This window comes from Rhizobium sp. JAB6 (assembly GCF_003024605.1).
GTDB lineage: Bacteria > Pseudomonadota > Alphaproteobacteria > Rhizobiales > Rhizobiaceae > Rhizobium.
The window spans coordinates 394,692-452,362 of record NZ_PYJQ01000010.1; the positions used below are offsets into that span (position 1 = coordinate 394,692).

A 57,671-nucleotide genomic window follows, 5' to 3' on the forward strand; every position below is an offset into this window, starting at 1 on the left:
AGGCCATCCTTGATCATGGTGTCGATCATTTTCATGTCGCCCATCTTGGTGCCGGAGCGAAGGTTCGCGGCATGCGGCGCCATCGACATGGATTCCTGGCCGCCGGCGACGATGATCTTCGCGTCACCCGTTGCGATCTGCTGCAGACCGAGCGCCACGGCACGCAGGCCGGAACCGCAAAGCTGGTTCACGCCCCATGCGGTCGCTTCCTGGGCAATACCGGCTTTCATCGCGGCCTGGCGGGCCGGATTCTGCCCTTCGCCCGCCTGAAGCACCTGGCCAAGGATCACTTCGTCGACCTCCTTGGCATCGACGCCGGCGCGCTCCAGCGCACTCTTGATCGCGGCAGCGCCGAGTTCATGAGCCGGAACGGTCGCGAACGCGCCATTGAACGAACCGACGGCGGTGCGGGCAGCGCTGGCGACGACGATGGATGAACTGCTCATGGAAGCCTCCTCACAGAATGGACACGTATATGAGGCGAAACTGTCAAAGCTTTGCGTCCGAGTCAAACAGCAAGAATTTTCGTCGGGCAGATTCACGAGCGGTCACCGCCGTCAAAAATCCTACCAAGGGAAAGGCCTTGCCGCATCGCACAAACCGATTGTCACCAAGCTTCTTTTGCGTCTACACTCCGAGGTGGAGGAGTTTCCATACAATCAGACGGGGCCAGGAGACTGATAATGGCAAAGAACGAGGGCCAGATCGTAATCAAGAAATACGCCAATCGCCGGCTTTACAATACCGGCACCAGCACCTACGTGACGCTGGACGATCTGGCGGAGATGGTGAAGAAGGGCGAGGAATTCACCGTGCAGGACGCCAAGAGCGGCGAAGATATTACACATTCGGTCCTGACACAGATCATTTTCGAACAGGAATCGAAGACCGGCAACACGCTACTGCCGATTTCCTTCCTCCGGCAGCTGATCGGCTATTACGGCGATCAGATGCAGATGGTGGTGCCGAGCTTCCTCGAGCACTCCATGCGCGCCTTCACGGAGCAGCAGACGCAGATGCGCGAACAAATCAATCGCGCCTTCGGCGAGACGCCGCTCGGCAAGAACTTGCAACTGCCCATGCAGATGGTCGAGGAGCAAGTTCGCCGTAACACCGAGATGTTCCAGCAGGCCATGCAGATGTTCTCGCCCTTCATGAAGCCGCCGGCCAAGGAAAGCCGCAGGCCCGAAGCCAAGGACATCGATGAATTGAAGGAACAGCTCCGCGCCATGCAGAGCAAGCTGGATAGCCTTTGAAATCTGGCGGCGTGCCTATGAATTCATGGACAGCTTTCACCCGCTTCTGTCACTGATGCGACATCTCCCCCACAAGGGGGGATCGGTAGCTTGCAGAACTCTCTCGCCTCAATCGAATATCGAATCCACGGAAACTGGCGTTTATTGGTTGGCGACGGCGGGCAGTATACTCCCAACAATTTCCCCCTTGTGGGGAGATGTCGCGAAAGCGACAAAGGGGAGTATCAGAGTTACCGCATATCCATAAGCCGCTCTTCACCCGCCCATTCACCCCAACCACAAACGGAAAAAGGCCGGCGAACCGCCAGCCTTTAATTCATGCCATCAAGGCAGCGCTGGATTATGCGCTTTCCTTCGGCGTCAGGACCTGACGGCCGCGATACATGCCGGTCTTCAGGTCGATGTGGTGCGGGCGACGCAGTTCGCCGGAATTCTTGTCTTCGACGTAGGTCGGAGCCTTCAGGGCGTCAGCAGAGCGGCGCATACCGCGCTTGGACGGGCTCGTTTTTCTCTTCGGTACAGCCATTCTCGTTACTCCATGTACGGACGAAACATATCCGCGGCCAGCAAGGCGGCCGAAACAGACATGCATCAATTTCGGAAATTGGGCGGGCTTATACATGGCTTAGTGGGCTTTGACCAGTCCCTAATAGCATTTTTTGCCCACCACACCAGATTCGCGGATCGTCGAAGCGGAATCAGGCCTCATCCTCCGGCACGGTCCATGTTTCCCGCAATGCGGCATCCTCCCATTTTTGCCAGGCAGGCAGCGCTTTCATGACCGCCATATAGTCCCGCGTATCCGCGGCAACCGCGATGTCATACCGTTCCAGACGACTGGCGACGGGGGCAAACATGGCATCCGCACCAGAAAAGCTTCCGAACAGGAAAGGTCCGCCCGAAAAGGCTCGCGCCTCGCGCCAGATAGTCTCGATGCGCGCTACGTCCTTCATCACCCCCTCGGGCAGATCGCGGCGGGCGACCGGACGGCGCATGTTCATCGGGCAGGCGTTGCGCAGGGCACTGAAACCAGAAATCATCTCCATGCTGTAGGATCGCGCCAACGCACGCGCCTGGCGATCCGTTGGCAGAAGCCCGGCATCCGGGAAAAGCTCGGCCGCATATTCGATGATGGCGAAGGATTCCCATACCTTGAAGCCGCCGTGGACCAGCATCGGCACCTTGCCCGTCGGCGACACTTCACGAATGCGCGGATTTCCACCTGGAAAATCGAAAGGTATCAGCACCTCTTCGAAGGGAATGCCGCACCCTTCAAAAGCAATCCACGGTCGGAACGACCACGACGAATAATTCTTGTTGCCGATATAGAGGGTGAGCTTGTCCATAATCGCATGTTTCCTTGTCAGCGCCGGAACCCGGAGGGAAAAATCCTTTGAAATGGTTCATATCCGCCCTTAGGTAATGGCCAAGAATGCCAGATGACGACAAGCCGATCGAACGACAAGTTCTGATGTCAGTCATAAAGGCATTTGATATATGCATCTGCGTTGCGCGCGCGGCGCTGGATCAGCGAGGCAAGCTGACTGAGCCCGCGTCCCGGCCTGCTAGCCACCCGGTCGATCGGATTTGGAAGCGAAACGGCAAGGAGGGCTGCCTGACGTGCAGTGAGCTTGGAAGCCGGCACCTTGAAATGATAGCGGGCCGCCGCCTCGATGCCGTAAATGCCCGGACCCCACTCGGCGATATTGAGATAGATCTCCATCATCCGGCGTTTTGACCAGACGGCCGAGGCGGAAACCGCAAGCGGCAATTCCAGCGTCTTGCGCACGAAGGAGCGGCCATTCCATAAAAACAGGTTCTTCACCGTCTGCATCGGGATTGTGCTGCCGCCGCGGGTGGAGTTGCCGCTCAGCGTCTCCTTGACAAGAACCCGCATCTCGCCCCAATCCACGCCGCCGTGAAAGCAGAACTGCCCGTCCTCCGAGACCATGACGGATTTCACCAGCACCGGCGCGATTTTATCCAGCGGGACCCAGCGGCGGTCATACCCCTGAAAGCTTACGGCATCGCCGATCATCAGGGTGGATACGGGGTGGATGAACGGCAGCAGATAAACAACGATGAAGAGATAGGGCAGCAGGAGGACGCCGATCAATATGAGCACGATACGCTGCCAAATTGGCCTTGCTCTGAAGGGCGCCAACGGGGAGGAGCGTTGCAACACCTCGGCTTCCTCCTCCTCATTATCAGTCGATATGTTCACGTGCCTGACGTCCACGATCGCTCCATCCCGGGTACAACCCTTTAATGCATCCGGGAAACGCTCTGATGCTGCCTCCGTCATATCGTCTACACGAAGCCATGACCAGAGTGCGGCGCAATTCCCACCTCACTGTCGACAATTGTCGTTGCCAGCAACGGCCTCTCATGCCAAACAGCGCCCATGGACAGCACCCATTCCTCATTCGAGCACCGTCTCAAGGACAATGCCGGCAAGACCGAAGCTCTGCTGAACCGGCTTCTCGCTGACGGCAGTCTGAATGACGAGATCGTCCGCCCCGAAAGGCTGCTGAGCGCCATGCGTCATGGCGTCCTGAACGGCGGCAAGCGGCTGCGTCCCTTCCTCGTCATGGAATCGGCAGCCCTTCTCGGCGGTAATGCCGAGGCGGCACTGCGGGTCGGCGCCGCCCTCGAATGCGTGCACTGCTATTCCCTCGTCCATGACGATCTTCCTGCTATGGACAATGACGACCTGCGCCGCGGCCAGCCGACCGTGCATATCGCCTTCGATTACGCGACGGCGATTCTTGCGGGCGACAGCCTGCTGACCTATGCCTTCGACATCATCGCCGCCCCCGAGACGGAGCTGCCGGCGGACCGGAAAATGGCTCTCGTGCTGGCGCTGGCACGCGCAGCCGGCATTGGCGGCATGGCCGGCGGCCAGGCCCTCGATCTCGCCGCCGAGAAGGAAACGCCCGACGAAAAGGGCATCACCACCCTGCAGGCGATGAAGACGGGCGCGCTGATCCGCTTTGCCTGCGAGGCCGCCGCCATCATCGCCGGCGCCCCGGCGGAAGACCGCAAGCGCCTCAGGACTTTCGGCGAAAAGATCGGGCTCGCATTCCAGCTTGCTGATGATCTTCTCGACCTGACCGCCGATGCCGCCACCATGGGAAAGGCAACCGGCAAGGATGCCGGCCGCGGCAAGGGCACGCTGGTCGCCCTGCATGGTCAGGAATGGGCAGAAACCACGCTCGCAAGGCTGGTGAGCGAAGCGGCCGACTTGTTGTCCGGCTATGGCGCCAGGGCGGATATCCTGATGGAAACCGCCCGCTTCGTCGCAAACCGCAAGAGCTGATCCCTAGAGAGCATTCCAGGAAAAATACGCAGCGGTTTCCGTCCGAAATGCGTAAAGAAACAAGTACATAGAGCGTTTTCGCGATTCGAGGAAATGCGGAATACTCTAAGCACCTTCAGGGTGCCGCCGGACGGTGCGCCGTCCGCTCGGCTATCGGCCCGCCCATCCAGCCACGGCCCATCCATTCAGCCATGAAATGTCACCATCACAAGAATCCATGACAGTGCCGGGTGATTTCCGCCGCTTTCTATGACAGATTGCCGATCCGAGACTGGCCGGTGGATGCAGAATTCTTCGCGCCAGCCGACGCTTCGGGAATATTCTCCATGCATGAAACGCTTGCCTACCTGCCGCAGATCCTGCCGGCCTATATCGCCTATCTCGTCGCCGTCATTAGCCCCGGCCCAGCCATCATGGCCATCATCGGCACGTCGATGACCCATGGCCGCAAGGCTGGCATGACGATCTCGCTGGGAATTTTCGGGGGGTCACTGACCTGGGCGATTGCCGCAGCGGCAGGTCTTGCGACGCTGTTGCAGACTTATGCGATGGCGCTGGAGGTTTTGAAGATCTTCGGCGGCATTTATCTGCTCTATCTTGCCTACAAGGCGTTCCGTGCCGTGCGCGCCGGCGGCGAGCTGCCGATCGCCACGATGGAGCAGAAGACGCCAGCTTTCAAATCACTGGTGCTGCGCGGCTACGGCATCCATGTCACCAATCCCAAAGCGATCTTCGCTTGGCTCGCCATCATCGCGCTCGGCATGCCGCAGGGTGCGCCTGCCTCCGTGGCGGTGCTGATCATCGCCGTCTGCTGCACGACCGGTCTTCTGGTGTTCATGGGCTATGCGATCCTGTTTTCGACATCGCATGCGCTGAAAGTATATCGCAATGCCCGCCGTTGGATCGAGGGCGCCATGGCCGGCTTCTATTGCTTCGCCGGCATCAAGCTGCTGACGAGCAACATATAATCCAGCCTTGGCTTTAAGCGGCGGATCACTCCGCCGCGACGTTCTTTCGGCCGAATCGCTTCTCGATGTAATCCGTCACCAGCGCCTCAAAATCGGAGGCGATGTTTGGACCGCGCAGCGTCATCGCCTTCTGGCCATCGATGAAGACGGGGGCGGCCGGCGTCTCGCCGGTACCGGGCAGCGAAATGCCGATATCCGCATGTTTGCTTTCGCCGGGACCGTTGACGATGCAGCCCATGACGGCGACGTTCAGCGCCTCGACGCCCGGATATTTCTCGCGCCAGACCGGCATGTTCTTGCGGATGTCGTTCTGAATGTTCTGCGCCAGTTCCTGGAAGACCGTCGAGGTGGTGCGGCCGCAGCCGGGACATGCCGCGACGACGGGGATGAACTGACGGAAACCCATGACCTGCAGCAGTTCCTGCGCCACCTGCACTTCACGGGTACGATCGCCATTCGGCTCGGGCGTTAATGAAACGCGGATCGTATCGCCGATGCCGTGCTGCAGCACATAGCCCATGGCGGCGGAGGAAGCGACGATGCCCTTCGAGCCCATGCCGGCTTCCGTGAGGCCCAGATGCAGCGCATGGTCGGAACGCTCGGCCAGCATGGAATAGACGGCGATCAGATCCTGCACCTGGCTGACCTTGGCCGACAGGATGATGCGGTTGCGCGGCAGGCCGATATCTTCTGCGAGACTGGCCGAGATCAGCGCGGACTGCACGATAGTCTCGCGGGTCACCTGCCGGGCGGACAATGGCGAGCCCTCGGCGGCGTTCTTGTCCATCAGCGCGGTCAGCAGATCCTGATCGAGCGAGCCCCAGTTGACGCCGATGCGCACCGGCTTGTCATAACGGATCGCCATCTCGATGATTTCGGCGAACTGCTTGTCCTTCTTGTCCTTGAAACCGACATTGCCGGGATTGATGCGGTATTTCGCCAGCGCCTCGGCGCAGGCCGGATGATCGGCGAGCAGCTTGTGGCCGATATAATGGAAATCGCCGATCAACGGCACATCCATGCCGAGACGCAGCAGTCGCTCGCGGATCTTCGGCACGGCGGCAGCGCTTTCATCGCGATCGACGGTGATGCGCACCAGTTCGGAACCGGCTCTGTAGAGGGCGGCAACCTGAGCCACGGTCGAGTCGATATCAGCCGTGTCGGTATTGGTCATGGATTGCACGACGACGGGGGCACCGCCGCCGACGATCACGCCGCCGACATCGACGGCAACGGAGGAGCGGCGCGGTTTCGGATCGAAATCGGTAGCGGACGACATGGAAAGCTCTCGCAGGCCTCGAAAATGGGTGCCTTTCAGGTGGATCACGAAATGATCGTTGTCAACCGCGGCGGCAATCTCTTTTGATCGGACGGAACTTAGCCGTTACCGGGCAAAAGCGACGAAATTAATGCTTGGCGTCCCCGATCCCGTCGGCATAACGCGCCAGCGAAGACAAGGCGAGCACGACGAGCAGCAGCACCGGCAGCGCCATCAGGACGGGCGAGAAGCCGACATGCTCGGCGGCAAAGCCGATGGCCGAGGGCGCGACCAGCATGCCGGAATAGCCGAGCGTGGTAACGACGGAGATGCCGATGCCGGGCTGCAGCCCTGGAATATTGCCGGCGGCGGAAAAGGCGATCGGTACCATGTTGGAAATTCCGATGCCACAGAGCGCAAAGCCGAGAATGGCAATCTCGGCACTTGGCGCCAGCGCGGCCGTTAGCATGCCAACGATGGCGAAGACGGTGCAGACGCGCAGCGTCTTAATGGCGCCCAGCCAATCGCGCACGAAATCGCCGGCGAAGCGCATCGTCGCCATGGTGGCGGAGAAAGCGGCGAAGCCGAAGCCGGACAACGCCACCGAGGCCCCCTTTTCCTGGCTGAGATAGAGCGCGCTCCAATCCAGAACCGCGCCTTCCGGCACCATGCAGAACAGCGCGACGATGCCGAGCAGCCAGGGCAGCGGGATCATTGGCAGCCTTGCCTTCGGTTTGGCCTCATCGTGATGCGGCTGATCGCCCAGCACCATCGGCCAGGCAATGGCTAGGAAAAGCACGGCAATCGCGGTCGAGGCTTCCGCGTGGGCGAGAACGCCCCAACGCGAAATCAGGAGGCCGCCGATCGCCGAGCCCAAAAGCCCGCCGAGGCTCCAGAAGGCATGGCAGGAGGACATAATCGCCCGGCGCATTGATTTTTCGACCGAGACGGCGTTGGCGTTCATGGCCACATCCATTGCGCCGATGAAACCGCCGAAGAGAAAGAGCGCGATGGCCGCCGTCAAGACATTCGGCGCGAGCGTCAGCGCCAGAATCATCGGCAGCAGCAGCACCGCAAAGGCGCGCACGACGACGCGCGAGCCGCGCACTGCGATCTGCGCGCCGGCAAGCGGCATCATGACGAGCGAGCCGACGCCGAAGACGAGGATCATCAGGCCGAGCTCGAATTTCGTCAGTTGCAGCCGCTCGGCGAATTCGGGAATTTTCGGCGCCCAGCAACCGACCATGAAGCCGTTCAGCAGGAACATCAGCGACACTGCCGCACGTGATTTGGTGAAAAACGGGCTCCTGCGCTGCTTCAAACCCTCCATTTTCGCTCTGTTGTCCATAAAAATTTCTCCAAATCTGCACCGCAGTCTATTTAAATCGATTGAAATCTCAACGATCGAAAATGGCTCTGCAGTCACATTTCGTCTCTGTCTGTTAAAGCGGAGAGGATGACGCCACAACCCCAAATAAATAACGTGCCACCACATCGCCCTGACCAAATGTTCTATTGACGGCGTAAAATTAGGCTCCTATCGCTTTAAACCTGAAAGATTCGTCGGCCGGCCTCAAGTGAGGTCATCCTCTGGTGCATTCCGTGAAAAACTCCATCAGCTACGGCATCCTGCTTACGGTGCTTGCCTACATGCTGTTCACCGCTCACGATTCGGCGGTGAAGCTGCTCGTCGCCTCTATTCCCGTCTGGCAGGTTCTGTTCATTCGAAGCTGCACCATCTTGGCCGGCTGTTTCGTCTTCGAAGGCCCCTCGCTCGTTCAGAAGGTGGCGCGCTCGCCGATCATAAAGCCGATGATCCTGCGCAGCATCATCATCCTGATTGCCTGGATTTCCTATTATTCGGCAGCGTCCTACCTGCAGCTCGCCGAGGTGACCACGCTCTATTACGCAGCACCCATCGTCGGCACGATCCTGGCAACCATCGTACTGCGCGAAAAGGTCACCGTCGCCCGCTGGATGGCAGTCGGCGTCGGCTTCTGCGGCGTGGTGATCGCCTCTAATCCGGTGGGTCTGTCGATTTCCTGGCCGGTCTATCTGGCTCTGCAGGCCGCCGTCCTCTGGGCAAGCGGCATGGTGCTCCTGCGCAAGACCGCGCTGCACGAAAAGAGCCATATCCAGATGGCCGTCTCCAACATCCTGTTCATCATCCTGACCGCCGGCATGGCGATCGCCCACTGGCACACGCCGACGCCGTTCCAGATCGTGCTGCTGGCGCTGACAGGCATCATCGCCGGAGCGGGCCAGCTCGCCCTCTTCGAAGGCATGCGCCAGGCGCCCGTTTCGGTGCTCGCGCCATTCGAATATACGTCTCTCGTCTGGGCCTTCCTGCTCGGCTACCTCATCTGGGGCGACATCCCCGGCGCCAATACCTTCATCGGCGCCATCCTGATCCTGAGCGCCGGGTTGATTATTATTGTCAGCGAGCGGATTAAAAGGCGGACGGCGGCGGCTTAAGCAGCGCTAAAGGCCTTCTGGATAGCGTAACAACCATCCACGATGCTCTTTGAGAAAAATATTCGCAATTGCCGCTTTATCTTGCAGTTTTCTACGCTTTCGCGGTGCAAATTTTCTGCGATGTATGCGACATTGAATGAAACCGCTCCAGAAACGGAAGAAAACGATGAACTGGTTGAAGACTGTTGCCGCCGCCGCCCTCGTGCAGGCTGCGTTCCTGCTCCCCGCCCATGCCGGCGAAAACCTCAAGGCTATCCAGTCGGCTGGCGTATTCAAGGTCGGCACGGAAGGCACCTATGCGCCCTTCACCTTTCATGACGAGAGCGGCAAGCTGACCGGCTTCGACGTCGAGATCGCGGAAGCCATCGCTGCCAAGCTCGGCGTCAAGGCGCAGTTCCTGGAAGGCAAGTGGGACGGGCTGATCGCCGGCCTCGATGCCAACCGCTATGATGCCGTCATCAACGAAGTCGGCGTCACCGAAGCCCGCAAGAAGAAGTATGACTTCTCCGAGCCCTATATCGCCTCCAAGGCGGTGCTGATCGTCAAGGACAGCAATACCGGCATCAAGGATTTCGCCGATCTCAAGGGCAAGAAGGCGGCACAATCGCTGACCAGCAACTTCGGCAAGCTCGCAACCGAAGCCGGCGCCGAACTCGTCGGCACCGACGGTTTCGACCAGTCGATCCAGCTTGTACTGACCGGCCGCGCCGATGCGACAATCAACGACAGCCTCTCCTTCCTCGATTTCAAGAAGCACAAGCCCGACGCGCCGGTGAAGATCGTGGCCCAGCAGGCCAATGCCGATTACTCCGCCGTCATCATCCGCAAGGGCGAGCCGGAACTGCTTGCTGCGATCAACAAGGCGCTGGCCGACATCAAGGCCGACGGCACCTATGACAAGATCTCCAAGAAATACTTCGGCCAAGACGTTTCGAAGTAAGAAGGCATAGGCAGAGACATAAAACTGTGAAAAAGATGCGTCCGGGGTCCCCTCCGGACGCATTCTGTTATTGATTGAAAGGCTTCTCCTTGGAGCATTGGCTGCAACTGATGTGGGAGTCACTGGGCACGCTGCTTTGGGCGGGGCTCGTCTTCACCATCCCGCTTACCTTGATCACCTTCGTTCTCGGCCTCCTGCTCGGTCTGCTCACCGCCGTCGTCAGGCTGTTTGCCCCGGCGCCGTTCGTGGCCATCGCCCGCTTCTATGTTTGGGTGATCCGCGGTACGCCGCTTCTGGTGCAGCTCTTCGTCATCTTCTATGGCCTGCCGAGCCTCGGCATCCTGCTCGACGCCTTTCCGGCCGCCATCATCGGCTTTACGCTGAGCGTCGGCGCCTATACGTCCGAAATCATCCGCGCCGTCATTTCCTCCGTGCCGAAGGGCCAGTGGGAGGCCGCCTATTCGATCGGCATGAACTGGCGCCAGGCCATGAGCCGCACCATCCTGCCGCAGGCAGCGCGCGTTGCCGTGCCGCCGCTGTCGAACACCTTCATTTCGCTGGTCAAGGATACATCGCTTGCCGCCGCCATCACCGTGCCGGAGCTGTTTCAGGCCGCGCAGCGCATCGTGGCGACGACCTATGAGCCGCTGATCCTCTATATTGAGGCCGCTATCATCTATCTCGTGCTCAGCACCTTTCTTTCGACGCTGCAGGGCTACCTCGAACGCCGCTTCGCCCGCTCGGGCGGCACCCTGGAGGCACAGGCATGATCGAGCTTTCGCATATCGAAAAGCGCTTCGGCAACAATGTCATCCTCAAGGATATCAACCTGATGATCCCGGAAGGCACGGTGACGGCGCTCGTGGGACCTTCGGGCGGCGGCAAGAGCACGCTGCTCCGCTGCATCAACCTTTTGGAAATTCCGACCGCTGGAACGATCCGCATCGGCGGGGAGACGGCCACTTTCCAGCCGGGCAAGAGGCCCTCCTGGCAGGAGATCCAGAAGATTCGCCGCCAGACCGGCATGGTCTTCCAGAATTTCCAGCTCTTTCCGCACCAGACCGCGATCGGCAACGTCATGGAAGGGCTGACCACCGTGCTGCGCTGGCCGGCCGACAAGGCCCGCGCCCGCGCCGTCGAGCTTTTGACCAAGGTCGGCATGGCGCACAAGATCGATGCGTGGCCCTCGACGCTCTCGGGCGGCCAGCAGCAGCGCGTCGCCATCGCCCGCGCGCTCGCCCCCTCGCCGCGCGTGCTGCTCTGCGACGAACCGACTTCGGCGCTCGATCCGGAACTCGCCGCCGAAGTGGTCGATGTGCTAGGGAAGCTCGCCAATGAAGGCACGACGATGGTCATGGCAACGCATGACCTGCGCCTGGCGTCGAAGATCGCCAACAACGTCGTGTTCCTGGAAGCGGGCAACATCGTCGAGACCGGCTCCTCGCGCAACGTCTTCTCCAACCCCTCGCAGGAGCGGACAAAGCAATTCATCTCGACATTGAATTCCGGCCTCAGCTACGACATCTGAGAAAGATGCCGGTGTTGCCGAGGGCCGTGCATTGACGCTGCACGGCTTTGCGGTTAGCTCTTATGCCATGAACATGGCACTCGTTCTTGTAGTGGTAGGAAGGCGCATGGGCAGGATGGCGTAGCCATCCGGCGAAAGCACCCATGCGCGGTAAGCAGGCTCCTGACGGGGCCTTTTTTATTGCCCGGAATTAGGCAGCGCCTCGTCAGATCTCCCTCGACCTCCCACTCACATGACGGACAAGGCCATGACGCGCACCGAAAGCCGCATCGACCATTCATCCAGGCAAGCAACCGACGACACGACAAGCGAAAGAGCCGCCGCGCAGCCGCGGCTGATAACCCTCATCCTGCTCTCGGCGCTTGCCGTGCTGCCGGTCAACATGATCCTGCCGTCGCTGCCGAAAATATCGGCGGCATTCCACGCCGATTTCGCTCTCGTGAACCTCTCGGTCGCCGGCTTTTCCATCGTCACGGCATTCCTGGAGGCCATCGGCGGCGCGATATCGGACCGGTTCGGCCGCAGGCCGGTCGTCCTGACGGCACTGGCCACTTTCATTGTCGCGTCGATCGGCTGCGTTCTCGCTCCGACTATCGGCGTATTCCTGCTGTGTCGCATGATGCAGGCCTGCATCGGACCGTGCTACTCCGTCGCCCTCGTCATCATCAAGGAAACATCCGACGAGCGCCGGGCGGCTAGCAAGTTCGGCTATCTCGCCATGGGATGGGCGCTGGCGCCGATGGTCGGACCGCTGTTCGGCGGATCGCTGGACGAGCTTTTCGGCTGGCGGGCAAGCTTCGTCGCCCTTGCAATCTTCGGCATCGCCGCCTTCCTCCTGTCCCTGCGCGAACTGAAAGTATCGAAAGCGCCCGCCTCCGCGGGACGTGGAAACTACCTCGCCTCCTATACCCTGCTTTTGCGTTCGGCGCGATTCTGGGCCTATACGCTCTGCATGGCATGCTCGATGGGCGTGCTTTACATCTTTCTCGGCGGAGCGCCGCTCACCGTAAGCGATGCGCTCGGCGGTTCGAGCGCCAAACTCGGCTTCTATATGGGCTTGGTTCCCGCAGGCTTCATTCTCGGCAGCTATCTGGCTGGCCGCTATGGCGCAAGAATTCCGCTTGGCACGATCCTCGTCATCGCGCGGCTGCTGACCTGCATCGGGCTGTCAATTGGGCTCGCCTTATCGCTATCGGGCATGACGGAGGTTCTGGCGCTCTTCGGCCCCTGCATCTTCGTCGGCATCGGCAACGGGTTGACCATGCCGGCCGCCAATAGCGGCGCCATGTCGGTTAGGTCGGATATTGTAGGAACGGCGGCGGGCCTCGCTGCCGCCATGCGGATATCAGGCGGCGCTCTGATCGGCTCGATCAGCGGCTTGTTCATTGCGCGATCGCCAACGATCCATATGCTTTTCGCCCTGATGCTGGCATCCGCGGTATTCGCGCTCGTGGCGGCCCTTTGGGCAGCCATCCTCGATCGGCATCTGAGCAAGCCGAGTTAAGACACTGCTGCCGCAAAACCGACTGCAACAGTCAGACTTTGCGGCAGAAGATGGTCAGCATCTTGGCCGACGGTCGGCTTCATAAGCCCACTTGCCGCTCAGGCGCCATAGACGACGAGCAGATCCTTAGCGTCGATCTGGTCGCCGGCGCGCACCAGTACCTCGGAGATCGTGCCGTCCTTTTCGGCATGCAGCGCCGTCTCCATCTTCATGGCTTCGATGGAAACAAGCACGTCGCCAGCCTTGATCGCCTGGCCGGGCGAAACGAAGACGGTGGAGATCACGCCCGGCATCGGCGCACCGACATGGGCGGCGTTGCCGGTCTCGGCCTTGCGGCGCACCGCGCTGCCGGAGGCCCCATGGGCGCGATCCGGCACCTTGATGCGGCGCGGCTGGCCGTTAAGCTCGAAGAACACAGTCACCATGCCCTTCTCGTCGGTCGCCGTCATCGCCTGGTTGACGATGACGAGTGTCTTGCCCTTCTCGATTTCGGCAAAGAGCTCATCGCCTTCCTTGAGACCGTAGAAATAGGCCGGCGTCGGCAATACCGAGACAGGACCATAGGTGTCGGCCGCCAGTGCATAGTCGGTGAACACCTTCGGATACATCAGATAGGAGGCAAATTCGAAATCGTCGACCTTGCGCTCCAGCTTGGTCTCGATGACCTTGCGCTCGGCGTCGAGATCGGCTTCGGCAAGCAGCGAGCCGGGACGGACGGTATAGGGCTTATCGCCCTTCAGCGCCTTCTTCTGCAGCGCTTCCGGCCATCCGGACGGCGGCTGGCCGAGATCGCCCTTCAGCATGGAGACCACCGAATCTGGGAAGGCGATGTCCTTGGCCGGGTTCTCGACATCGGCAACCGTCAGGTCCTGGCTCACCATCATCAGCGCCATATCGCCGACCACCTTGGAGGACGGCGTCACCTTGACGATATCACCGAACATCTGGTTGGCGTCGGCATAGGCCTGCGCCACCTGGTGCCAGCGGGTCTCCAGGCCGAGCGAACGGGCCTGTTCCTTGAGGTTGGTGAACTGCCCGCCGGGCATTTCGTGGAGATAGACTTCCGATGCCGGTCCCTTGAGATCGCTTTCGAAGGCGGCATACTGGTGGCGCACCGCCTCCCAGTAGAAGGAGATGCGGCGGATCCATTCGGGATCGAGGCCCGGATCGCGCTCGGAGCCTTTCAGCGCCTCGACGATCGAGCCGAGGCAGGGCTGCGAGGTATTGCCCGACAGCGCATCCATCGCCGCATCGACGGCATCGACGCCGGCATCGACGGCAGCGAGTACCGTCGCAGCCGCAATACCCGACGTGTCATGCGTGTGAAAGTGGATCGGCAGACCGGTCGCCTCGCGCAGCGCCTTGAACAGCACCTTGGCTGCAGCCGGCTTCAGCAAGCCCGCCATGTCCTTCAGCGCGATGATATGGGCGCCGGCCTTTTCCAGCTCGACGGCAAGATCGGTATAATATTTCAGATCGTACTTCGGTCGTGCCGAATTGAGAATATCGCCCGTATAGCAGATCGCCGCTTCGCAGAGCTTGTTTTCCTCGGCAACGGCGTCCATGGACACACGCATGTTTTCGACCCAGTTCAGGCAGTCGAAGACGCGGAAGAGATCGACGCCGCCCTTGGCCGCCTGACGGACGAAGTATTTCACGACATTGTCGGGATAGTTCGTATAGCCCACGCCGTTGGCACCGCGCAGCAGCATCTGCAGCAGCAGGTTCGGTGCTCCCTCGCGGATCAGCGCCAGGCGCTCCCACGGATCTTCGGTGAGGAAGCGCATGGAAACGTCGAAGGTCGCGCCGCCCCAGCACTCCAGCGACAGAAGCTGCGGCAAAGCGCGTGCATAAGTGCCGGCGACGCTGGCAATATCATAGGTGCGCATGCGGGTCGCAAGCAGCGACTGATGGCCGTCGCGCATCGTCGTGTCGGTCATCAGCACGCGCTTCTCGTTGCGCATCCACTCGGCGAATTTCTGCGGGCCGAGCTTGTCGAGCAACTGCTTGGTGCCGTCGGGGATATTGCTGTCGATATAGGGCAGCACTGGCTGCGCCACCTTGGGCGAAGGTACCGGACGACCGCGCGTTTCCGGATGGCCGTTGACCGTAACATCGGCGAGATAGGTCAGAAGCTTGGTAGCGCGGTCCTGGCGCTTGACCTGCTGGAACAGTTCCGGCGTGGAATCGATGAAGCGCGTCGTATAGCTGTTGTCGCGGAATTTCTCGTGCGTGATGATTGCTTCGAGGAAGGTGAGGTTCGTGGCGACGCCGCGGATTCGGAATTCGCGCAGCGCACGATGCATGCGCGCGATCGCCTCCTGTGGGCTCGGGGCCCAGGCGGTCACCTTTACCAGCAGCGGATCATAGTAACGGGTGATGATCGCACCCGTATAGGAGGTGCCGCCATCGAGACGGATGCCGAAGCCGGAGGCCGAGCGATAGGCTGTGATGCGGCCGTAGTCCGGGATGAAGTTATGTTCCGGATCTTCTGTCGTCACGCGGCACTGCAGAGCATGTCCGTTGAGGCGGATATCTTCCTGCTTGGGAACGCCCGATTCCGGCGTGCCGATGGCAAAGCCGTCGAGAATATGGATCTGCGCCTTGACGATATCGATGCCGGTGACGACTTCGGTTACCGTATGCTCGACCTGGATGCGCGGATTGACTTCGATGAAGTAGAATTTGCCGGTGTCGGCATCCATCAAATATTCGACGGTGCCGGCGCCGATGTAATTGGTTGCCTTGGCGATCTTCAGCGAATAGGCGGCCAGTTCCTGGCGCTGCGCCTCGGTGAGATAAGGCGCTGGCGCGCGCTCGACGACCTTCTGGTTGCGGCGCTGAACCGAACAGTCGCGCTCGAACAGATGCACGACATTGCCGTGCGTGTCGCCGAGGATCTGGCTTTCGACGTGGCGCGCGCGCTCGACGAGCTTTTCGAGATAGACCTCGTCCTTGCCGAAGGCGGCTTTCGCCTCGCGCTTGGCTTCCGTCACTTCCTTGGCAAGATCGGCCTCGGAGCGGATGACGCGCATGCCGCGCCCGCCGCCACCCCAGGACGCCTTGAGCATCACCGGATAGCCGATTTCAGCCGCCATCTTGGCGACTTCCTTCATATCGTCAGGCAAGGGGTCGGTCGCCGGCACGACCGGCACGCCGACGGAGATTGCGAGGTTGCGCGCCGCGACCTTGTTGCCAAGCTGGCGCATCGTATCGGCGCGTGGGCCAATGAAGATGACGCCGGCGGCATCGCAGGCATCGACGAATTCGGGACTTTCCGACAGCAGGCCATAGCCCGGATGGATGGCATCGGCGCCGGAAAGCTTGGCGACGCGGATGATCTCGTCGATCGAAAGATAGCTCTCGATCGGCCCGAGATCGCGGGCAAGATGCGGACCGCGGCCGACCTGATAACTCTCGTCGGCCTTGAAGCGATGCAGTGCGAGTTTGTCTTCCTCGGCCCAGATGGCCACCGTTTTTATGCCAAGCTCGTTGGCGGCGCGGAATACGCGGATGGCGATTTCGGAACGGTTGGCAACCAGGATCTTGGAAATGGGCAATGCTGTCTCCTCACGGCATCGAAACGGGCAATGCTGCACCCGCGAAGAGAATTCTTAACTTCTTGTCACAGGAAGTTCAATTTCTCCTGCGACATCCGGCATCAAAATAGTTGCCATTACGGAATAAGTCCGTTTCTGAAAGCGATGGCAACGATGTGCTGCCGATTTCTGGCCTTCAGCTTGTCCTGGATGCTGTTCATGTACCAGTCGACGGTATGGTTGGAGATCGCCAGCAGCCGGCTGATCTCGATCGAGGTCATGCCCTCGGCCAGATGGCTGAGCACTTCCATCTCGCGTTTGGTCAGCTTGAGTTCCGCCGCACCCGTCTTCTCGAAGGCTTGCGCCTCGTCCCGAAATTCCAGAAGTCGCCAAAAGATCTTTCTGGCAACCGCGTCGAAAACGGAAATCTCGGTTGGAGAAAGATCGACCGCCTCGCCGCCGATCGTCATGCTTCCAAGCAGGCCGTTACGTCCGTGAATGGGGAAGAGATAGCCGTCGGCAAGCCCGTTGGCGCGGGCGTCCGCCATCATCTGCTCCATGCGCCGCCGCAGCGGGTCCTTCTTCAGCGCCGCGACGGCATCGCTCCAGCGAAAGGGACGCTGCGCCTGGGTGGCGTAGCGAGCGACCGGATCGACGAGCATGTACCTCTTGCGGACGTAGGTCAGCGGCCATTGATCGGGCCAGCGGCCCGCCATGATGAAATTCGCGACATCGACATTGGGGCGCACCTGTTTCAAGACGCCATAGTAATCGAACTTGTAGGAGCGAAGCACGAGCTCGAGCTCGGCCACGGCATCCTTGGCGAGCTTGCATTCTTCGATGACGACCAGCAATTGTATCAGCGAATGGATATTCACATTTACCCCTCGGCTTCACGGCCTGAACGACCGGCGGACGCGCATTGTTACCCTGCTCGCCAGCCCCACAGCGTCCCAATTCGCCCGCAACATACTCAGCTGCACGCGAAATTGAACGCCTCTGGCGATTTTTTTGCCGTTCAACCCTGAATGGCCAACCTATGCGTGACTTAATAGTGACGGTGAACGCCGTAACGAGGATCATCTCCAACTGTCATTTTATGCGGCGGCCGATAGCACCCGTCGCGGCGGCAACGCGTTTTACGCGAGAAATTCACGAGAAAAACAGCTCCAGATTCCGTTAATCGCCGGTTCAGGTAGCGGTCTGTAGTGTCGCAGCATCCCGAGTTTTGTTGATACACAGAGGGTGCCTGACGTGTCACTGTTCAAAGTCTATGCAAGAGCCCTGAAGTATCTTGGCGCGTATCGATACCGCGTCTGGATGGTCGTGATCGCAAACATCGCACTGGCGATGACCACCATCTACGAACCGGTTCTGTTCGGCCGCATCTTCGACGCCATTGCCAAGAAAGAAGCCGTCACCCCGACCATGATGTTGTGGGCTGGCTTCGCCGTCTTCAGTGCTGTTGCCTTCATCGTGGTATCCCGCGAGGCCGACCGCCTTGCGCATGGCCGCCGCGCCTCACTGCTCACCGAAGCATTCGGCCGCATCATCTCGATGCCGCTCTCCTGGCATAGCCAGCGTGGCACGGCGAGCGCGCTGAATACGCTGCTTCGCGCCTGCGAAGCACTGTTCGGCCTGTGGCTCGAATTCATGCGCAACCACCTCACGACCGCCGTCGCGCTCGTCATCATGATCCCGACTGCCATGGCCATGGACCTGCGGCTGTCCGCAGTCCTAGTCCTGCTCGGCGTCTTCTACTGGATCATCGGCCGTCTGGTCATGAACCGCACGAAGGATGGTCAGACCTCGGTCGAAAGCCACTACAATACCGTCTTCTCGCATGTGAGCGACTCGATCAGCAACGTGTCGGTGCTGCACAGCTACAACCGCATCGAAGCTGAAACCAAGGCGCTGAAATCCTTCACAGAACGCCTGCTGGAGGCCCAGTATCCGGTCCTCGACTGGTGGGCTCTTGCCGGCGCCCTGAACCGCACGGCCTCGACCGTTGCCATGATGGCGATCCTGATGATCGGCACCGTCCTCGTCCAGGACGGCAGTCTGAGCCTCGGCGCGCTGATCACCTTCATCGCCTTCGCCAACGTGCTGATCGGCCGCCTCGAACAGCTGCGCAACTTCGCCAACCAGATTTTCGAAGCTCGCGCCAAGCTCGAAGACTTCTACACGCTGGAAGATTCGGTTCGCGATCGCGAAGAGCCGGCCGGCCTTGCCGAGATCAAGGACGTCAAGGGTGAAGTGGAGTTCCGCGATGTCTCCTTCGGCTTCGCCAACTCGTCGCAGGGCCTGCACGACATCTCCTTCAAGGTGAAGGCTGGCCAGACCGTCGCCATCGTCGGTCCGACCGGCGCCGGCAAGACGACGCTCGTCAACCTGCTGCAGCGTGTCTTCGACCCGCAGAAGGGGCAGATCCTCGTCGATGGCCACGATATCACCAAGGTGACCCGCAAGTCGCTGCGCCGCTTCATCGCCACCGTGTTCCAGGATGCCGGTCTGCTGAACCGTTCGATCAGCGACAACATCCGCCTCGGCCGCGAAGGCGCGACGCGGGAGGAAATGATCCGCGCAGCCCAGGCCGCCGCCGCCAACGACTTCATCGAAACCCGCGAAGGCGGCTACGATACCCGCGTCGGCGAACGTGGCAACAAGCTCTCGGGTGGCGAACGCCAGCGTATTGCGATTGCCCGCGCCATTCTCAAGGATGCGCCGATCCTCGTGCTGGATGAGGCGACGAGCGCGCTCGACGTCGAAACCGAAAACCGGGTCAAGACGGCGATCGACAACCTGCGCCAGAACCGCACGACCTTCATCATCGCGCACCGCCTCTCGACGGTCCGCGAGGCCGATATGGTCCTCTTCCTGGACAACGGCCGCATCATCGAGAACGGCAGCTTCAACGAGCTCAGCCAGAGCAACGGCCGCTTCGCCGCCCTGCTGCGCGCCAGCGGTATCCTGACGGACGAGGAAGTCCGCAAGGCACACACAACGGAAAACGAAGCCGCCTGATCTTCGCAAGGCGCCCAAGATCAAAGCCGGGAGAGCGACGCTCTCCCGGCTTTTTGCTGCCCTGGCTGTGGGTGGGCGATATTTCCGAACGAAGCGACGACGGGAGTTCTGCTGGGTTATAATGTTTTCGTCAAGACATTATAATTGATGCGGCCGTTGACACTCGTAAAATAGGTTATAATTTCTTGCAAAAACATTATAACGCCAGCGGATATGATCGCAAATCACGTTCAGAAAACTAACGCCGAGTGAGCGTTCCAGCAGATCGCAACGTTTTTAAGGAATATGTCGATGAGAGAAATCGATATCGTATACCGAACAATGTTTGCGGAACTCGCACAACGCGCGCTCGATGCTCAGTTCCATGCAGACTTCCCTCTGGAGGGACGTTTCGTCACGGTTCCTGTCAAAGGTCGAAGCTACTGGTATTTCGATCTTCCGACCGCAAACGGCGACAAGCGTCGCTATGTTGGCCCACACAGCGACGAAGAGATTACGGCACGGGTGAACGCCCATAAGCAGATCAAAGATAACATTAAGGAGCGCCGGCGAATGGTCAGTTCCTTGCGTCGTGCTGGTCTACCGGGTCCAGACCCCTTCGCTGGAGACATCACCAAGGCCCTTACGGAAGCCGGATTGTTTCGACTGCGGGCGGTCCTGATCGGGTCTGTTGCATTTGGTACCTATGCGGGCCTTCTCGGCGTTCGGTTACCCTCGCCGGCAATGCGGACAGGTGATGCCGATTTCGACCAGGATTTTGCAGTCTCGGCCGAAGTTGGAAAAAATCTGCCCCCGGTACTAGAAGTCCTCCAGTCGGTCGATCCCGGCTTCCGAGTGGTACCGCACCAATCGGATCAGGCAAAGGTCGTCGCGTTCATGAACGGCAAGGGCTATAGGGTAGAGTTCTTCACGAGCAACGGCGGATCGGACGAATATACGGGCAAACCACCGCCTATGCCCGCGCTCGGAGGCGCGGCGGCGGAAAGCCTACGGTTTTTGGATTATCTGATCTACGAACCTGTCCGCACCGTGCTTCTTCATCGTGAGGGCGTAAGCGTGCTCGTGCCGGCTCCCGAGCGGTATGCCGTCCACAAACTCATTGTCGCCTCCAGGCGGCTCACAGATGCACTCGGACGTGCCAAGGCGGACAAGGATCGATCTCAGGCCTCCTTGCTCTTCGAGGCCCTCGTCGAGACCCGCCAAGGCGACGTCTTGGCCGATGCCTACCAAGAGGCATGCGCGAGAGGGCCATCATGGCAAGAAGCGATCGCCCTCAGCCTTACAAGGCTGCCTGACAATGGAAGAAGGGCCCTTGGGAAGGCTCTTGGGGTACAGATTGAAGATCTGGTCGCTACATCCCGGTTTGATTAAGGCCCCTTGTGAGAGCTAGCTCTGCATAACATTGAGGTGTCACCAGCTTTAGGCCCCCAGTCCCAGGAACAAAGATCTCATTGATGCTGTTTCATCACTCAGAGGTCTATCATGTTGACGTGTGGAATATGGCACGGGCCGGTAAGATTTCGCCTACATCCGTTCGGCGAGTTTCAGACGGTCAAGAGCAGTGCGGAAGCCCTGGACTATTTGCTGGCGTCCTGGCCGGCCGAAGAAGCTGACGCTTATGAGGATGCATTGATAATTTGCCGATCGGCAATCGGGGGCAAATCCGATCCCGAGCTTGCTAAGGATGCTTTCATAGTGGCCGTCTATGAAGCTGGCATCTTCATGAAATCCGACCATGTCAACGAAGATTTCATCGCTCACGCATGACTGATGGCTGCCGGCCCCATCGGTCTATGGCATGGCGATAGCCTTAAGCAGGACATCGGCATAGGTTCGGCTCTCGTTCAACCGCTTTGATAATTGGCATCGGATCGGAACTTGCACTCGGCGGTCCTTGGCCAGCGCCGATCCCCGTGAGCTTGGTCGCCGCACTTCGGCAACGACATGAAGATCGAGGCGCCGAACCGATGCCCGGCACGCGGCCGGCAGAAGCCTTTACTGACTCTTTCCGGAATGAGCAGGCATTGCGATCGGCCTCACAGGCGCCTTTGCCGCGCGTTGGCCCGCAAGCTGAAGCCGCTTGTGCTCAAGATGATAGGCATAGAGGAACTGGGCGGCGATGCCAAAGACGACATAGATGGCGCCGACGACGGGGCTCTTGTTGGTCACATAGAGAAGGACCTGGCCGGCCATGGCGAGGATGGTGCCCGCAACGAAGATGTTCAGTGAATGCCGCCCTAGGATCGTCAGCGGATGGCTTGTCGAGCGGCGCAGCAGCGCCGAAATGGCGGGGATGCTGACGATCAGATAGGCGAGCGCCAGAACATGCAGCAGCCGCGGCAGCGACAGGAAGGTCTTGTCGAAACCGGTGACGACGGTCGGCAGGCCGAGCATGGCGAGGTAGTCGCCGAGGATCCATAGCTTGTCGGTCACCCAGATGAAGGACACGAGCACATAGGCGCAGGCAAGTCCGATCAGAACTGGATGGACGGGGATTTGCCCGCCGCGTTTGACATGCATGCAGGCGACGAAGCCGATGACGAAAAGCAGCTGCCAGGATAGCGGATTGAGGAACCAGAAGCCGTCAAGCAGCGTCGTGTGCGGCGCGATATAATAGACACCCGACACCAGCCAGACGCCGGCCGAAATTGCGAGTAGAAGCGGGGGGCTCCTCGCCTCCAGCAGCATGATCACCGGCAGCATGAGAAAGAGGGCGCCGTACATCGGCAGGATATTATTGTAGCCGATCTGGTGTCCGAGCGTCAGCAGCGCGGGAATGCCGCGCGCCGGGTCCATCAGCAGGGCGAGGATGTTTACTTCGCAGAGCAGGCCCTTCTGGTGGAAAATCCATGCGCCGGAGATGAAGAGGACCAGCGTCACGAAGGTCGTGATCATATGCGCCGTATAGAGCGTGAAGGCCCGCTTGATCGCCTTCCATGCCATTTTAATCCGGTGACCGGAAAGAAATCTCGTTCCATAGGCGAGACCGACCGAAATGCCGGAGATTAGCACAAAAGCTTCGGCACCATCGGAGAAGCCGAAATTCTTCGAGGTCAAATCCTCGAAAATCTGCCCCGGCACATGGTTGACGAAGATCATGATCAGAGCCAGGGCTCTGAGAACATCAAGTCGCGTATCCCTCTGCGGGGCCGGCTTCGGCAAACTCATCCGTTGCGCCGCCACCGGGCTCATATCCGCCCTCGAATTCATAAAACTCTCCCGTTCCGACAATCAAATGCAATCGGGGCCAAAGAGTTCCCCCTTTGGCCCCGGTCGTCGAAGCGAAACAGTGCGGAAACGCTACTGTTCGACCGGATAGCCCTCTTCGGGATGGGCGACCACCCTGTCATTGATCGTGACCGAGTATCCCGTCGCATCGGGCGCTTTTGAGACGGAAATACGGTAATTTCCGCTCGGCAGCTCGATATCTGCCGCAAAGCCATCCCAGTTCGAGGGCAATGCCGGCTTGACGAAAAGTCGCCCGTTTTTCACCCGGATACCGAGAATACCTTCGACAGCGACGCGATAGAGCCAGCCGGCAGAGCCCGTATACCAGGTCCAGCCGCCACGGCCAGTCAGTTGTCCTTCGCCGTAAATATCAGCCGCAACCACATAGGGCTCTACACGATAGATGTCGGCCTGATCACGATCGCGTGCATGGTTGATCGGGTTCAGCATGTCGAAGCAATGCCAGGCATCGTCGCCGCGATCCATTTCCGCGAGCGCCATGACCACCCAGGTAGCGGCATGGGTATACTGACCGCCATTTTCGCGCACACCAGGCGGATAGGACTTGATATAGCCCGGATCGCGCGCCGACTTGGAGAAGGGCGGCGTAAACAGCCGGATGATGTGGTTTTCGTCATCGACGAGCTTGTCGAGAACGGCATCCATCGCCTTCTCACCGCGCGCCCTATCGCCTTCGCCAGAGAGAATGTTCCAGGACTGCGCGATCGAATCGATCTGGCACTCGAAATTCTCGCTGGAACCGAGCGGGCTGCCGTCGTCGAAATAGCCGCGGCGATAATGGCCGCCGTCCCAGCCTGCCGATTCGAGCGCCTTGCGCAATTCCGGCAGATGGTCGGACCAGCGCTTGACGCGCTCCTTGTCGCCGCGTGCTTCGGCATAGGGCAGGAAGGCAGTCAGCATGCCGGCCAGGAACCAGCCGAGCCAGACGCTTTCGCCGCGGCCCTGGATGCCGACGCGGTTCATCCCGTCGTTCCAGTCGCCGCCGAGAATCAGCGGCAGGCCGTTGCCTCCCTTGCGCTTGATCGCGAGATCGAGCGCCAAGGCCGCATGTTCGTAGACGCTGACTTTGTCCTGCGACACGGTCGGCTGATAGAAGACGTCATGCGTGCCGGGCATCAGCGCGGCACCCTCGACGAAGGCAAGTTCCTCGTCGAGGAGCGACTTGTCGCCCGTCACGGTGCAGTACTGATCGATAGCATAGGCAAGCCAGACGACATCGTCGGAAATATGCGTGCGCACGCCGGCGCCGCTGCCGGGCAGCCACCAATGCTGCACGTCGCCCTCGCGGAACTGACGCTGGGCAGCATTGAGGATCTGGTTGCGGGCAAGCTCCGGCTTGTGCACCAGGAATGCCAGCGTATCCTGCAGCTGGTCGCGGAAGCCGAAGGCACCCGACGACTGGTAGAAGGCGGTGCGCGCCATGATGCGGCAGCCAAGGCTCTGATAGGGCAGCCAGGCGTTGATCATGTTGTTCATCGCCTTGTCCGGCGTCGAGATCTTCACATGGCCGGTAAAGCCGTTCCAGAACTCGCGGCCTGCCGCAAGCACGGCCTCGAAATCGGCCTGGCGGACTTCCGAAACCAGCGCGCGGGCTTCTTCGACGGTTGCCGTATCACCCATGTAGAAGCAGATTTCCTTCTGCTCGCCGGCAGCGATCGTCACATCGAAGGCCAGAGCGCCGCAGGGATCGCCATCGAGATCGGTCGAGTTGGAGAGCGCCGCAGCCGTCACGACGGCTTCCGGCATTTGGATCGTGCCATGGCGGCCGATGAACTCGCGGCGGCTTGCCGAGAAGCTCGAATGCGTCTCGCTTGCTGCCATGAAAGCAGTCCGCTTGAAGTAGTCGATGCTGTAGGGGTTGTTGGCAAACAGAGCACCCGTCTCCTCATCCAGGGTCGACAGGATGAAGGGCCTGGTTTTGTTCTGATTGGTGCCAAGCACCCATTCCGCATAATTATAAATCCGCAGCCGCCGGCTGCCGGCACCGTTGTTGCGGAGGCGCAGGCGGAAGAGCTTGACCGGGCGCTCGCGATCGACCGTCTGCGTCAGTTCCAGCGCCACGCCATCCTCTTCACTCGAGAAGATCGAGTAGCCGAGGCCATGACGGGCCTCGAAACGGACCTTCGCATTGCGCGACAGGCCGGCATAAGGGGTCATGACCTTGCTGCTGTCGAGATCGGCGACATAAAGCGCCTCGCCCGGACGGTTGATGACCATGTCGTTGGTCCATGGCGTCAGCTGATAGTCGCGCGAATTGTGGCTCCAGGTGAAGCCACCGCCTTCGGCGGGCACATGGAAGCCGAAGCGCTCGTTCGAGATGACGTTGATCCACGGATGCGGCGTCGACTGCCCACCCGGCAGGCGCACGACATATTCGCGGCCGTCCTTGGAGAAGCCGCCGTAGCCGTTCCAGAAATCAAGATCGTCCTGCGCCTCGATGGGTTCGGCCGCAAAGACGGAGTCCTGCAGCGCGACCGGCACGGAGAGACGATTGACCGGCGTGGTTTCATCGGACTGCTTGGAGGCAAAGAGCGTCGCGGCGCGCGCGATCTGATCGACCAGCTTGCCGTTGCGGGCATGGAAGATCACCCGCGATGCTGCAAGAATCTCCTGATAGGTCTCGTTTTCGATCTGGTCCTTGCGCACCGAGAAGATGTTCTGGCGCAGGCCGTCGCCCTGATTGTGGCGGACGTGCTCGACGAACTTGTCGAGTTCGCGCTGCATATCCTGCGCGTGCTCGACAGCGCGCTCGTTGACGATGACCAGATCGGCGTTGATGCCGCGCGATCGCAGATATTCGGCCGCCATCAGCGCTTCCCTGGCGATTTCGAGGTCGATATCGTCGTTGATGCGCAGGGTGAAGATCGGGAAATCGCCCGAGATCGTCACCGGCCACAGTGCCGACTGGGAATGCAGGCCGGCCTGCACGGTGGCGCCGTCGGCGCGCAGGTGCATATCCGGGTAGACCAGATAGCGGGCGAGCTTCTGGAAGGCGGCCGCTTGCTGCGAGGTGACGCCGACATGGCGCATCTGCATCTGCGTGCGCGTCCACGCCTGTGTCAGCTCAATACCGAAAGTGTCAGGATTGCGATAGCGCTCGACGGCCTTATCGACTTCCTCGCGGTTCGGGGCGGCAATCGTCCAGAAGATGACGCTGACCTTCTTGCCGGCAGGAACGCGCACGACCCGGCGCAGCGACAGGCAGGCATCCATGGTGAAGCCGTCCGTGCCGGAGAGCGTCGCACCGGGGTCGAAGGCTGCGGCTTCCGCAAGCGTGCGGCCGCGGCCGAGGAACTTGCGGCGATCGGTTTCGAATTCCGTCCGGCGCTCCGACCCGGCATTGTCGACGACCAGATGGGCGATCGACATGTCCGGCTCGTTATAGTCGCGCTTGTTGCGCTCGGCGCGGATCACGTCACCGCTGTTGCCGATCTCGGTGCGCACGAACATGCGCGCGAAGACCGGGTGACCGGAATCGACGTCGTCGCTCGCAAGCGCCGGCTCGAGATAGGAGGTCACTTCGATGAAGCGGTCCTCCGCGCCCATGTTGAGCAGCGTCACACGGCGGCCTTCGGCATCATGCTCGGTCGCGACGATGCACTCCACATCGCTGGTGAGATCGCCGACCGTCTTGCTGTATTCGACCTTCTCATCGCTGAAGGCGACCTTGGCTTTCTCTCCTTCGATGCTGCGCGGCTCCGCGGTTGCCGACCACCATTGGCCGGAAGCGGTATCGCGCAGGAAGATGAAGGTGCCCCAACGGTCTTCCGTCGGATCGGCGCGCCAGCGCGAGACCGTCAGGCCGTTCCAGCGTGAGTAGCCGGCGCCGGTCGCGGTCAGCATGACAGAATAATGGCCGTTGGACAGGAAGGCGAGCTCGCGATCCTGCGATGCCGGATCGGCGATCTTGCGAATCTCCGGGCGCAGCATGTCTTCCTGGATATTGGCCGGCTGGTCGCTTTCGTGCTTGGCGGCCATGACCGGAATATCGCGCGGCGCCTTTTCCTGCAGCAGCAGTTCGGCGGCTTCGATCACCGGATCGGCATGGAAGAGTTCGCGCAGGCGGCCGTTGAAGGCGACGTTGGCGATTGCGGCGATCGACATGCCGTGATGGTGGGCATAGTAGTTGTAGACCACCGCGCACTTCTTGCCTTCGGGAACGCGGGTCGGTGTGAAATCGACGGCATCATGGAAGCCATAGATGCCGAGCGCGCCGACCTTGCGAAGCTTCTGCAGATTTTCCAATGCAGCAGCGGGGCGATACTGGCTGGCGAGGATCGAAGCATAGGGCGCGATGACGGCGTTCTGGCCGAGACCGCGCTTGAGGCCGAGCGATGGCACACCGAAGTTGGTGTACTGATAGTGCATGTAATGGTCGCGGGCATTGAAGGCCGCCTCCGAAATGCCCCAGGGGATATCGGAGCCAAGGCGCTTGGCGTAGTTCATCTGCTCCTGCACGACCAGATTGTTCGTCTGGTTGAGAATACCGCCCTGGCGCTCCTGCATGACGAGAGGCGGCATCAGATATTCGAACATCGAGCCGGACCAGGAGACCAGCGCACCGCGCGAACCGACGGGTACGACCTGGCGGCCGAGGCGATACCAGTGCTCGGTCGGCAGATCGCCCTTGGCGATGGCGAAAAGACTGGTGAGACGGGCTTCGGAGGCCAGAAGGTCGTAGCAGGCCGCATCGAGCTCGTTGGTTTCGACGCGGAAGCCGATGGAAAGCAGGCGCCGTTCCGGACGATAGAGGAAGGCGTATTCCATGCCGAAGGCGAGTTCACGCATCTGATCGCGCAGCTTCGCCAGCCGCTGGCGCAGCGAATCCACATTGGCGAGATCGAAGATGCTGTCAGCGATATGGCCTTCGCAAACCTTGACCAGCGATTGCGACCAGGTGAGCACTTCGCCGCTCAGTGTCGATTTCACCTCATGGTCGAGGTTTGCGGCAAGCTTCTGGATATCCTGTGCTAGGACCGAAAGGTTGATGACGCGGATCGAGGCGAACTCGTGCTCGCGCTTGACGGCGGCAAGCGCGTTCTGGAAGCCAACAATGCGCTCTTCCAGCCGGCGGCGCAGCGGCCGAACCGTCTTGCGATCATCAGGCAATTCGCCGAGGGTTTCGGCGAGAATGCCCGCGACATCGCCGATACCATCGAGATTGCCCTGCATGTGGGCGGAGGGAGCCTCCGCCCACATGCGGCAGGCGGACGAAACGGCGATCAGATGGCCGGCAAAATTGCCGCTATCAACAGCCGAGACATAGCGCGCGCCCATCGGCTTCAGCGTATCGGTATGATACCAGTTGAACAGGTGGCCGCGGAATTTTTCGAGCTTCGCCACGGTCGCCATGGTCTTTTCCATGCGATCGATGGTTTCCTCGAACGACGTCCAGCCGAAATGACGCGCCGAAATGACCGACAGCAGATAGACGCCGATATTGGTCGGCGACGTGCGTGATGCGACGACCGCATTCGGGGTCTGCTGCACGTTGTCGGGCGGCAGATGGTTCTGCTGTTCGACGACGAAGGTCTCAAAATAGCGCCAGGTGCGCCGCGCGATCTTGCGCAGCTCGAACGAAACGCTTTCCGGTACTTCGAGCCGGTCTTCAGTCTCCGCCGACTGGCTGACATACCAGGCGATTGCCGGCGAGAGGACCCAAAGCAGCGCAAAGGGAATACCGACGAAGAAGGCGTTGTCGCCTGAGAGCGAAGCAAAAGCCAAGGCCAGCAGCGCCAGCACTGGCGCATGCCACATGACGCGGTAATGGCCGAGGATGGTCGTTTGCGCGGCAGCCTGGGCGCTGGCGGCGGTTCGCCATTGCAGCATCAGCTTGCGGCTGACGAAGGCGCGGTAAAGCGAACGGCCGATGGCATCGGCCATGATGCAAGCGGCATCGGCGATGAAGACGATGCGCAGAGCGACCTGCGCGTTGGCGGCACGGATATCCGACCAGACCGTATAGAGATGCGCACGTGCTACGATATCGCTGCTGCGCGGAATGATGCCGTTGATGAGCGAGAGCGTCGGCGCGACGAACAGGCAGAAGATCAGCAGAATCTGCCAGATGAGCGCCGCCAGCGGCTCCATGAAATACCAGCCGAGCACGGAGGCGAAGAACCAGGCGATCGGCGTCAGCGAGCGACGCAGATTGTCCATCATCTTCCAGCGTCCAAGGCCGGTGACGCCACGCTTCGGATTGAAGATATAAGGAAGGAGCTGCCAGTCGCCGCGAGCCCAGCGATGCTGGCGCGAGACCTCGACTTCGTAGCGGATCGGAAAGTCTTCGACCAGTTCGCAGTCGGTGACGAGGGCGCAGCGCGCCATCGAGCCTTCAAGCAAGTCGTGGCTGAGAACGGCGTTTTCGTCGATCTTGCCCTTCAGCGACGCTTCGAAGGCATCGACGTGATAGAGGCCCTTACCGGTGAATGTACCCTCTTCCACCAGATCCTGGTAGACGTCGGACACGGCGAAAACGTAAGGGTCGAGACCGCGATTGACCGAGAAGACGCGCTGGAACACGGACGCATCCTTGCCCGTGGTCAAAGAGGGGGTGACGCGCGGCTGCAGTACGCCGTAGCCGCGCACGACGCGCTTGCTCTCGGGATCGAAAACCGGACGGTTGATCGGGTGGTGCAGCTTGCCGACGAGCTTTGTCACGGTATCGCGCACCAGGCGCGTATCCGAATCGAGCGTCATCACATACTGGACGTCCTTCGGCACGATGTTGGCACCAGGTAGGAAGGTGGTATCGCGGTCGCCGCGCAGCAGCATGTTCAGCTCGTGCAGCTTGCCGCGCTTGCGCTCCCAGCCCATCCATGCGCCTTCGGCCGGATTATAGAGGCGGCGGCGATGCAGCAGGTAGAAGCGCTGAATACCGTCCTCGTCGTAGCGGGCGGCGAGATTGGCGACCTCGCGGCGGGCGTAATCGAGGATTTCCAGATCGCGCTCGCTCTCTTCCTCCTGGCTGTCGGGCCAGTCGCTGAGCAGCGCGTAATAGACTTCCCCGCGCGGATTGGCGAGATAATGGACCTCGAGATTGCGCACGAGTTCGTCGACGCTGTCGCGATTGCCGATCAGCGTCGGCACGACGACCAGCGTACGAGCCTCTTGCGGAATGCCTTCCTTGAATTCGTAGCCGACCAGACGCGCCGGCGTCAGATACATAGTGACGAAGAAATTGAAGAGGCCGGTGGCGCCTTCCGACGCCGGCAGCGAGAACATCAGCAGCAAGAGGATGGTCTCTGCCCAGCCCATGCCGGCATGCAGCATGAAATAGCCGACCACGCCCAGCGCCACGATGGTCAGGAACAGCACCGGGGCTGCAATCGAGAGCCAGTTGAGCTTGCGCCACTGCCGCACGAAGCTGACCGAAAGAGGCACACGGTAGCCGATGGCCTTTTCCAGCTTCTGGGTCTGCTGGCCCATGATGAAATCGCCGATGTTCGGCTCGCGCGATTGCTCGTCACCCGATGCCCTGGCGGCTTCGGTCATCGCCATGGCAACCTGAGCGATTTCCATCTCGGTCTTGTCGGAACGGCGTGCGAGCTTTTCGATACGGCGGCGGTAGCTGTTGCGCGAGCCAGGATCGAGCTTGGCGTAGTCGGTCTCGTCCCAGAGCAGCTTGTCGACAGCGCTGACCTCTTCGACCCAGACGGACCAGTCGGTATCGTCGATCAGGCGCAGGCTCTTGATGATGTTGCCCATCGTCACATTGCCGGATGACAGGCGATTGTGCTCGGCCATCATGACGCTTTCGGCATCGGTGCCGGCCTCTGCAAGCCGCTTCTCAAGCCAGGTCACGGCGAGGCCCGACCTATGCGAGCCGTCGCGCAGGCGGTAGAGGAACTGCGTGGCGAAGGTATTGTCCGAAGTATAGGGCTCGAGCGTCTTCAGGAACTCGGCGATCTTCGCGTCGTCGTTAAGACGGATCAGCTCATCGACCGCCGCATTCGCCTTCTTGCGGGTAATGCGGCTCTGCTCGACACGGCTCGAAATGCGGCGCAGGTTTTCGACCAGGATATAGCGTACCAGCGAAGGAACGGCCCAAAGCTCGCCGATCTTCAGCATCTCCACCGACTGGAAACCTTCCACGAGCGCCAGCAGACCCTGATTGGATACCGTGCTGTGGGTATGGGCGACATAGAGCCAGGCGAGCGCCATCGCGCGCGGCATTACCATGCCGTCGATGGTGATCGTCTGCAGCTGATCGTAGAATTTCTTGGGAAAATCGCGGCGGACTTCCTGAATGGCCTCTTCGATGATGTAATGGTTGTCGAGCAGCCATTCGGCGGCCGGCGTGATCGATTCCCCGGCATCGACATCCGCATTGGCCGAGCGATAGACGCGCAGAATCTCTTTCTCGTTTTCCTTGTGCCGTGCGAAGAAATCGAAGGGCGCAAAGCCCGGCAGCTTGGTTTTCGCGCCGTCGCGGGCAAAGGCGGCCCCGCATTCCCTTATCTGCTCACTGGAGAAATAGGTGGCGCGGATCGCATCGTTATGATCGATCTGCTTGGCTTCAGAATCGCGCGGCGTAACGGTGAAGAGATTTTGAGATGTCATGGATTCGGGTTCTGGGTCCAAACAGAGTGAGTGGCATTGTCGCCTTTATCGTCTTTGCTCTGCCCGACACAAGAATTCACGCATTTGGACCCTTTTGCTTCGCTTCCCGGCGCGCGAAGGGGGTGAATTCGAAATGAAGGCTTAGAACAAACAAACAGAGGCGAAGATTTTCACGGAGCCGTTTTTAAGATCGTGGCGCTTTTTTTGCCACCATCTCGATTGGGGTGTCCGTGAAGCCGGATACGCGGCCAAATGATTCCGGCAGCGATCCGCACACGTCAGCGACAATCGATCAAGGTCATGAGGCATTCTCCTTGGGCTGATTCATCCAGTTTCGGAAATTCAGCATGGTTCGGCATATTGAAACCTCAATATCCCGCAGAAGATGAACTTAAACTGAACCCCCTCAAAAGATTCGCAAATTCCGCGTCAGAAAACTTGGCGTATCGAAGCCGCGCAGAATTGAGCGGCATACTAGCTGCCAGTGGCCATCCCGCCAAGCCGCGCCCCGTCTTCCCTGTCATGGCGGCGGAGCGATCCGCCTACATTCCTGAATGAGGGTAATAGTATGGAACCCTCTGGGCCGCCGAATGAAGACGCAACACTCGCTAATGCGAGCGTCCTTTCCTTGGGAGAAGTTTACTGTCTTCACGCGGCATATTCTATCGGCCGGGCAAATTTTCTTTGCCCGACGGAATGATGCCAGTGAAGGGAGACTGGAAGCTGCATAAGGGGGGAAAGCGGCCCATCTTGATCGGCCGATCCACAAGCTTCCCAAATTTCAAGAGATGGGCCGCATGGGCCTCAAATGAGCGGCAAAACCAAGCCGCCACCCGGTAAAACGTCGCCTTAGACGACGATGCCGCAAACAATTGCCGCGACGAAGAGGAACGCAGCCGAAAACAGGGCGACGTGAATCGCCGTTTGAATCTTTTGCCGCGTGTTCGCGACGCGCTTGGAACCATCGAACTGATTCACATGCGTATTCGAAATACCCAAATTCGCCATGTGTTGCCTCCGTTCGTTCTTATATGTTTTCCGGGCCACGCCCAGGACGAACATTCATACATTTCCTATCAAATAGGTAGAGATGAATTTCCGTCCAGGATACCAGCCGAGAAAAATTAAACCATTCACTGTGGCCCGAAAAATCGGCAACGCCTATTCAGCAAAGAACGCGGCGGGCCCAAATCAAGCTGCGCTCGATGGCGCTGGTATCGACCGCCTGCTCTTCGGCAGGTCCAGTCTGGCGGCTGCTGCTTTCTTCACGAAGAGCGGCGGACCGTACACCTTCCTGCTTCGCCGGGACTGGCGGATGAAGATAGCCCATGGTCATGCCACCCATGAAAAACATGCCTGCCTCCACTTAACGTCTGACCCCCTCATCGGGATCACGAAAGTTAACTGCCATTAACGAGATCATGACAGAATTGCGGCAGGTGTCAATAGTCTATACGATTGGTCGTGTTTAAGCGCAGCATTCGTTAACGTGCGGCAGGGTGAGGCTGCCGCCTGCCAAGAGCAATACCAGCAAAAGTGCGAAGCGGTTTTGCGTCCGGAATTGCGTAGAATAGGGAGATAGAGCCGTCCGCTAATCGAAGAAGAGCGGAAAAGTTCTAGCCCCGAACGAACCCCTTGCTGGCGACCATCAGATTGCGCGTATAGTCTTCCTTGACATCGCCCGCTGCCAGCTCCTGCGCCGTCAGCCTCTCGACGACCGCACCATTGCGCATGACGGCCAGCCGTTCGCACATATGGGTGACGACGCCGAGATCGTGGCTTACCATGACGAATGTCAGATTGCGGTCCCTGCGCACCTGTTCGAGCAAATTCAGCACCTCGGCCTGCACGGAGGCATCGAGGGCCGAGGTCGGCTCGTCGAGCAGCAGGATCGACGGCTCCACGATCAGCGCGCGGGCAATGGCGACGCGCTGGCGCTGGCCGCCGGAGAGCTGGTGCGGATACCGGAAGCGGAAGCCCTTTCCGAGGCCGACTTCGTCCAGCGCTCTCGCGATACGCATTTCCGTGTCGCCGATCCCATGAATCGACAGAGGCTCCAGCAGCAGGCGGTCGATCGTCTGGCGTGGATGCAAGGAGCCGTAAGGGTCCTGAAACACCATCTGCACCTGGCGATAGAAATTCTTGCTGCGCCTGGCGCCCTTCAGCTGCTCGCCGCCGACGCGGATCGTCCCGTCGGTCACGGGCGCAAGACCGGCGACAGCGCGCAGCAATGTCGACTTTCCGGAACCGGACTCGCCGACCAGGCCGAAGGATTCGCCCTTGTTGACCTCGACGCCGACGGCATCGAGGGCGTAATAGCCATCATAGACGACGCTGAGACCATCAACCGCAAGTGCCGCCGTCATGCCGCCCACTCCGGCTTGCGGTCGAGCACCGGCAGCGGATGCCTGTTTTCACCGATGACGGGCATGCAGTTCAGCAGGCCGCGCGTATAGGGATGCTGCGCATTGTTCAATTCGGAAGCCTTGAGTTCTTCCACCACCTTACCCGCATACATGACGATCACGCGGTCGCAGAAGGACGAGACCAGCCGCAAGTCGTGCGACACAAAAATCAGCCCCATGCCACGCTCGGAGACGAGCTTGTCCATGATCTTCAGCACATCGAGCTGGACGGTGACGTCGAGCGCGGAGGTCGGCTCGTCGGCGATCAGCAGCTCCGGGCCGGCGATCAGCATCATGGCGATCATCACGCGCTGGCCCATGCCACCGGAGACCTCGTGCGGATGCAGGTCGTAAACACGGCCGGGTTCACGGATCTGCACCGCTTCGAGCATGGCAAGAGCGCGGTCGCGCGCTTCGGCTTTGCTCACCTTTTCATGCGTGCGCAGCGTCTCGGTGATCTGCTTGCCGATGGTCATGACCGGATCGAGCGAATATTTCGGATCCTGCAGCACCATGGCGATGCGCTTGCCGCGCAGCGACCGGCGCTCTTTGGCCGAGATCGACAGGAGGTCGGTGCCGCTGAAGTTCAGCCTGTCAGCCGTGACGATACCATGCGGCGGTGTCAGCCCCATGATGGCTCGGCCCGTCTGCGATTTGCCGGAGCCGCTCTCGCCGACGATGCCGAGCCGTTCGCGGCCGAGCGTGAACGACACGCCGCGCACGGCATCGATGACGCCCGTGCGCGTCGGATAGCGAACCCTCAGGTTCTCCACGGTCAAAAGTGTCGTCATTGCCCGCTCTCCTTCGGATCGAGCGCATCGCGCAGGCCGTCGCCGAGCAGATTGAAGCCGAGGCTGACAATGAGGATCGCGATACCGGGCATAGCCGCCACCCACCATTGATCGAGATAGTATTTGAAGCCGCTTGCGATCATCACGCCCCACTCGGGCAGCGGCGGCTGCGCACCAAGGCCAAGGAAACCGAGGCCGGCAGCCGTCAGGATGACGCCGGCCATGTCGAGGGTGACGCGGACGATCACCGAGGAGATGCAGAGCGGCATGACATGGCGGAAGATGATGCGCAACGGCGAGGCACCCATGAGCTGCACGGCGGCGATATAATCCGAACGCCGCACTGTCATCGTTTCGGCGCGCGCCAGACGGGCATAGGGCGGCCAGGAGGTGATGGCGATCGCGATGACCGCATTCTCGATGCCCGCGCCCAGCGCACCCGCAAAGGCAAGCGCCAGCACCAGTTTTGGGAAGGCGAGGAAGATATCGGTGATGCGCATCAGGATCACATCGACCCAGCCGCCAAGATAGCCCGACACCATGCCGATGATCAGCCCGATCGGCGCCGAGATGATCGCGACCAGAACAACGATATAGAGCGTCCAGCGCGAACCGTAGATGAGGCGCGAGAGGATGTCGCGCCCGAGATCGTCGGTGCCGAGAAGATAACCCGGCGTACCGGGAGGCTTCAGATAGGCATTGGTCAGGTCGCCTATGACGGGCGAATGCGGGGCGATGACATCGGCAAATGCTGCGACCAGCACGAGCGCGATGATAATGAGCAACCCGATCACAGCCAGGCGATTGGCGGAAAACTGCCGCCAGGTGACGTAGGCGCGCCCGAGTCTCGCCTGCCGGCGCGACTGTGGCCGGTCGGAGAGCAGCCAGTCCCTCAGGCTGGGTTGGGTGGTCTCGACTGTCATTTACGTCGGGTCCTTGGGTCGAGCGTTCGATAGAGAAGGTCGGAAATGAGATTGATGCCGATGAAAACCGTGCCGATGACGATAGTGCCGCCGAGAACGGCATTCATGTCGGCATTGCGCAGCGAGCTGGTGATGTAGAAGCCGATGCCCGGCCACGAGAAAACGATCTCCGTCAGCACGGACCCCTCGAGCAGCCCGGCATAGGAGAGCGCGATCACCGTGATCAGCGGCACGGCGGCGCTGCGCAGGGCATGCCCCCAGATCACCCGCGTTTCGGAAAGACCCTTGGCGCGGGCCGCCACAATATATTCCTGGCCCAGCTCGTTCAGCATGAAGCTGCGGGTCATCCGGCTGATATACGCAAGCGAGAAATAACCGAGCAGCGACGCCGGCAGGATGATGTGGCGGAAGACGTCCCAAAAGACGTCCCATTGCCCCTGCAGCGCACTGTCGAGCAGGAAGAAGCCTGTGACCGGCGTGAAAGTATATTCATAGGCGATGTCGATGCGGCCGGGATAAGCCACCCAGTTCAGCTTCGCATAGAAGATGACGAGGGAAACCATGGCCAACCAGAAGACCGGCACCGAATAGCCGACGAGGCCGATCACGCGCACGATCTGGTCGATGATACTGTTGCGGCGCACGGCGGCAAGCACGCCGAAGGGAACCCCGAATACGGCGCCGATGATCGTGCCGACCGTCGCAAGCTCCATCGTTGCGGGAAAGACGCGCCTGATGTCATCCATAACCGGATTGGTCGTCAGCACCGACGTGCCGAAATCGCCGCTCAGAGCGCTCACGAGATAGTAATAGAACTGCAGATAGAGCGGCTGATCGAGATGCATCTCGCGCCGCAAACGCTCCAATATCTGCTGCGGCGCGTGATCGCCGGCAATCGCCAGCGCCGGATCGATCGGTATGACGCGCCCGATGAAGAAGGTGACGGCAAGTAGGCCGAGATAGGTGGTGACGGCCACGACCAGAAATCGCAGCAGCCCCATGAAGAATGGAGCGGCACGGCCCTTTTGGGGCCGCACCTGCATTTTTCGTTCGACGGTGCTCAAAGACCTAGTCCTGCCGGATCATTACTTGGAGATCGGCCAGACGAAGTTGTTGTCGAAGCTCGGACCGAGCTTGAAGTCCTTCACGTCCTTGCGATAGCCGGCGACTTCCGTCTGCTGAAAGAGGATAGTGAACGGGCTTGCTTCCAGGAATTTCTTCTGGATGTCCTGATACATCGCGCCGCGCTTGGCCGCATCGCCTTCGAAGAGAGCCGCTTTGGCCAGCTTCTCCAGCTCCGGCGCCGTCCAGGTGTTGCGCCAGACGAGCGTCTTGTTGCTGCTGGTATCCGAGTTGTCGTCGTTGGTGGTGAAGGTATCGGCGTTGGAATGGGGGTCCCAATAATCCGGACCCCAGTTGCCGAAGTAGATATCGTGATTGCGGGCACGATACTTCGTCAGCTTCTGTTTGCCGTCGCCGGGGATGATCTCCACCTTGATGCCGGCCTGGCCGAGCGTCTGCTGGATCGCGGTGGCGATGCTCGTATCCGGCTCGATGCTGCGCACGTCCATGGTGATCGAGAAGCCGTTGGGTAGGCCCGCCTTGGCTAGCAATTCCTTGGCCTTGGCGACGTCGAGCTTGAACGGGTTTTCATCCAGCGAGCCGAGCATGCCCTTCGGTTCGAAGGTCTGATGGATTTCGCCGATGCCCTTGATCAGCGTCTTGCCGATAGCATCGTAATCGACCAGCCATTTGAACGCCTGCTGCACTTCCGGCTTGGCAAGGTTCGCATTCTTCTGGTTGAGGCTCATATAGTAGATCGTACCCTTGGGCGCGCTGGTCGAAGCGAGCTGGGTGTTTTTCTCGACAGCCTGAAGATCGGTCGGCGAAAGGTTGCGGGCGATATCGATGTCGCCGTTTTCAAGCGCCAGGCGCTGCGCCGAGCTTTCCTTCATAAAGCGGTATATGACGCGGTTCAGCTTCGCCTTTTCGCCGTAGTAGTTGTCATTTCGCTCAAGCACGACCGCCTCGTTGGCGCGCCATTCACGCAGCTTGAACGGACCGGAACCGGCAAAGCCGGTCTTCAGCCAGCTGTTGCCGAAGTCGTTGTCGTATTTGTAGTCGGCAGTCGGCGTTGCCGGCTTCACGTGCTGCAGAACCAGCTTCTTGTCGACCACTTCGGCAACGGTTGCCGTCAGGCAATTCAGCACGAAGCTCGGCGCATAGGGCTTGTCGACGGTAAAGGTGAAGGTGTTCGCATCGGTCGCCTTGGCCTTCTCCGTCACATTGTCGCCGGTAAGGCCGAACTGGGTGAGAATGAAGGCGGGGCTCTTATTGAGCTTGACGACGCGCTCGAAAGACCATGCGACATCTTCTGCGGTGATCGGATTGCCGGAAGCGAACTTCAGGCCAGGCTTCAGCTTGAACGTGTAGGTCAAATGATCGTCGGAAACCGACCAGCTCTCGGCGAGATCGCCCTTGATCTTGGACGTATCGTTGATATCGAGACGGACGAGCAGGCTGTAGGTGTTGCCGGTGATTTCGGCAGCCGACAGTTCATAGGCTTCGGCCGGATCCATGCTGAGAATATCGTCGAAGGCAAAGCCCTCGACCAGCGTGTCCTTTGGCGTCGCAGCGTATGCGTTCGGCGCCGCCACCAGCAGAAGCGAGAGAGCCACGCCGGCAGACAGCGCGCGCAAACCGCGGTTCGTCTTAGTCATCATCATTGTTTTCATTCCCCTTTTTTAAAACTCTACACAATCGGCACACACTTCACCGGCTGCCTTCCTTCCAAGCGGACGCCAGGACGCGAAGCCAGTTCTCCCTGCACAGCTTTACAAGATCGGCCTCACCATAACCAACGTTCCGAAGGGCGGCAATCAGCTTCTGATTGCCTGCAGCATCGCTAATTTCCGCAGGAATCGTGGCGCCATCGAAGTCCGATCCTAGGCCGACGCAGTCGATGCCGACACGGCCGACGAGATAATCGACATGCCGCACCATCGCCTCGAGCGGCGTATCGGCATCCGAGCGCGCATCATCGCGCAGCATCGCCGTCGCATAGTTGAGACCGACGATGCCGCGGCTCTCCTTGATGGCGTCGAGCTGCTTGTCGGTGAGATTGCGCGCCACCGGCGTCAGCGCGTGGGCATTGGAATGGCTGGCGACCAGCGGCTGGTCCGAAGTCTTCGCCACATCCCAGAAGCCCTTTTCGGTGATGTGGGCGAGATCGACGAGAATGCCGAGCCGGTTGCAGGCGCGCACCAGCGCGAAGCCGGCCTCGGTCAGGCCAGGCCCGGTATCCGGCGAACTCGGATAGGCGAAAGGAACGCCGTGGGCAAAAACGTTGTTGCGGCTCCAGACGGGCCCCAGCGAACGCAGGCCGGCGGCATAGAAGGTTTCGAGCGCGACGAGATCGGCATCGATCGCTTCGCAGCCTTCCATATGCATTACGGCCGCGAAAATGCCCCTCTCCATGCAATCGCGGATCTCGGCGGTGGAGCGGCAGAGCTTCCAGGCGCCGGCACGGTCGAGCCGCAGCGCGATCGCCGCCATTTCCAGCGCCACGTCGAGGGAAGGCGCCCGCTCCAGCGGAGCCGCAAGCGGCGTGGCATAGTGGCCGTTGCTATCGGGATCGGCAAAGACGAGATCGCCCGATGGAATATAGATGGCGCAAAGACCGCCTGCCAGGCCGCCGACCCGGGCACGCGGAGCATCGATATGACCGCTGGTCGTTCCATTCCTGAACTCGGCGATCGGATCGGCGCCGTCGCGCGCGTGATGCCAGAGTCTCAAGAGAACGTCGTTGTGACCATCGAATACGGCTTGCATTTTCTATCCCGGGTGAAGCGCTCTAGAGAGAGCGAATGGAAAGCCGCCAGAATAGAAAAGCTGACAGGATTCGCCATACCCAAATGAAAAAAATTTGCATTTGCATGGAATGGCATGGAGAAATGGAAAAGGCGAGGTAAAAACCCCGCCTTGAGAGTATGCTAGAACGCTGATGATGTGTCGGGCATTTCAGCGCTTGGCCCGCTTCTTCTGGCGGTAGACGTCGATGGCAACGGCCGCGACGATGATGAAGCCTTTGGCGATTTCCTGGTAATAGGCATCGACGTTGAGGAAGGTGAAGCCTGAGATCATCACGCCGAGAATAACGGTGCCGATCACGGTGCCGGCGATACGGCCGACACCGCCGGTCAGCGATGTGCCGCCGATAACGGCCGCAGCGATCGCGTCCAGCTCGTAATTGACGCCCATGCCGGCCTGCGCCGTCTGCACGCGGGCGGCGGTGATGATGCCGGCGAGACCCGCGAGAAGTCCGGCAATCGCATAGACCTTGACCAAATGCGTCTCGACATTGATGCCCGATACGCGCGCCGCCTGCACATTGGCGCCAATCGCATAGGTGAACTTGCCGTAGCGCGTGTAGCGCAGCACGATATGGAAGGCGATCGCGATGATGAGGAAGACGACCACCGGCCAAATACCGGAACCAATGAAATTGAACTGATCGGTGAGACCTGAAATCGGCTGACCCTTGGTATAGAGCTTCGACAGGCCGCGGGCCGAGACCATCATGCCGAGCGTCGCGATGAAGGGCGGGATCTTCGTCTTGGTGATCAGCTGGCCGTTGATGTAACCGGCAAGCAGGCCGATCAGCAGGCCGATGCCGATCGGTACGAAGAAGGGCATGTCGGTCAGCGCAGGATAGACTGCCCTCGCCCAGGTCGACGACTGGGCAAAGCTTGCGGCGACCATCGCCGTGAGGCCGACGACCGACCCGGACGAGAGGTCGATACCGCCTGTGATGATGACCTGCGTCACGCCGACCGAGATGATGCCGATAACCGACACCTGCAGGATCATGATCTTCAGGCGCTGCAGGTTCATCAGGAAGCTCTGGCCGACGAAGATCCAGCCGAGGATTTCACAGAGAAGCGCAATGCCGATCAGCACCAGGAAGATGCCGAGTTCGGGCGGCACCCGGCGCCTTCTTGGCCGCGTGACTGCCGGAGCGGCCGCCTCTGCAACTTTGCTAACCATGCTTCAATCCTCCCTTGCGATGATTGGCGGCGTCACTGCGCGGCCAGCTCCATCACCTTCACTTGAGTTGCTTCCGCGCGATCCAGGAATCCGGTGACCCGTCCCTCGTGCATGACCATGATGCGGTCGCTCATGCCGAGCACCTCGGGCATTTCCGAGGAGATCATGATCACGGCGACGCCGTTGCGCGCCATTTCAGTGACGAGACGATGGATCTCCGCCTTAGCGCCGACATCGATGCCGCGGGTCGGCTCGTCCAGGATCAGAATGCGGGGATTGGTGAGCATCCACCGGCCGATCAGCGCCTTCTGCTGATTGCCGCCGGAAAGATTTTCGATCCGTTCGTCGAGGTTAGGCGTCTTGACGCGCAATTTCCTGGCCATTTCCTCGCAGGCCTCTTCGATCGAACCTTCCTGCACGAAGCCACCGCGCACAAATTTGTCGTGCAGAACTGCGACCTGCATGTTCTCGAGCACGCTCAGGATGAGAAGACAACCCGTATCCTTGCGGTCTTCGGTCAGGAAGGCCATGCCGTGGCAGATTGCGGCGGCTGGCGAGGTGATTTCAGTCTTCTTGCCGAAAAGCTCGATCGTGCCGGACGAGGCCGGCGTGACGCCGAAGATGGTCTCGGCGACATTGGACCGGCCCGATCCGACAAGCCCGGCCACACCGAGAATTTCGCCGGCCCGGACGTCGAAGGACACATTGGAGAACACGCCGTCGAGGCTCAGATCCTTAACCGACAGCACGGTTTCGCCGATCGGCACCTCTTCCTTCGGGAACATCTGCGTGATCTCGCGGCCGACCATCATCCGGATGATGTCATCGCGGGTGACGTCGGTCGAAGCGTGCGTGCCGATATATTTACCGTCGCGGAACACCGAAAACTCATCGGCGATCTCGAACAGCTCATTCATCTTGTGAGTGATATAGACGATGCCGATCCCCTGGGCCCGCAGATCGCGGATGATCTGGAAGAGATGCGCCACTTCGCGCTCAGTGAGAGCAGACGTCGGCTCGTCCATGATCAGCACGTCGGAATTATAGGAAACCGCCTTCGCGATTTCGACCATCTGCCGGCTCGCGACGGAAAGCTCGCGGACCTGGATTTCGGGATCGATGGAAATGTTCAGGCGCTGGAAGAGCTCCTCGGTCTTGCGGCTCATCTCCGCATGATCGACGAAACCGAAGCGGTTCTTCGGCTCACGTCGGATCCAGATATTCTCGGCAACCGTCATGAAGGGCATCAGATTTAGTTCCTGATGGATCATGGCAATGCCGTTTTCCAGCGCATCGAGAGGCGATTTCAGCCGGATTTCGACGCCCTTGAGGCGCACTTCGCCCTGATCGGGGATATAGATGCCGGCAAGGATCTTCATCAGGGTCGATTTGCCCGCGCCGTTTTCGCCCATCAGCGCATGCACTGTCCCACGCTTGAGGCGGAAGGAAACGTCATCGAGCGCGAGCACGCCGGGAAATTCCTTGCGGATGCCTTCAGCGCTCAACAGATAGGCGGCATTGGGAACAACGCCGCTGGCGCGCACTGCCGCCATGGTGGATGGGCTCACAACCATTTTTCCCTCCCGGGCAGATCGGATTTCACAGGATGCGGGCTTTCAGGCCCGCATCCGTCGATCATTTTTCGTCCTTAGTTCTTCTTGATGAAGTCCTTGACGTTCGCCGGCGTGACGAGCTGGAAGGGGATGTAGACCTTCTTCTCGACCTTATCGCCCTTTGCCAGCTTGAGTGCGGCATCGACTGCACCCTTGCCCTGGCCGGCGGCATCCTGGAACACAGTGACCTTCAGGTCGCCGGCCTGCATGGCGGCAAGCGCGTCCTGCGTGGCGTCGACGCCGGCAACGACGATCTTGTCGAGCGGCTTGCCGGCGGCCTTCAGCGCCTGGATGGCGCCGATTGCCATTTCATCGTTGTTGGAGATGACGGCATCGAATTCGATGCCGCTGGAGAGCCAGTTGGTCATCAGGTCGGCACCCTGGGTGCGCTGCCAGTTGGCGGTCTGCTCCTGAACGATCTTGATGCCCTTGCACTCGTCGGTCGCCACCACGTCATGGACGTCCTTGGTGCGCATGCGGGCAGCCTGGTTGGAAAGCTCGCCCATCATGATGACGGCCTTGCCCTTGCCACCCAGCAACCGGCAGACTTCTTTGGCTTCCAGCGTACCGGATTCCTGCTCGTTGGAGGCGACGAAAGCCTGCTTGTCCGGAAGGCTGTCGACATTTGCCGGCTCGCGGTTGACGTAGACGAGCGGGATCTTGGCGTCGGCAGCCAGCTTGGAAATCGCAGCCGTCGCGTCGGTATCGACCGGGTTCACGATGATGGCATCGACCTTACTGGCGATGAAGTTCTGGATCTGGCTCTGCTGCTTGGCGATATCGTTCTGCGCGTCTTCGACCTGCAGGGTGACGCCCTTGTCCTTTGCATAATCCTGCATACCGTTGCGCAGGACGGTCAGGAAGTTGTCGTCGAAGAGAGCCATCGACACGCCGATGGTTTGGGCGTGGGCGGCAGTCGACAACAAAAGCGCCATTGCAGAGCCAAGGATAAATTTCTTCATATTTCCCTCCCAGATACGGTGCCCGGCCACACCCCTCCTGAATGCCGGAACCCCCGGTTTCGACCGTGGGGCCTTTATTCAATCGACCGCCACTCCCATGGCAATCATATCGAAAACGGAACAAACAAACCGTAAAATTCCTTACGCGGAATATTCATTCCATTTTTCCATACAAAGGTCAACAGCAAATTCGGAGCCTGAGACTGGGTGCCGGCTACGATGACTTTTCTCGTCTCTGATGCTGTTAGAAATGGCGGCTAAACCCTACATACGGGCGCCGACACCATGGAATGGTTATTCCATCGACATCTGAACGGATGAGAATGTCGGCAAACAACCGGCCGCGCCGCGGCCCAGCATGGAGAAGACGCATGCCCTCGATGTACAGTTTCTCGGTCCCGATCTTTCAGCGCGGTCTGCAAAACCTTTCGGCCTATCTCGACAAGATCGAAGCCCATGCGGCAGAAAAAGGCATTGCGGCGGAGGAACTCGTTTCCGCGCGCCTGATCGACGACATGCTGCCGCTTTCCGGCCAATACCAGAGAGCCTCCGATACGGCGAAGCTCACCATTTCCCGCCTTGCCGGCATCGACGCGCCACGCTTCGAGGACAATGAGGTTACCGTCGCAGACCTGCGCGAACGTCTGAAGAAAACTCAGGATTTCCTGGCAACGATCACTCCGGCAACGATGGAAGGCAGCGACACGCGGGAGGTGACGATCACGCCCGGAGGCAACAGGATCGTCTTCAAGGGCGAGGATTATCTGGCGAAATTCGCGCTGCCGAACTTCTTCTTCCACGTCACCACGGCGCACGACATTCTGCGCAGTCGCGGTCTGCCTGTCGGCAAGATGAACTATCTCGGCGCGCTCGGCTGAAACCACTCAGGGCCGGAGCGAAACCGGCCCGTTCTCCGTCAGTTCCATATAGGCAAGCGTCTGGTCCAGATGCTCCGCCCGAAGAGAGAGCAGCTTTTCGGCATAGGCAAGCCTGACGGCCGCATAGGCGCCGTCATCGGCGACGTTGGAAAGCTCCGCCGGGTCCTTCCCCAGATCGAAAAGCAGCGGCGGTAGCCCGGCGCAATGAACGTATTTGAAATGCTCGTCGCGGAGGACGGCGAGATTGCATGCATTGGACCGCAGGCCGAAATGCCGCTCCGGAATGCCTCCGGCAATATCGCGAAAGTCAAACTCCCAGAAGGCCGCATCGCGCCAGTTTTCCGGTTCGGACGCTGTGAGGAACGGCAGAAGACTTTCACCATCAACATGGTTTGCCGGCGCGATGCCGAGGCGGTCGCATAGGCTTGGAAAAATATCCGCGGCGCTGGTGAAATGCTCTACCTGCCGCCCATGCGTGGCGGGCTGGAAAGGATCGCGAACCACGAGCGGCACATGATAGCTGCCGTCGAAGAAGCCGCCTTTGCCGAGCATCCAATGGTCGCCCATCATCTCGGCATGGTCGGAGGTGAAGACGATGAGCGTATCGTCCCAGGCGTCTGCGTCCTTCAATGCCTGCCAGATCCGGCCAAGCTGCGCATCGACCTCGGCAATCATGCCGTAGTAAATCGCACGGATTGCGGCGAAATCCTCCGCCGCCCACTCATTGATGGAACCTTCACCGCCATAGATGAAGCCACCCTTACCGATCAGCGGCAGGCCGAAGGCAAGCAGCGGATGCGAGGCCATCTCCGTCTCGCGATCGGCGGCGCGGGCGAAAGCCGGACCATCGGCGGCCGAAAACATGCGATTGTAGGGCTCCGGCACCGAGAAAGGCGGGTGCGGCCGCAGGAAGGAGACATGCGCGAACCATGGCTGATCCTGCTCCCCGAGCCAACGGATGAATTCGCCCGCCAGAAAGGCCGTCTGCGTCTCGTCCTTAGAATAGGCAGGTGCTTTGCTGGAAATCTCGCCAGGCTCGGCGCCGACGGGAATATGAATGTCCCGGTTGACGGCATCGGCATGGCCGCGCGACCGCAGCCATGATAGCCATTGTTTCTCATGCTCCGGCAGGAGTTGCCGCGCGGTGAAGCCGGGCAGCACCCCCTCGTAGGTCGTCAGATGCGGATCATGCGGATCGCGGCCGCGCGGATCCGGTGCCGTATCCGTATAGCCGAACAGCGTCGGCTCGTAGCCGGCCCGGCGTGCGGCAAGCGCGACATTATCGAAACGGGCATCCAGCGGCGAACCGTTACGGCAAACGCGATGGTTCATCTGATAGAGGCCGGTATAGAGCGTCGCCCGCGCCGGCGAGCAGGGAGCTGTTCCGGCATAATGCCGCCGGAAGAGTACACCTTCGTTTGCCAGCGCATCGACATTCGGCGTCTTCACGCATTCATGCCCAATGGCGGAAAGGCAATCTCCCCGCCACTGGTCGGCTGAAATCAGCAGAACGTTCGGGCGTTTGCCCCCAACACCAGCGACAGAACGCCGTTCAGTGCTGGTTCGATTTGGCATGCCAATTCCAGGCGGATTGAATGATCTCGGTCAGATCATATTTCGGCGACCAGCCGAGGATATCGCGAGCCTTGTCATTGTTGGCGACAAGCGTCGTCGAATCGCCCTCGCGACGGCCGACATATTCGACCGGGAACGGTCGGTTCGATACAGTCTCGATCGTGCCCAGCAATTCCTTCACCGTCGTACCGGTGCCAGTACCCAGGTTGAGCGCGACGGAATCGCCGCCATCAAGCAGATATTCCACGGCGCGAACATGAGCGTCGGCAAGATCGAGCACATGGATGTAATCGCGAACGCAAGTGCCGTCGCGCGTGTCATAATCGCTGCCGAAGACCTTGAAGCCCTGACGGCGGCCGAGGGCGGCATCGATCGCGAGCGGGATCGCATGGGTTTCCGGCGTATGCCATTCGCCGATGCGCCCCTCGAAATCGGCGCCGGCAGCATTGAAATAGCGCAGAATGACAGAGCGCAGCCCCTTGTACTGGCCATAATCGGCGAGCGCCTGCTCGACGATATATTTCGTGCGGCCATAAGGGTTGATCGGCACTTGCTGGTGGCTCTCGTCGAGCGGCACGCTCTGCGGCAGGCCGTAGGTCGCGCAGGTCGAAGAGAAGACAAAAGCTTTCACACCAGCCGCCTGGGCTGCGGACAGCAGAGTCAGCGTGCCGATGACGTTGTTCTCATAGAAGGAAACGGGATCCTTGACCGACTCGCCAACCTCGATCAGCGCGGCGAAATGCAGGATGGCGGCAGGCTTGTGCTTGGCCAGCACCTCATCGAGGCGCGCCCGATCGCGGATGTCGCCTTCCTCGGCCGGACCCCATTTGACGAATTCGCGATGCCCGTTGGAGAAATTGTCGTAGACGACGGGCTTGAACCCCTTGTTCGCCAGATCCAGACACGTGTGGGAACCGATATATCCGGCTCCGCCGACCACAAGCACCGTTTCTCCTGCCATGACCACCCCTTCTTGACTAACAAGGATTTGCCGCCCCAACGCGGCGGACCAATTCGACCTGACGCGTACACTTAGAGAGCTGTAGCCGACTTGCAAGGCGGGAGAAAGGAGCAAGATTGGTCGTATCGAGGCTAGGCCGAGCCGAAAAGCTAAGCCGGCTTTATCTCAGCCTTGCCGCTATGCATGAGGATTCCGGCAAGCGCCAACACCGGCGGCAGAAAGAAACAAGCCATGCCGACAAACAGGAAAAGGGCGGCCGCCAGCGCACAACCGAAGGCAAAGCCGCCGACCGAGACGCCCATGCGGCGGAGCCGCGCCTTCATCGCCGCCTTTTCTTCCGGCTTAGCACCATGAAGCAGATCGGCGATGTCGATCATGATCTGCGTCGTCGTGCCAGTCATCATGGTCGTCGGTGGCGTCGAGCCGAGATGAATGCGATGTGCCGTTGTCTGGATGGCCATGGCCGCGACAAGCGTCATGCCGATCAGAAGCGGCTGCCAGCCATCTCCATCGCCAAACGGGCCGAAGCGCATGGCGAGAATCGCCGCGAATGCGAGCAGCAACAATTTCAGTGAGAGGATGATCTGCAACGTCGGCAGATTGCGTCGCGAGAGATCACCGCCAATGAGCCGGGCGAGAATGACGACGACGCAGAAAACCGGCAGCGCCAGAAGCTTAGCCAAAGCGCCAGAGGTTCCGAGCGCTAGGGAAGCGCCGAGCGTGACAAAATTGCCCGTGACATGCGCCGTGAACAGGCCGTGTAGGGCAAGAAAGCCGGCGGTGTCGACATAGCCGCCATTGATGCTCAGAAGGGTAGGAAGACTTGGCCTCATCGCTTTCTCGTTCGCTTATCGTCTCCGACCTTATCGCGCCGAATAGCTGCTGATGTCGAGATGCTTGCTTGATACAGCGCCGCCTTCACGGTAGAAATCGATAAAAAGGTAGAATGTCGGAGTCTCCCATGTCTCTTAACATCAAAAACCCTGCCACCGTCGCGCTTGCCGACGAACTCGCCCGCCGTCAGGGCATCAGCAAGACCGCCGCCATCCATCAGGCCCTCACCGAACGCCTACATCGCCTGGGATATGGTGATGTGGCGCAGGAGCGGCTGCTTGGCGACTTGCGCGCCATCCGCGAACGAGTGGCGCGATTGCCGGACCTCGACAATCGCAGCGATGAGGACATCGTCGGCTATGACGAGCACGGAATTCCGAACTGATGGTGATCGATACCTCCGCCATCGTCGCGATACTACGCAACGAGCCTGAGGCTTTGCGGTTAGAACGCTCGCTGGTCGCTGATCCGATCCGTCTGGTGCCTGCGACTTGCGTGCTCGCGGCCCGCATGGTTCTCATCAGTCGGCGCGGTGAACACGCCCTGGCCGAGATCGATCTTTGGCTGACGAAAATCGAAGCGGAGATTATTCCGGTCGACGCGGACCTGGTGGATCTGGCAACGCAAGCCTGGCTGACCTATGGCAAGGGCCGCCATCCGGCCAGCCTGAATTTTGCCGATTGCTTCTCCTATGCTCTGGCCAAACGCGCCGATGAAGCCCTGCTCTTTATCGGCAACGACTTTTCCCAAACCGATATCGAGGCAGCGTGATGACCAGCGACACGGAGCGCGAGGATGATCGAACCGATTACCTCCCCTCCCCCGCCGTGCAGCCGATATCCAGCCTACCCGCGCACCTGCAAGAACTCACCGACCGCGCCCGCACTTACGTCGAGGCGGCCAGCTCCGCCAACACGCGCAAAGCCTATGCCAGCGACTAGGAGCATTTTTCCGCCTGGTGTCGGCGCTCGAACCTGACGCCCCTTTCAGCCGATCCACAAATCGTCGGCCTCTACATCACCGCTCGTACGTCCGGCACCGCCGAACGTGGTATGAAGGCCAACTCTGTGTCGACCACCGAACGGCGGCTGTCCGCACTCACCTGGAATTACACGCAACGCGGCATGCCGATCGATCGAAAGGATCGCTGTCGCTATCTCGCCACTACTCATTACCAGCCCCAAAACCCGTATCTTCGCTTTCGTTGGATTGTCCAAAAAGCTCCTAGACAACGCATCCGGGTATAAGCCTGTCGTTTTCCTTTGGAATCTTTGGACGTTCTCAGCGATCAACACCACGGGCGAGGTTAATCGTTCGACGTTGGCGCTCGGCGATAATCTCTTCTGCCCGATCTAAAGCGACGGCACGTTGGACTGTGCGCAATTGACCAAGCATGGCTTTGAAGACCGTTTGCTGAGACCTTGAGACCATATTGGCAACATCGATCTCGTTGCGCAAAATTGCGCCCGGTCCGAAGCGAGCATCAAGCGCTTTACTGACCACAGAAAATTCGTGGCGGACATCTGGTGACAACGACCGGACCAATCGTGCCAGCTCGCGCGGGCGCTTCTCGGTTTCGGACATGATATGTCGCAGCGCTGTCTGAGCAGTTCTCGTTAGCGCCGGAATAGGTATTGCCATCCGTTCACGCTCTATCATGACCGCCGCTCTTTCGTTCTCAAAAGCGCCCAAGTAAAATCGACCAAGAGAGCGTACATTAGCACCAACTGCTTCAACCGCCCGCAGAGCTTCCCTACGCTCGCGACCAGCAGCAAGCGGCCTATCGATCATCCTGCCGCTACCGCGCAAAGGACCATAGGCTGTTGGTTCTGTGGCAACGGCACGTGCAACACGCTCAGGGTCGATCTGCTTGATCACCAGATCCTCGATCATCCTCACGGCTGTTGCGGGATCGCGCCAGATCACGGACCCTGTTGCGGCGAGTGCTGCTCTCACCTGTTTGTAATGCTCAGTCTCGGTCACGCGCATTCGCGCCTCCTCGTCGAGGCTTGCATTGAATTTCGTGACCGCCGGCAACATCGCAGGAGATGTGGGTGGGGCGGGACGCGCCTCTTCTGCAATCGATTGGGTAAGGGAGTTCACCGCGGGTAGTAGATCGGAAGCATCCGCCGTCGGAGCGGGCAAGGCGTCTTTATCGCGTGGTGCGTGAATAGCAGCATTCCGCCCCGAAGTTTCGACTGCGACCCCAAAGGGCACGCTCGCCCGTTGCCAGAGGCGCGCCACATGATCACTTTGTACGGTGAACCAATTGGATAGGCGCTCCACCTGTGCCTCGACGACGTAACCATAATCCGCGATAGTGTCGATGCCGCGCCGCCGTGCGAAATCGAAAGCCACGGATCGATAAGACGCCTCGTTTTCGAAATCGAGCGTCGCCGTCTTTTCGCCGGGGCGCGACAGCCGTTCAATCAGTTGCGCAAAGAGCGTCGGAGGGCGATGTTCGGCGGCAAGTTGATCCATCCGAGCCTCGGCCTTATCAATTGAATATGCCGTCCAAATATTGCGGTCGACAACGCGATCCTCAAAATGCCTCGCTCCCGTTTCCTCATCAACAACGGGCATTTTAACGGTAACTTTTTCAGTTCCCTCCCTGCGCATGGTCACTGTATCCCCAATCCCGACGCCGGCCGCCTCAATCGCCTTAGGCAGATTGACGCCCCAAAGGCGATGCGTGGTTCCATCGTTCGTTCTGACGTCAACATAAGGAGAAGGATCGGCGTCGTCCCGCTTGCGAAACTTCGCAAGTCCGATTTCGACAAGCTCGCCGGTAATGCCAGCGGCATGCTCGACGCGTGCCGACTTGCCTCGTTCGAACTTTGGCTGAAAATCTTCCCTTGCCGCATAAAGATCGACACGCTCGCGATGACGCGTCATGGCAACATATGTCAGGTGCCGGTCCATCATGCCGGTTGCCAGCACGAAAGTGCGGCTGAAGGTCGATCCTTGGCTCTTGTGAATCGTCGCGGCATAGCCATGGTCGACATTGCGATAAGTGTCTTCGGAGAACATGACATCCCGGCCACTGTCCAACCGAACGAAAAGAAATGGTTCCCCTCCTCGACCCGCCGTCGATACGACCGTTCCAAACATGCCGTTCTTGACATGCTGAACAGCTAGGTGAGAGGCCTTGGGTTCGATGAACCGCGCATTTTCCAGGAAGATGATCCGGTCTCCCTCGCTAAACTCACGTCTGCCGCGCTCTGTACGAAACGGCCTACCTTCCCCAAGTGCATTCTGTTGCAACATGACCGCCCGGATCGCATCGTTGAGGCGTCTCACATCGCTGTTGGTGTGCGCGAGAACCATCAACTCGTCGCCACGCAATTTTCGACCCTCGACCTCTGCCTTGGCAACGGCATCAAGGCGAGCGTTGGCCCAGTCGGAGACGATGCGCTGAACGGCATCATTGCGCGTGTCACTTTCGAGGACATGGCCATGGGCGCTATAGGCACTCAAGGCTTCCTCAACATTTCCACGGGCAAATAGACCGGACGCCTCTCGCGCCCATTCGTGTCTCTGGCGGCGAACGCCGACCAATTCGGCAAAGCCGATGCGCTCGACGATGGCCCGGAAGGCAGCCCCCGCCTGGATCGGCTGAAGCTGCATCGCGTCGCCGACAAGAACCGCTTTCGCGCCCGCATCCTCGACGCGTTTGAGAAGACGCGCCATCTGTTCCGACGACACCATGCCAGCTTCGTCTAGGACCAAGACGTCGCCCTTCTGCAGGAGGTCATAGTCGTTTTTCCAGGCAAGCTCCCAAGCGGCAATCGTACGCGAACGGATCCCGGAACTATCAGTCAACGCCTCCGCCGCCTTGCCTGCGAGCGCTGCTCCGAGAACGCGCCTGCCGTCTCCTTCCCAGGCGAGACGTGCCACACTCAGCAATGTCGATTTGCCAGCGCCCGCAATACCGACAACTGCGGCAATGCCGCTATCGGCGGTGATATGTCGAACCGCTTTGACCTGTTCAGCGTCGAGGCGAATGGCCTTGTTTGGCGCCGCCGCAATTTCAACTATCGCAGCATCAACTTGGGATGACGATACCGCGAAACCACCGATGTTCGAGAGATTCAATGCCGACCGCGCCATGTGAAATTCGGTTCTGATCGTCGCGCGCGTCGTGAAGACTGCCGGCAGCTCGACCTCACCAGTTTCCGCACTCACCTGCTGCGGCCGAAGCATTACCAAATCATCCGACGCCATCAGTTTTGCGCGGATATTGGCAAAGACGATTGGATCATCAACATGGCGGTGAAGGGCACGGACGATATCGGCTTCACCAAAAGTCGAGCGCTCGTTGCTGAGTTGCTTAAGCAGTAGGCCGGGGTCGGCAGTAAGGCGATCCGCCGTCTCGTAACGCTGCGCCAATGCCGCCGGCGCGAAATAGACATCGGCACCTTTGCGTAGACGCGCCGCGCGGGCAGGAGCGAGGTGGCGCTGCCCCATTCCCCGCAACCCCTGCTCCTCATAGGAGCGGCCGTCTATGCGGATATCGTGACCGGCAATTGCCAGATAGTGCGTTGCCGTTTGAGCCCATGCAAGCTTCCACTCCTCAAGCGTTGCCTTGTTGCCTGCCCATGGACGGCGAACGATTTCTCCTTTCTGCCTGCGGCGCGTTTTCAGGCGTAACGGCTCACCGCCGTCGTCAACGACAGCGACGCGCTTCAGCCCAAATCCTTCCGCTGTCAGTGGACGCAGCGTGGTGATAATGTGGACGTGCGGATTGCCCTTCTTGTCGTGATAGACCCAGTCTGCCACCATTCCGCGCGACAACAGGTTCTCACGAACGAAGTCGCGTACCAGGGCGATATTTTCCGTCCTGCTGAGCTCGTTTGGAAGCGCAAGGATGATCTCGCGGGCCAACTGTGCATTACGCTGAGTCTCGAAACGATCGACGGCATTCCAAAGCGCTTCGCTGGCGCCGGCAACCGATCGTCCGTCGATCAAAACTCGCAACCATGCCGGCGTGTCATCAGGCAGAGCGAGTTCCTCATGGATGAGTTCGGCCGCGTCTGCGGAATAGTGGAACCTAGTCCCCACCTGCTCATCCATCATCTTGGTACGATGACGATAGGCGGCAGCCGAGATAATATTCTGCCCCGCTCCACGGCTGATTATTTTCGTCCTTAAAAACATAATAGCCAAATTTGACTCTATCCTTTCTGGCACCTCGGCACCATGCAGATATCGAGATATCTTGGCGAAAAATCCTGGAAATAGTAATTTTTCCAGGATGAATTCCTCTCTCCTATATCATTTTTGCTAATTTGACTACCGTATTTAATGCAGTATAAAAGTACCATCAGACTCGACTCTGATGAAAGGAAGAACAGATATGCGTGGAAGGACTACGGTTTCCGATATCGACACACAGATTGAGCTGCTTGGAGAGAAACGAAAGACCATGGTCGCCAAGGTCAATGAACGTTTCGCTAGCGCGGCGCGGAGGGCCGGTCTCGCCGAACTGGACATTTCCGACGCCGAGCTCAATGAAGTTCTGGCCGAAATCACGGCGCGATTTCGCGACCGCGAAAAAAGGACAGCGGGCGAATCCGCTTAAGAGGCTCGATCAGCGGATTATGCTTCTCGAACGAAGACGGCAGCGCGAGATGACAAGTGATCGCAAGCGTGAAACGCGCGAAAAGATGATCTTCGGCGGATTGATCATCAAGGCTGGCTTGAGAAAAGCCGATCGCGCGTTCCTGCTCGGCGCCTTGATCGAAGCCAGCCGGATCCCGCCTGATACCGCGCAGTACCGTGAGCTTCACAAGATTGGAATGGAAGCGTTCCAAGCCGATGCACGCATGAATAATTCGGAGAGCAAGGATCTAGATGTTTGACCCAGGCTTTGATCCCGCCGACGATACCTCTGACACGTTCATCTTTACATCGAGGCCTTTGCCTCGCTCGGTCTTGGAACGATGATAGGGGGCAATAGCTTCGCGCGTTGAATCCACTGAAAAACAGCATGGTTCGCCGAAGCGGACGTAGCCGCCGATCATGACCGCGCACCGCTGATACTTCCCGCAGTTGCCGTAGCTTTACACGTCAGCGGAAAGGGACTTGCCGTAGCGGTGGAGCAGCTGCGCGACGTCGCTTTGCATGGCAGACAGCGGATGCGTCGCCTTCGCCTCGAAGGCGATCGGTTTGCGCTCGAAGACCGCGTAGCAGACCTCGCTGGGATCATGCCGGGACAGATAGGCAATCCCGTCCGGCTCCTCCGGATGATCCCAAAGCGCATCGGCCCATGCGCCGCATGGCTCATAGGGGCCGGTGGAGATTGAATTATCCGTGCCGAGGATCTGCAGCCCGGCGCCGTGCATCGTCACCATGCGCAGAGCCGTCCGGCTGGTGAGCTCCGTTACCGACCGGGTGACAATTTCGCGTTCTGCAACCATCAGCCGTTGCGGGTTGCGCAGGATCGTCTCGGCGAACGCGCCTGCGAAGGCGTGGCCGATATAGAGCACGCCGAATCGTCCACTTGCGCTATCGAATCGATAAATTGGATTGTGGCCGGCTCCCGGTCCGAAAAACACCGGATCAAAGCTCGATCGGTGAATCCGGTGCAACACCGATCCGGCCGGAATGGTCGTGATCGGTAAGTTCGCATTCTTCAACCAATCGGGCGGCGGCGCCGCCGCCCCGGACGGTCCTCGCACCGGCGGGGCCATCAGGCGAAGCCGTCGCCGGTATTGGCGCGGACTAGCCGCTCGACCGCGCCGAGATCACCCTGGCGCAAAGCCTCCAACGGCGACCGGCCGCCGAGCGCGCTATCCTGCGCAAGCAGGAAATCGAGCGTAGCCCAGGCGCCTTGGTCTGCGAGACCGCGAACGACCTCGGCTATCCCCGGCAAAACCTCTCCGTCCAGGAACTGGCAGGCTGGATATTTCCAGTCGCTTCCCTCCCGGACGCCAAGGATCGCGTTGCCCCGACGCCGCTTGTCGATCGCTTGGCGGGTGATGCCCGCAATTTTGCCGGCTTCTTCGGCGGAAAGGACGCCGCCGGCACGCAGGAGCAGTTGGTTCCGATGCTCGACATTGCGCGCGAGCGCCGGGACCATCGGGTCGAGATTGCTCACCGCCTCCCCGATAAACTCGGGATGGCTGAGGATTTGCGCGAGCGTTCCTGCGCCCGTCGGCGCGCCGAGAGCAGCCGTGAGCGCCTTCGACGGTGTTGTCGCGGCAATCCGTTCGAGTGCCGACATTGCACGACGCAGAAATGCGGCCTGGACGGAATCCGGGTCGGTCTGGAAACTCAGCACGAGCTCAGTTGAATGCGGGGCGCGAGGCATAGTGACCTCCTCTGGTTGTCTTAGGATTTATATCGTAACGAAAACTACTGCGTCAACTCGCTCGATGGGGTTCTTTTACATCATTGACGAGAAACGAGGGCTTCGTCTGCATAAGTTAGGGGTGATCCCTCTTCAGGGCGCGGCTCTACTCGCGCCCTGCCAGTCACTGCCGGAGCCCGCAAGCGGTCTCCGCGCATGCGGGTCACGCTCCTCTCGCGGGGGTATGATAAGCGGGCGGCTAGCGTCCGGCAGGGCTCGACGAGTGCTCATGACGAAGCGTCTCCTGCCTGTGCCGGTCGCTGGAGTGGTCGCAGCGTCGGCGGCACGGTTCGGCGTTGAGCGGCGCCGGGCGACAGGGAGGACCGAGGAAGTGCGGCCGGGACGAAGCGGTGCATTGCCCGCGGTGAAGACGATCTGCTCATCGGCCCGCATCCGCAGCACTTCATGCGGCTGGATCAGCGGCCGCGCTGCAAGCTGCTTCGATCGCGTGCGCGACGAACCCGACGCCTGCTACGGCCGGCCGACCTGGTCGATCTCGACCGTGGTCGTGCCGCAGCGCTTCGAGATGTAGTCGGCCGTCTCCGGATCATTCACTGCCGCGAAGCTAATCCAACTCGCGCTCTCGAACCATTTGCTGGCAGCATCGCGCCCGCCATAGGTTTCGCGCATCTGGCCGATGCTCTGAAACAACAGCAACAGCGTGATGCCGTACTTGCGGCCTGCGTCGCGCGCCGTCTCCAGGATCCGCATGAAGCCGAGACGCGCGACCTCATCGGGGAGGAACAGGTGCAATCTTACTCGCCGCGCTCAGCCTCGAGAGCGGCAATTTCGTCGGAAATTTCCGCAATCCGTTGCCGGAGCTCTGCTTCGGTACCGTCGTCCACCTCGCCTTCGCCGAAACAATAGCGCGCTATATGCAGCTCGAGCTTGGCTTCGAGTTGTTCGCGCTGGGTACGGAGTTGTTTAAGGTAGCTGTTTCGCATCGCGAACCGCTCTTTCAGAGAAAAGAAAATAGGTCCTACCAAATAAATGGGGTCGAAACCGGAAAGTTTCGATAGGCATCCTATGCATCTGCGCCAACGCTGTATCGCAACCTGCCACAAGGCCATAATTTTCAAGCCATGGCGAAGCGGCTTACCGGTCATCACATTCATGCGACCCACACCTAAAATGATCCCGAAGGCAAATATTAGACGCTGACATCAGCTTCGAATTCGGGCTAATTCAGGCGGAGTGTTCGAGGTATGTTGTGTTGAACGAAAAAATTGCCGTCATTGGCCTCGGTTATGTGGGCCTCCCCGTCGCGATCGCGCTTGCCGAAAAATTCCATGATGTGGTCGGCTTTGACATCAAGGCCTCCCGCGTGGCCGCGCTGAAGGCAGGCGAGGACGATACCCGGGAGGTTTCCACCGAGAGGTTGCGGTCGAGCGGGCTGCGCATCAGCAGCGAGATCGAGGATCTTCGCGATCGCGATATCTTCATCGTTGCCGTGCCGACGCCGATCGACCGAAACCGCCAGCCGGATCTAAGGCCGATGATTTCCGCCTCGCGCACCGTTGGCAAGGTTCTGCGCGAAGGTTCGATCGTCGTCTATGAATCGACGGTCTACCCGGGCGTCACCGAAGAAGTCTGCGGCCCGGTGCTGGCGGAGGTTTCCGGGCTGCGCCAGGGCGAGGATTTCCATGTCGGCTATTCGCCGGAGCGCATCAATCCCGGCGACAAGGAGCACACCTTCGAGCGCATCGTGAAGGTGGTCGCCGGCGATGATGCGCAAACGCTGGAAAGGATCGCCGCGATCTATGGCGCCGTGGTCGAGGCCGGCATCCACCGCGCGCCCAGCATCAAGGTGGCGGAGGCCGCCAAGGTGATCGAAAATACCCAGCGCGACGTCAATATCGCATTGATGAACGAGCTTTCGATCATTTTCGAGAAAATGAATATCCGCACGGCCGATGTGCTGAAGGCAGCGCGCACGAAATGGAATTTCCTGCCCTTTACCCCGGGCCTGGTCGGCGGCCACTGCATCGGCGTCGACCCCTATTACCTGACGGCTAAGGCCGAAGAGCTCGGCTATCACCCAGAAGTCATTCTCTCCGGCCGCCGCATCAATGACGGCATGGGCGCCTTCATCGCCCAGAAGCTCATCAAGATGCTGGTTGCGGCGAAAAAGCCGATCAACGACGCGCGGATCGGTATATTCGGCCTGACCTTCAAGGAAAACGTGCCAGACCTTCGCAATAGTCGCGTGCCCGACATCATAAGCGAACTGCATCAGTTCGGCCTCGAGCCGCTGGTGCACGACCCAATGGCGAGCCATGCGGAGGCCGAAGACGAATATGGCATCCGCCTGGTGGAACTGAAGGATTTCGGCAAACTCGACGCTCTCGTGCTTGCCGTTCCCCACAAATCCTATCTGGCCGAAGGTGCAGCCGGTATCCTCGATCTCTTGAGCGAGAACGGCGTCGTCGTCGACGTGAAGGCAGCTCTCGATCGGAGCAATCCTCTGCTGGAAGGTCATTCGGTCTGGAGCTTGTAAGGCGGAAAGGCCCGCTCAGCGCGCCCTCGCCCCCGCGCCAGCGACCGTTGCCGCCAACCCTTCTTCGACGGAGTAAGGCGGCGACCAGCCGGTGAGCGCCCGCGTCTCGCCGATATCGATCTGAAGGGAGCCGAGCAAGCGCTGCGCGGCGGCTCGACGCCCCAAAAACGCGGCAAGTCCCTCAAGCAGCGCAGGCGGCACCGGCAGCATCCA

Annotated in this window: 46 protein-coding genes and 2 pseudogenes (2 of these 48 cut by a window edge); 17 read left to right on the forward strand and 31 right to left on the reverse strand. The window is 60.0% G+C overall.

Going from position 1 to position 57,671, the window contains the following annotated elements; translation table 11 throughout:
• Nucleotides 1-446 carry the beginning of an acetyl-CoA C-acetyltransferase gene (locus tag C7U61_RS18165; protein ID WP_106999462.1) on the reverse strand. The gene continues 736 nt to the left of window position 1, outside the view, so only the first 446 of its 1,182 coding nucleotides appear in the window; its start codon is at nt 444-446; its stop codon lies beyond the left edge, outside the window.
• 237 nt (nt 447-683) lie between these two features.
• On the opposite strand from C7U61_RS18165, the gene phaR reads away from it, so the two are divergent.
• Nucleotides 684-1,256 carry a polyhydroxyalkanoate synthesis repressor PhaR gene (gene phaR / locus C7U61_RS18175; RefSeq protein ID WP_106999464.1) on the forward strand — a complete coding sequence of 191 codons (573 nt, stop codon included), beginning with the start codon at nt 684-686 and terminating at the stop codon, nt 1,254-1,256.
• Nucleotides 1,257-1,596: 340 nt separating this feature from the next.
• Here the strand turns inward: phaR and rpmF are convergent, their stop codons facing one another.
• From rpmF to mtgA, 3 genes are all read right to left on the reverse strand, one after another.
• The gene (rpmF, locus tag C7U61_RS18180) at nt 1,597-1,782 is read right to left on the reverse strand and encodes a 50S ribosomal protein L32 (RefSeq protein ID WP_003543812.1); all 186 of its coding nucleotides are present in this window, start codon (nt 1,780-1,782) and stop codon (nt 1,597-1,599) included.
• A gap of 172 nt (nt 1,783-1,954) precedes the next feature.
• Entirely contained in the window at nt 1,955-2,602 is a 648-nt protein-coding gene (locus C7U61_RS18185; protein ID WP_106999465.1) for a glutathione S-transferase family protein, read from the reverse strand.
• A gap of 128 nt (nt 2,603-2,730) precedes the next feature.
• Nucleotides 2,731-3,441 carry a monofunctional biosynthetic peptidoglycan transglycosylase gene (gene mtgA / locus C7U61_RS18190; protein WP_106999466.1) on the reverse strand — a complete coding sequence of 237 codons (711 nt, stop codon included), beginning with the start codon at nt 3,439-3,441 and terminating at the stop codon, nt 2,731-2,733.
• 219 nt (nt 3,442-3,660) lie between these two features.
• On the opposite strand from mtgA, the gene C7U61_RS18195 reads away from it, so the two are divergent.
• Both C7U61_RS18195 and C7U61_RS18200 read left to right on the forward strand, forming a co-directional pair.
• The gene (locus C7U61_RS18195) at nt 3,661-4,575 is read left to right on the forward strand and encodes a polyprenyl synthetase family protein (RefSeq protein WP_106999467.1); all 915 of its coding nucleotides are present in this window, start codon (nt 3,661-3,663) and stop codon (nt 4,573-4,575) included.
• 326 nt (nt 4,576-4,901) lie between these two features.
• Nucleotides 4,902-5,543, forward strand: coding sequence for a LysE family translocator (locus tag C7U61_RS18200; protein WP_106999535.1), 642 nt, complete (start codon nt 4,902-4,904; stop codon nt 5,541-5,543).
• 25 nt (nt 5,544-5,568) lie between these two features.
• On the opposite strand, the gene ispG is transcribed toward C7U61_RS18200, so the two are convergent.
• Both ispG and C7U61_RS18210 read right to left on the reverse strand, forming a co-directional pair.
• Nucleotides 5,569-6,822 carry a flavodoxin-dependent (E)-4-hydroxy-3-methylbut-2-enyl-diphosphate synthase gene (gene ispG / locus C7U61_RS18205; RefSeq protein ID WP_106999468.1) on the reverse strand — a complete coding sequence of 418 codons (1,254 nt, stop codon included), beginning with the start codon at nt 6,820-6,822 and terminating at the stop codon, nt 5,569-5,571.
• A 127-nt stretch (nt 6,823-6,949) separates the two neighbouring features.
• A complete protein-coding gene (locus C7U61_RS18210) occupies nt 6,950-8,149 on the reverse strand; it encodes an MFS transporter (protein ID WP_106999469.1) in 1,200 nt (399 codons plus the stop codon).
• A gap of 254 nt (nt 8,150-8,403) precedes the next feature.
• On the opposite strand from C7U61_RS18210, the gene C7U61_RS18215 reads away from it, so the two are divergent.
• The 5 genes from C7U61_RS18215 (at nt 8,404) to C7U61_RS18240 (ending at nt 13,248) form a co-directional block, all read left to right on the forward strand.
• A complete protein-coding gene (locus C7U61_RS18215; protein WP_106999536.1) occupies nt 8,404-9,276 on the forward strand; it encodes a DMT family transporter in 873 nt (290 codons plus the stop codon).
• Between the two features lie 166 nt (nt 9,277-9,442).
• Nucleotides 9,443-10,216, forward strand: coding sequence for an amino acid ABC transporter substrate-binding protein (locus C7U61_RS18220; RefSeq protein ID WP_106999470.1), 774 nt, complete (start codon nt 9,443-9,445; stop codon nt 10,214-10,216).
• Between the two features lie 89 nt (nt 10,217-10,305).
• Nucleotides 10,306-10,986, forward strand: coding sequence for an amino acid ABC transporter permease (locus C7U61_RS18225; RefSeq protein ID WP_015341657.1), 681 nt, complete (start codon nt 10,306-10,308; stop codon nt 10,984-10,986).
• Nucleotides 10,983-11,744 carry an amino acid ABC transporter ATP-binding protein gene (locus tag C7U61_RS18230; RefSeq protein ID WP_106999471.1) on the forward strand — a complete coding sequence of 254 codons (762 nt, stop codon included), beginning with the start codon at nt 10,983-10,985 and terminating at the stop codon, nt 11,742-11,744. The genes C7U61_RS18225 and C7U61_RS18230 overlap by 4 nt, the downstream gene beginning before the upstream one ends.
• Nucleotides 11,745-11,991: 247 nt before the next feature.
• On the forward strand, nt 11,992-13,248 hold the full coding sequence (locus C7U61_RS18240) for an MFS transporter (protein WP_106999537.1): 1,257 nt from the start codon (nt 11,992-11,994) through the stop codon (nt 13,246-13,248).
• A gap of 98 nt (nt 13,249-13,346) precedes the next feature.
• On the opposite strand, the gene pyc is transcribed toward C7U61_RS18240, so the two are convergent.
• Together pyc and C7U61_RS18250 are read right to left on the reverse strand one after the other, a co-directional pair.
• Nucleotides 13,347-16,808, reverse strand: a complete 3,462-nt coding sequence (gene pyc, locus C7U61_RS18245; RefSeq protein WP_106999472.1) for a pyruvate carboxylase — start codon at nt 16,806-16,808, stop codon at nt 13,347-13,349.
• Between the two features lie 116 nt (nt 16,809-16,924).
• Complete coding sequence (locus C7U61_RS18250) at nt 16,925-17,665, reverse strand: LuxR family transcriptional regulator (RefSeq protein WP_106999473.1); 741 nt, start codon at nt 17,663-17,665, stop codon at nt 16,925-16,927.
• 376 nt (nt 17,666-18,041) lie between these two features.
• Between C7U61_RS18250 and C7U61_RS18255 the strand changes: the two genes are divergently transcribed.
• Both C7U61_RS18255 and C7U61_RS18260 read left to right on the forward strand, forming a co-directional pair.
• Nucleotides 18,042-19,811, forward strand: a complete 1,770-nt coding sequence (locus tag C7U61_RS18255; RefSeq protein ID WP_106999474.1) for a glucan ABC transporter ATP-binding protein/ permease — start codon at nt 18,042-18,044, stop codon at nt 19,809-19,811.
• Between the two features lie 291 nt (nt 19,812-20,102).
• Nucleotides 20,103-21,182, forward strand: coding sequence for a GSU2403 family nucleotidyltransferase fold protein (locus C7U61_RS18260; protein WP_106999475.1), 1,080 nt, complete (start codon nt 20,103-20,105; stop codon nt 21,180-21,182).
• Between the two features lie 153 nt (nt 21,183-21,335).
• On the opposite strand, the gene C7U61_RS19690 is transcribed toward C7U61_RS18260, so the two are convergent.
• The 14 genes from C7U61_RS19690 to C7U61_RS18330 all read right to left on the reverse strand — a co-directional run bounded on the left by C7U61_RS19690 (nt 21,336) and on the right by C7U61_RS18330 (nt 43,362).
• Nucleotides 21,336-21,572 (reverse strand): hypothetical protein, encoded by a 237-nt coding sequence (locus C7U61_RS19690; RefSeq protein WP_245410827.1) that lies wholly within the window; start codon nt 21,570-21,572, stop codon nt 21,336-21,338.
• 234 nt (nt 21,573-21,806) lie between these two features.
• Nucleotides 21,807-23,003 (reverse strand): OpgC domain-containing protein, encoded by a 1,197-nt coding sequence (gene opgC / locus C7U61_RS18270; protein ID WP_106999538.1) that lies wholly within the window; start codon nt 23,001-23,003, stop codon nt 21,807-21,809.
• Between the two features lie 108 nt (nt 23,004-23,111).
• Nucleotides 23,112-31,622 (reverse strand): glucoamylase family protein, encoded by an 8,511-nt coding sequence (locus C7U61_RS18275; protein WP_106999477.1) that lies wholly within the window; start codon nt 31,620-31,622, stop codon nt 23,112-23,114.
• Between the two features lie 849 nt (nt 31,623-32,471).
• Nucleotides 32,472-32,684 carry a hypothetical protein gene (locus C7U61_RS18280; RefSeq protein WP_106999478.1) on the reverse strand — a complete coding sequence of 71 codons (213 nt, stop codon included), beginning with the start codon at nt 32,682-32,684 and terminating at the stop codon, nt 32,472-32,474.
• 103 nt (nt 32,685-32,787) lie between these two features.
• On the reverse strand, nt 32,788-32,976 hold the full coding sequence (locus C7U61_RS18285) for a hypothetical protein (RefSeq protein ID WP_106999479.1): 189 nt from the start codon (nt 32,974-32,976) through the stop codon (nt 32,788-32,790).
• Between the two features lie 262 nt (nt 32,977-33,238).
• Complete coding sequence (locus tag C7U61_RS18290; RefSeq protein WP_106999480.1) at nt 33,239-33,988, reverse strand: ABC transporter ATP-binding protein; 750 nt, start codon at nt 33,986-33,988, stop codon at nt 33,239-33,241.
• Nucleotides 33,985-34,818, reverse strand: coding sequence for an ABC transporter ATP-binding protein (locus C7U61_RS18295; protein ID WP_106999481.1), 834 nt, complete (start codon nt 34,816-34,818; stop codon nt 33,985-33,987). The genes C7U61_RS18290 and C7U61_RS18295 overlap by 4 nt, the downstream gene beginning before the upstream one ends.
• A complete protein-coding gene (locus C7U61_RS18300) occupies nt 34,815-35,741 on the reverse strand; it encodes an ABC transporter permease (RefSeq protein WP_106999482.1) in 927 nt (308 codons plus the stop codon). The genes C7U61_RS18295 and C7U61_RS18300 overlap by 4 nt, the downstream gene beginning before the upstream one ends.
• Entirely contained in the window at nt 35,738-36,805 is a 1,068-nt protein-coding gene (locus tag C7U61_RS18305; RefSeq protein WP_106999483.1) for an ABC transporter permease, read from the reverse strand. The genes C7U61_RS18300 and C7U61_RS18305 overlap by 4 nt, the downstream gene beginning before the upstream one ends.
• Before the next feature lie 21 nt (nt 36,806-36,826).
• Nucleotides 36,827-38,467 (reverse strand): ABC transporter substrate-binding protein, encoded by a 1,641-nt coding sequence (locus C7U61_RS18310; protein ID WP_106999484.1) that lies wholly within the window; start codon nt 38,465-38,467, stop codon nt 36,827-36,829.
• A 46-nt stretch (nt 38,468-38,513) separates the two neighbouring features.
• A complete protein-coding gene (locus C7U61_RS18315) occupies nt 38,514-39,572 on the reverse strand; it encodes a dipeptidase (protein ID WP_106999485.1) in 1,059 nt (352 codons plus the stop codon).
• Between the two features lie 189 nt (nt 39,573-39,761).
• Complete coding sequence (locus C7U61_RS18320) at nt 39,762-40,787, reverse strand: ABC transporter permease (protein ID WP_106999486.1); 1,026 nt, start codon at nt 40,785-40,787, stop codon at nt 39,762-39,764.
• Nucleotides 40,788-40,819: 32 nt separating this feature from the next.
• Entirely contained in the window at nt 40,820-42,361 is a 1,542-nt protein-coding gene (locus tag C7U61_RS18325; protein ID WP_106999487.1) for a sugar ABC transporter ATP-binding protein, read from the reverse strand.
• A gap of 74 nt (nt 42,362-42,435) precedes the next feature.
• On the reverse strand, nt 42,436-43,362 hold the full coding sequence (locus tag C7U61_RS18330) for a sugar ABC transporter substrate-binding protein (RefSeq protein ID WP_106999488.1): 927 nt from the start codon (nt 43,360-43,362) through the stop codon (nt 42,436-42,438).
• Nucleotides 43,363-43,733: 371 nt separating this feature from the next.
• Here C7U61_RS18330 and C7U61_RS18335 point away from each other — a divergent pair, with 371 nt between their 5' ends.
• On the forward strand, nt 43,734-44,240 hold the full coding sequence (locus tag C7U61_RS18335) for a DUF1993 domain-containing protein (RefSeq protein ID WP_106999489.1): 507 nt from the start codon (nt 43,734-43,736) through the stop codon (nt 44,238-44,240).
• A 6-nt stretch (nt 44,241-44,246) separates the two neighbouring features.
• On the opposite strand, the gene C7U61_RS18340 is transcribed toward C7U61_RS18335, so the two are convergent.
• From C7U61_RS18340 to C7U61_RS18350, 3 genes are all read right to left on the reverse strand, one after another.
• On the reverse strand, nt 44,247-45,815 hold the full coding sequence (locus C7U61_RS18340; RefSeq protein WP_106999490.1) for an alkaline phosphatase family protein: 1,569 nt from the start codon (nt 45,813-45,815) through the stop codon (nt 44,247-44,249).
• Nucleotides 45,793-46,776: a UDP-glucose 4-epimerase GalE gene (galE, locus tag C7U61_RS18345; protein WP_106999491.1), complete on the reverse strand. Its 984-nt coding sequence runs from the start codon at nt 46,774-46,776 to the stop codon at nt 45,793-45,795. Before galE ends, C7U61_RS18340 begins: the two co-directional genes overlap by 23 nt.
• A gap of 149 nt (nt 46,777-46,925) precedes the next feature.
• On the reverse strand, nt 46,926-47,609 hold the full coding sequence (locus C7U61_RS18350) for a DUF1275 family protein (RefSeq protein ID WP_106999492.1): 684 nt from the start codon (nt 47,607-47,609) through the stop codon (nt 46,926-46,928).
• 128 nt (nt 47,610-47,737) lie between these two features.
• On the opposite strand from C7U61_RS18350, the gene C7U61_RS18355 reads away from it, so the two are divergent.
• The 3 genes and pseudogenes from C7U61_RS18355 to C7U61_RS18365 all read left to right on the forward strand — a co-directional run.
• The gene (locus C7U61_RS18355; RefSeq protein ID WP_106999493.1) at nt 47,738-47,995 is read left to right on the forward strand and encodes a type II toxin-antitoxin system VapB family antitoxin; all 258 of its coding nucleotides are present in this window, start codon (nt 47,738-47,740) and stop codon (nt 47,993-47,995) included.
• Complete coding sequence (locus tag C7U61_RS18360) at nt 47,995-48,381, forward strand: type II toxin-antitoxin system VapC family toxin (RefSeq protein ID WP_106999494.1); 387 nt, start codon at nt 47,995-47,997, stop codon at nt 48,379-48,381. Before C7U61_RS18355 ends, C7U61_RS18360 begins: the two co-directional genes overlap by 1 nt.
• Nucleotides 48,381-48,776, forward strand: a pseudogene (locus C7U61_RS18365) (integrase); the annotation flags it as partial. The gene C7U61_RS18360 and the pseudogene C7U61_RS18365, both read left to right, overlap by 1 nt.
• A gap of 115 nt (nt 48,777-48,891) precedes the next feature.
• On the opposite strand, the gene traA reads toward C7U61_RS18365, so the two are convergent.
• A complete protein-coding gene (traA, locus tag C7U61_RS18370) occupies nt 48,892-52,776 on the reverse strand; it encodes a Ti-type conjugative transfer relaxase TraA (protein WP_106999495.1) in 3,885 nt (1,294 codons plus the stop codon).
• Between the two features lie 259 nt (nt 52,777-53,035).
• Between traA and C7U61_RS18375 the strand changes: the two genes are divergently transcribed.
• Together C7U61_RS18375 and C7U61_RS18380 are read left to right on the forward strand one after the other, a co-directional pair.
• Nucleotides 53,036-53,191, forward strand: a complete 156-nt coding sequence (locus C7U61_RS18375) for a TraC family protein (protein WP_245410828.1) — start codon at nt 53,036-53,038, stop codon at nt 53,189-53,191.
• A 49-nt stretch (nt 53,192-53,240) separates the two neighbouring features.
• Nucleotides 53,241-53,471 (forward strand): conjugal transfer protein TraD, encoded by a 231-nt coding sequence (locus tag C7U61_RS18380; protein ID WP_106999539.1) that lies wholly within the window; start codon nt 53,241-53,243, stop codon nt 53,469-53,471.
• A gap of 201 nt (nt 53,472-53,672) precedes the next feature.
• Here C7U61_RS18380 and C7U61_RS18385 read toward each other — a convergent pair whose 3' ends face one another.
• The 4 genes and pseudogenes from C7U61_RS18385 to C7U61_RS18400 all read right to left on the reverse strand — a co-directional run bounded on the left by C7U61_RS18385 (nt 53,673) and on the right by C7U61_RS18400 (nt 55,905).
• Complete coding sequence (locus tag C7U61_RS18385; RefSeq protein WP_106999497.1) at nt 53,673-54,302, reverse strand: RES family NAD+ phosphorylase; 630 nt, start codon at nt 54,300-54,302, stop codon at nt 53,673-53,675.
• On the reverse strand, nt 54,302-54,922 hold the full coding sequence (locus tag C7U61_RS18390; RefSeq protein WP_106999498.1) for a DNA-binding protein: 621 nt from the start codon (nt 54,920-54,922) through the stop codon (nt 54,302-54,304). The genes C7U61_RS18385 and C7U61_RS18390 overlap by 1 nt, the downstream gene beginning before the upstream one ends.
• A 372-nt stretch (nt 54,923-55,294) precedes the next feature.
• Nucleotides 55,295-55,708 (reverse strand): annotated as a pseudogene (locus C7U61_RS18395) (type IV secretory system conjugative DNA transfer family protein); the annotation flags it as partial.
• A gap of 8 nt (nt 55,709-55,716) precedes the next feature.
• Nucleotides 55,717-55,905: a hypothetical protein gene (locus C7U61_RS18400; RefSeq protein WP_106999540.1), complete on the reverse strand. Its 189-nt coding sequence runs from the start codon at nt 55,903-55,905 to the stop codon at nt 55,717-55,719.
• 266 nt (nt 55,906-56,171) lie between these two features.
• On the opposite strand from C7U61_RS18400, the gene C7U61_RS18405 reads away from it, so the two are divergent.
• A complete protein-coding gene (locus tag C7U61_RS18405) occupies nt 56,172-57,458 on the forward strand; it encodes a nucleotide sugar dehydrogenase (protein WP_106999499.1) in 1,287 nt (428 codons plus the stop codon).
• A 15-nt stretch (nt 57,459-57,473) separates the two neighbouring features.
• On the opposite strand, the gene C7U61_RS18410 is transcribed toward C7U61_RS18405, so the two are convergent.
• Nucleotides 57,474-57,671, reverse strand: partial view of an SDR family oxidoreductase gene (locus C7U61_RS18410; protein WP_106999500.1) — the final stretch only. 738 nt of this gene lie beyond the right edge of the window; the window shows 198 of its 936 coding nt (coding positions 739-936); its start codon lies beyond the right edge, outside the window; it ends in the stop codon at nt 57,474-57,476.

Excerpts from the sequence above, each read along its gene's own strand:
- phaR (WP_106999464.1), top strand. The coding sequence starts at position 684 with ATGGCAAAGAACGAGGGCCAGATCGTAATCAAGAAATACGCCAATCGC.
- rpmF (WP_003543812.1), bottom strand. The coding sequence starts at position 1,782 with ATGGCTGTACCGAAGAGAAAAACGAGCCCGTCCAAGCGCGGTATGCGC.
- C7U61_RS18185 (WP_106999465.1), bottom strand. The coding sequence starts at position 2,602 with ATGGACAAGCTCACCCTCTATATCGGCAACAAGAATTATTCGTCGTGG.
- C7U61_RS18195 (WP_106999467.1), top strand. The coding sequence starts at position 3,661 with ATGGACAGCACCCATTCCTCATTCGAGCACCGTCTCAAGGACAATGCC.
- C7U61_RS18200 (WP_106999535.1), top strand. The coding sequence starts at position 4,902 with ATGCATGAAACGCTTGCCTACCTGCCGCAGATCCTGCCGGCCTATATC.
- ispG (WP_106999468.1), bottom strand. The coding sequence starts at position 6,822 with ATGTCGTCCGCTACCGATTTCGATCCGAAACCGCGCCGCTCCTCCGTT.
- C7U61_RS18210 (WP_106999469.1), bottom strand. The coding sequence starts at position 8,149 with ATGGACAACAGAGCGAAAATGGAGGGTTTGAAGCAGCGCAGGAGCCCG.
- C7U61_RS18220 (WP_106999470.1), top strand. The coding sequence starts at position 9,443 with ATGAACTGGTTGAAGACTGTTGCCGCCGCCGCCCTCGTGCAGGCTGCG.
- C7U61_RS18230 (WP_106999471.1), top strand. The coding sequence starts at position 10,983 with ATGATCGAGCTTTCGCATATCGAAAAGCGCTTCGGCAACAATGTCATC.
- C7U61_RS18240 (WP_106999537.1), top strand. The coding sequence starts at position 11,992 with ATGACGCGCACCGAAAGCCGCATCGACCATTCATCCAGGCAAGCAACC.
- C7U61_RS18260 (WP_106999475.1), top strand. The coding sequence starts at position 20,103 with ATGAGAGAAATCGATATCGTATACCGAACAATGTTTGCGGAACTCGCA.
- opgC (WP_106999538.1), bottom strand. The coding sequence starts at position 23,003 with ATGAGCCCGGTGGCGGCGCAACGGATGAGTTTGCCGAAGCCGGCCCCG.
- C7U61_RS18275 (WP_106999477.1), bottom strand. The coding sequence starts at position 31,622 with ATGACATCTCAAAATCTCTTCACCGTTACGCCGCGCGATTCTGAAGCC.
- C7U61_RS18280 (WP_106999478.1), bottom strand. The coding sequence starts at position 32,684 with ATGTTCGTCCTGGGCGTGGCCCGGAAAACATATAAGAACGAACGGAGG.
- C7U61_RS18285 (WP_106999479.1), bottom strand. The coding sequence starts at position 32,976 with ATGTTTTTCATGGGTGGCATGACCATGGGCTATCTTCATCCGCCAGTC.
- C7U61_RS18290 (WP_106999480.1), bottom strand. The coding sequence starts at position 33,988 with ATGACGGCGGCACTTGCGGTTGATGGTCTCAGCGTCGTCTATGATGGC.
- C7U61_RS18295 (WP_106999481.1), bottom strand. The coding sequence starts at position 34,818 with ATGACGACACTTTTGACCGTGGAGAACCTGAGGGTTCGCTATCCGACG.
- C7U61_RS18300 (WP_106999482.1), bottom strand. The coding sequence starts at position 35,741 with ATGACAGTCGAGACCACCCAACCCAGCCTGAGGGACTGGCTGCTCTCC.
- C7U61_RS18310 (WP_106999484.1), bottom strand. The coding sequence starts at position 38,467 with ATGATGATGACTAAGACGAACCGCGGTTTGCGCGCGCTGTCTGCCGGC.
- C7U61_RS18315 (WP_106999485.1), bottom strand. The coding sequence starts at position 39,572 with ATGCAAGCCGTATTCGATGGTCACAACGACGTTCTCTTGAGACTCTGG.
- C7U61_RS18320 (WP_106999486.1), bottom strand. The coding sequence starts at position 40,787 with ATGGTTAGCAAAGTTGCAGAGGCGGCCGCTCCGGCAGTCACGCGGCCA.
- C7U61_RS18325 (WP_106999487.1), bottom strand. The coding sequence starts at position 42,361 with ATGGTTGTGAGCCCATCCACCATGGCGGCAGTGCGCGCCAGCGGCGTT.
- C7U61_RS18330 (WP_106999488.1), bottom strand. The coding sequence starts at position 43,362 with ATGAAGAAATTTATCCTTGGCTCTGCAATGGCGCTTTTGTTGTCGACT.
- C7U61_RS18335 (WP_106999489.1), top strand. The coding sequence starts at position 43,734 with ATGCCCTCGATGTACAGTTTCTCGGTCCCGATCTTTCAGCGCGGTCTG.
- C7U61_RS18340 (WP_106999490.1), bottom strand. The coding sequence starts at position 45,815 with ATGCCAAATCGAACCAGCACTGAACGGCGTTCTGTCGCTGGTGTTGGG.
- galE (WP_106999491.1), bottom strand. The coding sequence starts at position 46,776 with ATGGCAGGAGAAACGGTGCTTGTGGTCGGCGGAGCCGGATATATCGGT.
- C7U61_RS18350 (WP_106999492.1), bottom strand. The coding sequence starts at position 47,609 with ATGAGGCCAAGTCTTCCTACCCTTCTGAGCATCAATGGCGGCTATGTC.
- C7U61_RS18355 (WP_106999493.1), top strand. The coding sequence starts at position 47,738 with ATGTCTCTTAACATCAAAAACCCTGCCACCGTCGCGCTTGCCGACGAA.
- C7U61_RS18360 (WP_106999494.1), top strand. The coding sequence starts at position 47,995 with ATGGTGATCGATACCTCCGCCATCGTCGCGATACTACGCAACGAGCCT.
- C7U61_RS18375 (WP_245410828.1), top strand. The coding sequence starts at position 53,036 with ATGGTCGCCAAGGTCAATGAACGTTTCGCTAGCGCGGCGCGGAGGGCC.
- C7U61_RS18380 (WP_106999539.1), top strand. The coding sequence starts at position 53,241 with ATGACAAGTGATCGCAAGCGTGAAACGCGCGAAAAGATGATCTTCGGC.
- C7U61_RS18385 (WP_106999497.1), bottom strand. The coding sequence starts at position 54,302 with ATGGCCCCGCCGGTGCGAGGACCGTCCGGGGCGGCGGCGCCGCCGCCC.
- C7U61_RS18390 (WP_106999498.1), bottom strand. The coding sequence starts at position 54,922 with ATGCCTCGCGCCCCGCATTCAACTGAGCTCGTGCTGAGTTTCCAGACC.
- C7U61_RS18400 (WP_106999540.1), bottom strand. The coding sequence starts at position 55,905 with ATGCGAAACAGCTACCTTAAACAACTCCGTACCCAGCGCGAACAACTC.